This window comes from Alteromonas mediterranea DE, from assembly GCF_000020585.3.
GTDB classification, from domain to species: Bacteria; Pseudomonadota; Gammaproteobacteria; order Enterobacterales; family Alteromonadaceae; genus Alteromonas; species Alteromonas mediterranea.
The window spans coordinates 1,265,958-1,323,628 of record NC_011138.3; the positions used below are offsets into that span (position 1 = coordinate 1,265,958).

At 45.1% G+C, this 57,671-nt stretch carries 52 protein-coding genes, 1 tRNA gene, 2 pseudogenes and 1 riboswitch (2 of these 56 cut by a window edge); of the genes and pseudogenes, 39 read left to right on the top strand and 16 right to left on the bottom strand.

The window, feature by feature from the left end; all coding sequences use genetic code 11:
- Nucleotides 1–412: the 5' portion of a 2OG-Fe(II) oxygenase gene (locus MADE_RS05795; protein ID WP_015066517.1), read on the bottom strand. It extends 143 nt beyond the left edge of the window; the window shows 412 of its 555 coding nt (coding positions 1–412); the start codon lies at nt 410–412; the stop codon falls past the left edge of the window.
- A 550-nt stretch (nt 413–962) separates the two neighbouring features.
- Between MADE_RS05795 and MADE_RS05800 the strand changes: the two are divergent.
- The 7 genes and pseudogenes from MADE_RS05800 (at nt 963) to MADE_RS05830 (ending at nt 6,451) form a co-directional block, all read left to right on the top strand.
- A pseudogene (locus MADE_RS05800) lies at nt 963–1,723 on the top strand (DUF3450 domain-containing protein).
- A gap of 6 nt (nt 1,724–1,729) precedes the next feature.
- Entirely contained in the window at nt 1,730–3,088 is a 1,359-nt protein-coding gene (locus MADE_RS05805) for a MotA/TolQ/ExbB proton channel family protein (protein WP_020743101.1), read from the top strand.
- A gap of 1 nt (nt 3,089) precedes the next feature.
- A complete protein-coding gene (locus tag MADE_RS05810; RefSeq protein WP_012517736.1) occupies nt 3,090–3,614 on the top strand; it encodes a MotA/TolQ/ExbB proton channel family protein in 525 nt (174 codons plus the stop codon).
- An 11-nt stretch (nt 3,615–3,625) separates the two neighbouring features.
- Entirely contained in the window at nt 3,626–4,024 is a 399-nt protein-coding gene (locus MADE_RS05815) for an ExbD/TolR family protein (RefSeq protein ID WP_012517737.1), read from the top strand.
- Between the two features lies 1 nt (nt 4,025).
- Nucleotides 4,026–4,637, top strand: a complete 612-nt coding sequence (locus tag MADE_RS05820) for an energy transducer TonB (protein ID WP_012517738.1) — start codon at nt 4,026–4,028, stop codon at nt 4,635–4,637.
- A gap of 2 nt (nt 4,638–4,639) precedes the next feature.
- Nucleotides 4,640–5,905, top strand: coding sequence for a tetratricopeptide repeat protein (locus MADE_RS05825; protein WP_012517739.1), 1,266 nt, complete (start codon nt 4,640–4,642; stop codon nt 5,903–5,905).
- A 339-nt stretch (nt 5,906–6,244) separates the two neighbouring features.
- Entirely contained in the window at nt 6,245–6,451 is a 207-nt protein-coding gene (locus tag MADE_RS05830) for a hypothetical protein (RefSeq protein ID WP_012517740.1), read from the top strand.
- Nucleotides 6,452–6,951: 500 nt separating this feature from the next.
- On the opposite strand, the gene MADE_RS05835 is transcribed toward MADE_RS05830, so the two are convergent.
- The gene (locus tag MADE_RS05835) at nt 6,952–9,231 is read right to left on the bottom strand and encodes a GNAT family N-acetyltransferase (RefSeq protein ID WP_023559557.1); all 2,280 of its coding nucleotides are present in this window, start codon (nt 9,229–9,231) and stop codon (nt 6,952–6,954) included.
- Between the two features lie 59 nt (nt 9,232–9,290).
- Between MADE_RS05835 and MADE_RS05840 the strand changes: the two genes are divergently transcribed.
- From MADE_RS05840 to MADE_RS05885, 10 genes are all read left to right on the top strand, one after another.
- Nucleotides 9,291–9,716, top strand: coding sequence for an acyl-CoA thioesterase (locus tag MADE_RS05840; RefSeq protein WP_012517742.1), 426 nt, complete (start codon nt 9,291–9,293; stop codon nt 9,714–9,716).
- Between the two features lie 129 nt (nt 9,717–9,845).
- A riboswitch (TPP riboswitch) is annotated at nt 9,846–9,949 on the top strand.
- Nucleotides 9,950–10,004: 55 nt separating this feature from the next.
- Nucleotides 10,005–12,095 carry a TonB-dependent receptor gene (locus MADE_RS05845; RefSeq protein ID WP_012517743.1) on the top strand — a complete coding sequence of 697 codons (2,091 nt, stop codon included), beginning with the start codon at nt 10,005–10,007 and terminating at the stop codon, nt 12,093–12,095.
- Between the two features lie 17 nt (nt 12,096–12,112).
- Nucleotides 12,113–12,376 (top strand): hypothetical protein, encoded by a 264-nt coding sequence (locus tag MADE_RS05850; protein ID WP_012517744.1) that lies wholly within the window; start codon nt 12,113–12,115, stop codon nt 12,374–12,376.
- The gene (gene pnuC, locus MADE_RS05855; RefSeq protein ID WP_012517745.1) at nt 12,376–13,020 is read left to right on the top strand and encodes a nicotinamide riboside transporter PnuC; all 645 of its coding nucleotides are present in this window, start codon (nt 12,376–12,378) and stop codon (nt 13,018–13,020) included. Before MADE_RS05850 ends, pnuC begins: the two co-directional genes overlap by 1 nt.
- On the top strand, nt 12,977–13,900 hold the full coding sequence (locus MADE_RS05860; RefSeq protein ID WP_232363023.1) for a phosphotransferase: 924 nt from the start codon (nt 12,977–12,979) through the stop codon (nt 13,898–13,900). The genes pnuC and MADE_RS05860 overlap by 44 nt, the downstream gene beginning before the upstream one ends.
- Before the next feature lie 112 nt (nt 13,901–14,012).
- Nucleotides 14,013–14,089: transfer RNA gene (locus MADE_RS05865), tRNA-Trp, on the top strand.
- A gap of 312 nt (nt 14,090–14,401) precedes the next feature.
- Entirely contained in the window at nt 14,402–15,022 is a 621-nt protein-coding gene (locus MADE_RS05870; RefSeq protein WP_015066525.1) for a hypothetical protein, read from the top strand.
- Nucleotides 15,022–15,510: a ribosomal protein S18-alanine N-acetyltransferase gene (gene rimI / locus MADE_RS05875; protein ID WP_012517748.1), complete on the top strand. Its 489-nt coding sequence runs from the start codon at nt 15,022–15,024 to the stop codon at nt 15,508–15,510. The genes MADE_RS05870 and rimI overlap by 1 nt, the downstream gene beginning before the upstream one ends.
- Nucleotides 15,511–15,772: 262 nt before the next feature.
- Nucleotides 15,773–16,069, top strand: coding sequence for a hypothetical protein (locus MADE_RS05880; protein ID WP_012517749.1), 297 nt, complete (start codon nt 15,773–15,775; stop codon nt 16,067–16,069).
- Between the two features lie 342 nt (nt 16,070–16,411).
- Nucleotides 16,412–17,341 carry a DMT family transporter gene (locus MADE_RS05885; RefSeq protein WP_012517750.1) on the top strand — a complete coding sequence of 310 codons (930 nt, stop codon included), beginning with the start codon at nt 16,412–16,414 and terminating at the stop codon, nt 17,339–17,341.
- 7 nt (nt 17,342–17,348) lie between these two features.
- Here the strand turns inward: MADE_RS05885 and MADE_RS05890 are convergent, their stop codons facing one another.
- The gene (locus tag MADE_RS05890) at nt 17,349–18,245 is read right to left on the bottom strand and encodes a LysR substrate-binding domain-containing protein (protein ID WP_023559558.1); all 897 of its coding nucleotides are present in this window, start codon (nt 18,243–18,245) and stop codon (nt 17,349–17,351) included.
- A gap of 194 nt (nt 18,246–18,439) precedes the next feature.
- On the opposite strand from MADE_RS05890, the pseudogene MADE_RS05895 reads away from it, so the two are divergent.
- The 4 genes and pseudogenes from MADE_RS05895 to MADE_RS05910 all read left to right on the top strand — a co-directional run bounded on the left by MADE_RS05895 (nt 18,440) and on the right by MADE_RS05910 (nt 22,381).
- A pseudogene (locus tag MADE_RS05895) lies at nt 18,440–19,638 on the top strand (MFS transporter).
- 10 nt (nt 19,639–19,648) lie between these two features.
- Nucleotides 19,649–20,557: a TIGR03571 family LLM class oxidoreductase gene (locus tag MADE_RS05900; RefSeq protein WP_012517754.1), complete on the top strand. Its 909-nt coding sequence runs from the start codon at nt 19,649–19,651 to the stop codon at nt 20,555–20,557.
- A 21-nt stretch (nt 20,558–20,578) separates the two neighbouring features.
- A complete protein-coding gene (gene dkgB / locus MADE_RS05905; RefSeq protein WP_012517755.1) occupies nt 20,579–21,415 on the top strand; it encodes a 2,5-didehydrogluconate reductase DkgB in 837 nt (278 codons plus the stop codon).
- A 30-nt stretch (nt 21,416–21,445) separates the two neighbouring features.
- Nucleotides 21,446–22,381: an alcohol dehydrogenase catalytic domain-containing protein gene (locus tag MADE_RS05910; RefSeq protein WP_012517756.1), complete on the top strand. Its 936-nt coding sequence runs from the start codon at nt 21,446–21,448 to the stop codon at nt 22,379–22,381.
- A 128-nt stretch (nt 22,382–22,509) separates the two neighbouring features.
- Here MADE_RS05910 and MADE_RS05915 read toward each other — a convergent pair whose 3' ends face one another.
- Genes MADE_RS05915 through MADE_RS05925 form a run of 3 tightly spaced genes read right to left on the bottom strand, consistent with a single transcriptional unit; the run spans nt 22,510 to nt 25,075 of the window.
- Complete coding sequence (locus MADE_RS05915; protein WP_012517757.1) at nt 22,510–23,541, bottom strand: DUF2955 domain-containing protein; 1,032 nt, start codon at nt 23,539–23,541, stop codon at nt 22,510–22,512.
- Between the two features lie 8 nt (nt 23,542–23,549).
- The gene (locus MADE_RS05920; protein WP_020744891.1) at nt 23,550–24,623 is read right to left on the bottom strand and encodes an HlyD family secretion protein; all 1,074 of its coding nucleotides are present in this window, start codon (nt 24,621–24,623) and stop codon (nt 23,550–23,552) included.
- Nucleotides 24,620–25,075 (bottom strand): MarR family winged helix-turn-helix transcriptional regulator, encoded by a 456-nt coding sequence (locus MADE_RS05925; RefSeq protein WP_023559559.1) that lies wholly within the window; start codon nt 25,073–25,075, stop codon nt 24,620–24,622. Before MADE_RS05925 ends, MADE_RS05920 begins: the two co-directional genes overlap by 4 nt.
- 379 nt (nt 25,076–25,454) lie before the next feature.
- Between MADE_RS05925 and prfC the strand changes: the two genes are divergently transcribed.
- The 5 genes from prfC (at nt 25,455) to MADE_RS05950 (ending at nt 32,051) form a co-directional block, all read left to right on the top strand.
- Nucleotides 25,455–27,044 carry a peptide chain release factor 3 gene (gene prfC, locus MADE_RS05930; RefSeq protein ID WP_012517760.1) on the top strand — a complete coding sequence of 530 codons (1,590 nt, stop codon included), beginning with the start codon at nt 25,455–25,457 and terminating at the stop codon, nt 27,042–27,044.
- Between the two features lie 13 nt (nt 27,045–27,057).
- The gene (argS, locus tag MADE_RS05935; protein ID WP_012517761.1) at nt 27,058–28,788 is read left to right on the top strand and encodes an arginine--tRNA ligase; all 1,731 of its coding nucleotides are present in this window, start codon (nt 27,058–27,060) and stop codon (nt 28,786–28,788) included.
- An 802-nt stretch (nt 28,789–29,590) separates the two neighbouring features.
- A complete protein-coding gene (gene ltrA / locus MADE_RS05940) occupies nt 29,591–30,862 on the top strand; it encodes a group II intron reverse transcriptase/maturase (RefSeq protein ID WP_012517763.1) in 1,272 nt (423 codons plus the stop codon).
- 206 nt (nt 30,863–31,068) lie between these two features.
- Complete coding sequence (locus MADE_RS05945; RefSeq protein ID WP_012517764.1) at nt 31,069–31,635, top strand: NADPH-dependent FMN reductase; 567 nt, start codon at nt 31,069–31,071, stop codon at nt 31,633–31,635.
- 212 nt (nt 31,636–31,847) lie between these two features.
- On the top strand, nt 31,848–32,051 hold the full coding sequence (locus MADE_RS05950; protein WP_012517765.1) for a hypothetical protein: 204 nt from the start codon (nt 31,848–31,850) through the stop codon (nt 32,049–32,051).
- Between the two features lie 107 nt (nt 32,052–32,158).
- On the opposite strand, the gene MADE_RS05955 is transcribed toward MADE_RS05950, so the two are convergent.
- Nucleotides 32,159–33,319 carry a DUF2891 domain-containing protein gene (locus MADE_RS05955; RefSeq protein ID WP_012517766.1) on the bottom strand — a complete coding sequence of 387 codons (1,161 nt, stop codon included), beginning with the start codon at nt 33,317–33,319 and terminating at the stop codon, nt 32,159–32,161.
- 142 nt (nt 33,320–33,461) lie between these two features.
- Nucleotides 33,462–34,505 carry a PLP-dependent cysteine synthase family protein gene (locus MADE_RS05960; protein WP_012517767.1) on the bottom strand — a complete coding sequence of 348 codons (1,044 nt, stop codon included), beginning with the start codon at nt 34,503–34,505 and terminating at the stop codon, nt 33,462–33,464.
- A gap of 409 nt (nt 34,506–34,914) precedes the next feature.
- Between MADE_RS05960 and MADE_RS05965 the strand changes: the two genes are divergently transcribed.
- Together MADE_RS05965 and MADE_RS05970 are read left to right on the top strand one after the other, a co-directional pair.
- Complete coding sequence (locus MADE_RS05965; RefSeq protein WP_012517768.1) at nt 34,915–36,129, top strand: endonuclease/exonuclease/phosphatase family protein; 1,215 nt, start codon at nt 34,915–34,917, stop codon at nt 36,127–36,129.
- 102 nt (nt 36,130–36,231) lie between these two features.
- A complete protein-coding gene (locus MADE_RS05970) occupies nt 36,232–39,090 on the top strand; it encodes a ligand-binding sensor domain-containing diguanylate cyclase (protein ID WP_023559560.1) in 2,859 nt (952 codons plus the stop codon).
- 61 nt (nt 39,091–39,151) lie between these two features.
- On the opposite strand, the gene MADE_RS05975 is transcribed toward MADE_RS05970, so the two are convergent.
- Nucleotides 39,152–40,030 carry a DUF417 family protein gene (locus MADE_RS05975; protein ID WP_012517770.1) on the bottom strand — a complete coding sequence of 293 codons (879 nt, stop codon included), beginning with the start codon at nt 40,028–40,030 and terminating at the stop codon, nt 39,152–39,154.
- Nucleotides 40,031–40,293: 263 nt separating this feature from the next.
- Here MADE_RS05975 and MADE_RS05980 point away from each other — a divergent pair, with 263 nt between their 5' ends.
- Both MADE_RS05980 and MADE_RS05985 read left to right on the top strand, forming a co-directional pair.
- The gene (locus MADE_RS05980) at nt 40,294–40,752 is read left to right on the top strand and encodes a hypothetical protein (RefSeq protein ID WP_012517771.1); all 459 of its coding nucleotides are present in this window, start codon (nt 40,294–40,296) and stop codon (nt 40,750–40,752) included.
- 114 nt (nt 40,753–40,866) lie between these two features.
- On the top strand, nt 40,867–41,304 hold the full coding sequence (locus MADE_RS05985; protein ID WP_012517773.1) for a DUF2177 family protein: 438 nt from the start codon (nt 40,867–40,869) through the stop codon (nt 41,302–41,304).
- Here the strand turns inward: MADE_RS05985 and MADE_RS05990 are convergent.
- The 3 genes from MADE_RS05990 to MADE_RS06000 form a co-directional block, all read right to left on the bottom strand.
- On the bottom strand, nt 41,282–42,379 hold the full coding sequence (locus MADE_RS05990; protein WP_051343485.1) for a fatty acid desaturase family protein: 1,098 nt from the start codon (nt 42,377–42,379) through the stop codon (nt 41,282–41,284). The two genes, MADE_RS05985 and MADE_RS05990, sit on opposite strands and share 23 nt — an antisense overlap.
- Before the next feature lie 62 nt (nt 42,380–42,441).
- Nucleotides 42,442–43,500 carry a flavin reductase family protein gene (locus tag MADE_RS05995; protein ID WP_232363101.1) on the bottom strand — a complete coding sequence of 353 codons (1,059 nt, stop codon included), beginning with the start codon at nt 43,498–43,500 and terminating at the stop codon, nt 42,442–42,444.
- Nucleotides 43,501–43,819: 319 nt separating this feature from the next.
- A complete protein-coding gene (locus MADE_RS06000) occupies nt 43,820–44,038 on the bottom strand; it encodes a hypothetical protein (protein ID WP_012517776.1) in 219 nt (72 codons plus the stop codon).
- Nucleotides 44,039–44,373: 335 nt separating this feature from the next.
- Between MADE_RS06000 and prfB the strand changes: the two genes are divergently transcribed.
- A protein-coding gene (gene prfB / locus MADE_RS06005) for a peptide chain release factor 2 (protein WP_141153572.1) occupies nt 44,374–45,472 on the top strand; the annotation gives its coding sequence in 2 pieces (ribosomal slippage) (nt 44,374–44,448 and nt 44,450–45,472; 1,098 coding nt in all).
- 23 nt (nt 45,473–45,495) lie between these two features.
- Nucleotides 45,496–47,064 (top strand): lysine--tRNA ligase, encoded by a 1,569-nt coding sequence (gene lysS, locus MADE_RS06010; RefSeq protein ID WP_012517778.1) that lies wholly within the window; start codon nt 45,496–45,498, stop codon nt 47,062–47,064.
- A 100-nt stretch (nt 47,065–47,164) separates the two neighbouring features.
- Here the strand turns inward: lysS and MADE_RS06015 are convergent, their stop codons facing one another.
- The 3 genes from MADE_RS06015 to MADE_RS06025 are packed head-to-tail and all read right to left on the bottom strand — an operon-like array spanning nt 47,165 to nt 49,508.
- Nucleotides 47,165–48,106: a ketopantoate reductase family protein gene (locus MADE_RS06015; protein WP_012517779.1), complete on the bottom strand. Its 942-nt coding sequence runs from the start codon at nt 48,104–48,106 to the stop codon at nt 47,165–47,167.
- A gap of 2 nt (nt 48,107–48,108) precedes the next feature.
- Complete coding sequence (locus MADE_RS06020; protein WP_012517780.1) at nt 48,109–48,948, bottom strand: pseudouridine synthase; 840 nt, start codon at nt 48,946–48,948, stop codon at nt 48,109–48,111.
- Nucleotides 48,948–49,508 carry an Hpt domain-containing protein gene (locus tag MADE_RS06025; protein ID WP_012517781.1) on the bottom strand — a complete coding sequence of 187 codons (561 nt, stop codon included), beginning with the start codon at nt 49,506–49,508 and terminating at the stop codon, nt 48,948–48,950. Before MADE_RS06025 ends, MADE_RS06020 begins: the two co-directional genes overlap by 1 nt.
- Nucleotides 49,509–49,810: 302 nt before the next feature.
- Here MADE_RS06025 and MADE_RS06030 point away from each other — a divergent pair, with 302 nt between their 5' ends.
- From MADE_RS06030 to MADE_RS21080, 6 genes are all read left to right on the top strand, one after another.
- Nucleotides 49,811–52,681 (top strand): M16 family metallopeptidase, encoded by a 2,871-nt coding sequence (locus MADE_RS06030; RefSeq protein WP_012517782.1) that lies wholly within the window; start codon nt 49,811–49,813, stop codon nt 52,679–52,681.
- A gap of 73 nt (nt 52,682–52,754) precedes the next feature.
- The gene (gene gshA / locus MADE_RS06035) at nt 52,755–54,353 is read left to right on the top strand and encodes a glutamate--cysteine ligase (RefSeq protein WP_012517783.1); all 1,599 of its coding nucleotides are present in this window, start codon (nt 52,755–52,757) and stop codon (nt 54,351–54,353) included.
- Nucleotides 54,354–54,420: 67 nt separating this feature from the next.
- Nucleotides 54,421–55,059: a transglycosylase SLT domain-containing protein gene (locus MADE_RS06040; RefSeq protein ID WP_012517784.1), complete on the top strand. Its 639-nt coding sequence runs from the start codon at nt 54,421–54,423 to the stop codon at nt 55,057–55,059.
- A gap of 402 nt (nt 55,060–55,461) precedes the next feature.
- On the top strand, nt 55,462–55,920 hold the full coding sequence (locus MADE_RS06045) for a hypothetical protein (RefSeq protein ID WP_015066616.1): 459 nt from the start codon (nt 55,462–55,464) through the stop codon (nt 55,918–55,920).
- Nucleotides 55,921–56,015: 95 nt separating this feature from the next.
- Entirely contained in the window at nt 56,016–56,435 is a 420-nt protein-coding gene (locus tag MADE_RS06050; RefSeq protein ID WP_012517786.1) for a hypothetical protein, read from the top strand.
- Between the two features lie 182 nt (nt 56,436–56,617).
- A complete protein-coding gene (locus MADE_RS21080) occupies nt 56,618–56,743 on the top strand; it encodes a hypothetical protein (protein WP_012517787.1) in 126 nt (41 codons plus the stop codon).
- Nucleotides 56,744–56,773: 30 nt separating this feature from the next.
- On the opposite strand, the gene smrB is transcribed toward MADE_RS21080, so the two are convergent.
- Entirely contained in the window at nt 56,774–57,424 is a 651-nt protein-coding gene (smrB, locus tag MADE_RS06055; RefSeq protein WP_012517788.1) for an endonuclease SmrB, read from the bottom strand.
- Between the two features lie 152 nt (nt 57,425–57,576).
- Here smrB and prmB point away from each other — a divergent pair, with 152 nt between their 5' ends.
- Nucleotides 57,577–57,671, top strand: partial view of a 50S ribosomal protein L3 N(5)-glutamine methyltransferase gene (prmB, locus tag MADE_RS06060; RefSeq protein ID WP_041703094.1) — the 5' end (the start) only. The gene runs 841 nt beyond the window's last position; only the first 95 of its 936 coding nucleotides appear in the window; its start codon is at nt 57,577–57,579; the stop codon falls past the right edge of the window.

Below are 57,671 nucleotides of genomic sequence, written 5' to 3' on the forward strand. Positions count from 1 at the left end.
TATCATTATAAAATAACGTTTCTCCGCCCCATTCAATATCCCATTCGGGACACAGATAAACTAACACCGTTAGTTCGTCAGCTTCTGGAAGGCAATCGGTGTGAGTAAACAACATATCGCCATAGGAAGCATAATTTACGTAACCACGATAGGCGCGATAGTGCTTTCCTGTGGTATCAAATATGGTTTTTATGGCATGTTGATATACTGCTAGCCCACGCACTTGAGTATCGCTTAACGCGACCGCCCAATGCTTATACTTTGCTGTATCGGGTCGCGCAATTTCAGTGTGTTTAAACGCGCTAAGTTCTAGCCCTTTAAATATCCCAGTCGCTTCTTCGACTGAGCATAAATCATCGAAAACCCAAATCGGTTTGTTATTCACTGTGCAACTGTAGGTAGGTGAGTTCATGTTTTATTAGTTTTGCTTGTACATAGATGGCGGTATAAATAACAAATTGTAAGTAACAATCCAATGTAAATTTGTGCTGGTTTTTTTATTCTGTGGGATTAATAAGCGCCTTTATACGGCAATGAGCAGCATGCAAAGGAGAAGCAACGCACCACAAGTAAGTGACGATAATAATGTTGCCCTAAAACAGTGCAGCTTAGAAAGTATCTTTTTGCTCCAATACGCAATTTATCCTATCAAAAAGCAAATTTTCTGGATGAATATTAAACGATTAAGAAATGGCCGGAAATATGCTGGAAAAAATACAACACATATTACATCTAACTGAACGTTAAACGAGCAGTTAATTGAAAATCTGTTAGGTGTAAACAGTGTGTTACTTGACTAAACGTAACATTCCATGTGAGTATACTACGTTCGTAGTACTGGCTATTGAAGTCAGCGCTACATTCCTGAAACAAAATTGTGAAAGTTTTATACGCCCCTTGCCCGAATATTTTCCTATCGGCGAGGATTCAAATAAGAAATTTGGTTGGGAACTATGTCCAAAATGAGCAAGAGAACTCTTATTGCTTCTACTGTTATGGGTGCATTCGCACTAACAGGTAGTGCAGTCTCTGCAGATACGCTTGAAGATCTTCATAAAGAAGAAGCGAAAATCCACGCGGCTGCAGCGAAATCTCAAGAAAAAATCAACACGCTGTTTGAACAGTCTCAAGAACTACTTGTTGAGTATCGTCAAACAGTAGATGAGACAGAAAACCTTAAAATCTACAACGACTACATCGCTAGCCTAGTTGCAGACCAGCAACGTGGTATCGACTCTCTACAGCGTCAAATCGACAGCATCGAGCAAACTAAGCAGGGCATCGTTCCTCTTATGTTCCGCATGATTGACAGCCTAGAGCAGTTCATCAAGCTAGATCGTCCAATCACCTAGAAGAGCGTCTACAGCGCGTTGAGCGTCTTCGCGATCTAATGGCTAACTCTAACGTTACTGTTTCTGAGCAGTTCCGTCAGGTGCTAGAAGCCTACCTAGTAGAAGTTGAATACGGTACGAAAATCAACTCTTACCAAGGTACGATTGACGACGCAGGTACAGAAGTTACTGTTGACTTCTTTAACCTAGGTCGCGCAGCGCTAGTTGCACTTTCTCTGGACCAAACTCACGCATGGGTATGGAACAACGAAAGCCGCGCATGGGAAAAACTGGGTGACGAATATCTGTCTTCAGTTGTTGACGCAGTTAAAATGGCTAACAACGTCATTCCTGCGGATCTGATTAAACTACCAATTAGCGCAGCGGAGTAATTGTTAATGAAACCAGTATTCAAATCTCTTTTAGCCGCTGCGACAGTTGCAGTTGCGGCAACCGGAGCGCAGGCTCAGGAAGCAAAGAGCCTTAAAGACCTTCTAGATCAGGTTCAACAGAACCGCGTTTCTGAAGCTCGTCTAGATAAAAAACGTGAAGCTGAGTTCCAGTCTGCACGTGCTGATAAGCAAGCGCTTCTTCGCAAAGCTCAATCAGACCTAAAAGCTGAACAGGCTCGTGGTGACCGTCTACAGAAGCAATTCTCAGACAACGAAGTTACTCTTAACGAAAAAGCTGCTGAGCTAGACCAAGCGACTGGTACGCTTGGTGAAATGTTCGGTGTGGTACGTCAAGCGTCTTCTGAAGCTTACGGTCGTATCTCTACTTCAATCGTTAGTGCACAATTTCCAGGTCGTGGTCAGTTCCTAGCTGAAATGTCAGAAGACTCTAAAGGTCTTCCTAACATTCAAGAACTTGAAGACCTTTGGTTCGCGCTTCAAAAAGAAATGACTGAAGGTGGTGAAGTTGTTAAGTTCACTACAGAAGTTGTTAACCTAGACGGCGGTTCTTCACAGCAAGAAGTTGTTCGTGTTGGTACATTTAACCTTGTTGGTGAAGCTGGTTATCTAGCTTACGATTCAGAAGCTGAAGTAGTTCAGCCTCTAGGTCGTCAACCAGACGGTCACTTCGTAGCGTCAGCTGACGAACTAATCGACGCGACTTCTGGCATCGTTCCTTTCTATGCTGACCCTTCTCAAGGTGCAATCCTTGGTCTACTGAAGCAGAAAGCGACTATGTCTGAGCGTTACCACGCTGGTGGTCCAGTAGGTTATACAATCACGCTAATGCTTGCTATTGGCCTATTGATTGGTATCTACAAAATGATCACGCTAACTATCGTTGGCGGCAAAATGCGTTCACAGCTTAAGAACGTAAGCAATCCTTCTGAAGGTAACCCTCTAGGTCGTATCCTAAAGGTTTATCAAGAGAACAAGACTGCTGACGCAGAGAACCTTGAGCTTAAACTTGATGAAGCAATCCTACGTGAACTTCCACGTATCGAAAGCGGTATCAACGTAATCAAGATTTTCGCAGCGATTGCTCCTCTACTAGGTCTACTAGGTACAGTACTTGGTATGATCGAGACGTTCCAAACCATCACACTATTCGGTACTGGTGACCCACGTATGATGGCAGGAAGTATCTCAATGGCTCTTGTAACTACGGCTCAAGGTATTATCGCGGCTCTGCCTCTAATCCTTACTCACAGCATCGTAGCTTCTCGTAGCAAATCAATCATCCACATTCTTGATGAGCAAACTGCGGGTATCGTAGCTGCTCACACAGAGTCGGAGAAAGCGTAATATGAATTACCTGATTGGATTATTCGAATCGGTCAGGGACTTTATCGCTACCGGCGGTGACGTACTTTACTTCGTTGCTGCCGCGCTCTTTCTCATGTGGGTTTTAATGATTGAGCGTTACTGGTATTTAACCTCGGTCTTCCCAAAGGTGAAGAAAAACATCATCGCGAATTGGGATGCCCGAGCAGATACCACATCATGGTATGCGCATAGAATCCGTGACGCGTGGATTTCTCAAGCGTCAGACGATCTAAACGCTAGAATGCTGATTATCAGAACCATTATTGCAATGTGTCCGCTAATCGGTCTACTTGGAACAGTAACCGGTATGATCAGTGTTTTCGAGACAATGGCAACACAGGGCACCAGCAACGCTCGTCTTATGGCCGCTGGTATCTCTATGGCAACTATCCCGACAATGGCGGGAATGGTAGCCGCGCTATCTGGGCTGTTCATCAGTTCACGTCTTGAAGCGAAGGTGAAGCTGGCAAGAGAAGGGCTAGTTGATAGCCTGCCACATCATTAGAGAGAGAGATTATGGCTCGAAAAGTCAGAACCGAGGAAGAAGATGCACAGATCGACATGACGCCCATGTTGGATATCGTGTTTATTATGCTGATCTTCTTTATCGTTACCACTGTTTTCGTTAAAGAAGCAGGGATCGAAGTCAACAAGCCAGATGCGAGCCAGGCGATTCTTCACAAAAATGCAAACATTTTCATCGCCGTAACGGAAGACGGAAATGTTTGGCTAGACAAGCGTGAAGTTGCGCCGGACAGCGTAAGAGCGAATATAGAAAGACTGCTTACCGAGCAGCCTACTGACTACGTAATCATTCAAGCTGATGTTAAAGCGAAGCATGGTTTAGTAGTTGAAATTATGGATCAGGTTAAAGCCGCTGGCGTTAACCGAGTCTCGGTAGCGGCAAGGGGATAAGATGTTACGTATACTTGTATCTATTGTATTAGGTGCTGCGGTCGCATTTGCCCTGTTCGTTCTAATGGCCAAGTTGATTGAAAATTCATCTAGACCAGCAGACGAAGTACCGCCTGCACCGGTGATCGATATTGTAATGCAGGAACCAGACGACCAAACGCAAACGCGTACTCGTGTTCCACCACCGCCTCCGCCTCCGCCTCCACAGCCTCCGAAAATGGAGCAAGTTGAGCCGGAAACAGCGGAACCTGATGCAGATGGCTTTAGCTTAGCTATTCCAGCTATCGACACAGGTGGTGTTGGTGTAAACATTGGTGGTGTTGGTGCTATGCAACGTGACGGTGAAGCAACACCTATCGTTCGTATCGACCCGAAATATCCACCTGATGCAGCCCGTGATGGCCGTGAAGGTTGGGTAAGACTATCTTTTACTATCAACGAAGTTGGTGGTGTTGAAGATATCGAAGTTATTGAAGCTGAACCTAAGCGCGTATTCGACCGTGAAGCACGTCGTGCTCTACGTAAGTGGAAATACAAGCCTAAGATCGTTGATGGCAAGCCGGTTAAACAACCTGGCATGTTCGTACAGCTAGACTTTAAACTGGAGCAATGATCATGATGAAACGTACATTCAAAATGTCAGCCGTTGCTTTAGTGTTAGGCGCAGGTGCGGTGCTTTCAGCACCCGCTGCCCTAGCGCAGTCTGCACCTGTTGTTTGTCCTGGTTATGAAAAGGGTAAAACAACGCTAGTAGGTGAGCGTACCGGTAAGAAAGTTCAAAAAGCTTTTGAATTCTACAATGAAGACCAAGTCAACGAAGCGTTAAACGTGCTTTATGAAATCGACCCTTCGGACGATTTTGATAGAGCCTACGTTAAGCGTTTTATTGGTAACTTGCTTGCTGCGCAAGAAGGTCAAGGTGGAAAAGCGTTAAACTATTTGGTTGAATCTGTTGAACCAAAAGTGCTTAACGACCTTGAACACTCTCAAACACTTAAGCTATTAGGTGATTTGAGCATGCAGGAAGAGAAGTACACCAATGCCATTAAATGGTATAACGAGTGGATGGACTTCACGTGTAAAGAAGACGCAGACGTGTATACGCGTTTGGCACAGGCTTATTTCGAATCTAAGCAGTTAGCGAAGATGGTAGAGCCGGCAGACAAGGCAATTGCTTTGTATGAAGAGCCAAACAAGAACCCGTATGTGTTGAAGCTGACTTCTTACTACGAGCGTAAGATGTACCCAGAAACGGTTGCTGTTGCGGAAGATCTTGTTAGAACTTTCCCGCAAGAGAAAACGTGGTGGTCGCGTTTAGGATTTTTCTACATCTTAGTTGAAGACTATAAAAAAGGTCTTTCAACGCTAGAACTTGCTTATATGCAAGGTTATCTAGAAAAAGAGTCGGAAATTAAAACGCTTGCGCAGCTTTATCAAAGCAATGGTATGCCTTACAAGGCGGCCAAATTGCTTGAAAAGCACATGAAAGAAGGCTTGTTGAAAAATGATGCTGATATGATTGCTAATGTTGCTAATGCATATCACCAAGCTAAGAACTTTAAAACGGCTGCTAACTTGTATGCACAAGCGGCGGCTAAGAGTTCAGACCCTGAGCATTATCGTAAGCAAGGTACGCTTCTACTTGTAGCTGAAGACTATAAAGGCGCCATCAAAGCACTACAAAATGCCTTGGATCGCGGTGCTGAAAACCCAGAGAAAATTCACTTCACACTTATGGAAGCGAACTTCTATGCGGGTAACTTCAAGTCTGCTTACAAGCACGTGCAAGAAGCTAAGAAAGATCGCTCACTACGCCGCAACGCAGCAGCGTGGGAACCTTATATTAAGGAAAAAGCGAAGAACCGTGGTATTAACATCTAATATTCGGTTTTAGCCAAAAAAGCCTCCTTCGGGAGGCTTTTTTGTTTGCCCAGCGAAGCTGGCAAACCCGTCAGGTTGAAAGAAACCTGAATCACCCTGACTGAGGGGAAGATAATCCGAATGGCAAGGGCGTTGTTGGCCAACGACAGGGTCCGAAGGAAGCCATAGGAAGTTAGAGGTACACAATGAAAGTGAACCTGATTCGGCAAGGCAGGTGGGTAAGCGTGCAAAATAGCGCGAAGCCCGATACTCAGTCAGACCTGTTTTGTGTTTGAGGGTGGAATTTCTAACAGGGAGCCAGTGCAGTAACTGGGGAAGCCTGGCATTGGATCCAATCAAATGGTTGGACGTATCGTTCAAGGAGTGATCCAAGAATGTTGCGAGTGTGAGGTGGCAGATGAACCCGTAGTAGTGAGTAAGGCTAGGCCGATGAAAGCCAGTAATGGTGTGGAGGGTAAAACCAAGCCGACTATCAGCATTGTGTTTGATAGGATCCATTTTAGCCAAAAGCTTAAATGGATTGCGAAGGGGGGAAGCAGACTTTAAGACTCTGATGAGTTGTGAGTTTTTTTATCATTGATACACAAGCCGCCTGATCAGCGGGACAAGTCGAATCGGTGCGCTAGGAATAGTGATGTCTGGTGAGACAGGCCGTATATGGGAAGTAATTGTAGTCAAATTTGGTAGATTGCCTCAGTGCTAGAACGCCAAACCCTGCAATGAAAGTTACCACAATGTTAGAAAATGAACGATGTCCATAGGGCGCACGATACTAGATTGCAAATTAGCATTGTGTCACTTAGCAAGTGATATGAAGTATGCAGGAGCCGTATACGAGGCCCGTAGCATAGTGTTCTGAGGGAGGGATGAGGCGCAAGCCTCACCCTACTCGATATGCTTTATTGTTTTTGGGGAATTGTTGAAGAGATAGAAAGTTATCTACAGGCTAGGTTCTTGTATTAAATAGCTTCTTGTTTTCGGTAGGTACACAACGCTCGTTTACTAAATTCTCTCTGAACGTATGTAGCGTCGGCACACTCGTTTCTCTAAAATAATGCTGGCTTTAGTTTTTCTCTTAATTTTTTGGTTGCTTCTTTCAAGCCTTTTGCATCAAGCGCACTACAAAGCTGTTTGAGTTCGATATTTGACGTAATAAATACATCTATCAACCGCGAATTTTCGTTAATTATTTTAGCGATATTTTGTATTGGCTTATAGTCGCTATACTTTGCACTATCCGCACTATCCGCACTATCCGCACTATCCGCACTATCCGCACTATCCGCACTATCCGCACTATTGGCATTATCCAAACCACTCGCATCACCAGGCTTGTCGTTGAAAGTGCCGCCATCAAACTTCGCAATTTTACATAGTATGGGCCATACATCATCTAGCGCCCGTGAGCCGTCGATAAAGTGGTGTAGTTTTTGTTGATAGGTATTAATAACGCTAGTCGGTAATGAAAAAAGCCCAAGCGTAGACTGATAGCTTTTTTGTAGCGTTATAAGCTCACTGACGAGCATTTTTACCTTGTTTGTATGGGCGAGCACGGCCAGAGCACTGGTTTCTCCACTTGCTTTATTGGGCTTTCGGCCGTAATCAACAACCTCAAAGCCGTTTCTACACCAAAAAGCATCAAGTTTAGCCGTAGTGCCATAGGATGTGCATATCGCATCAATGCCATGCCTATAACTCTCGTTAGTAATTTTTCTAAGAAGCTCGCTACCAATTCCTTTACCTTGCAGCCTAGTGTGCACCGCTATGCGGTTGATTCGCCAGTACGTAAAGGTAGCAGCATTACCGTTTGCTGATAATAAACAAAGTCGCTGTGCGCCTAAGTGACCTTTCGGCCTGCGCTTTCCCGAAGCTATAGCCTCTGCGGTTTCTTCAAGACGGCTACCTCCTTCGATATTGATAATAGAGGCAGCTATTATTATGTTATCTAGCGAAAGCGAAGCTATTAGAACATCTGGGCTATCCATTAAACGCATGAAATCATCAGGTGTTGTTTGATAATGGGCTAGCGCGAGTAAAGACATAATTTGTTGTAGCGTCTGTTCGCTAACATTTTCAAAGGTAGATAAATTAAATGCGCTATGCTCGATGATGTCAGCTGCACTTTTTTCGATGTGCTTGTCGTCTATCAGCGCTGAGCTATCGCTTTCGAACAAACATGTTTCGTTAAGAAAGGTTTCAAGTGGGTCGTGCTGATACCATCTTAAAGGGGCTGTCAAAGTAAGGTGTATAGCCGAAGGTGGCAAGTTAGGTAGAAGCTTGTGTATAAAGCCGCTGCCCGAACCTTCATAACCTAAAAGGGTAGTGCTTAATATCCACTGCTTATTATGTTTGATGATCTTATGCACTAGTGGCAGTGGCAATGATGCAGCTTCATCTACAATTACTACATCGTAATCTTGCTTATCAGTATTACACAGCAGGTCGCTATCTGGTGGTACCCACTTTACAGTACCATTGGTTATTATTTCTTTTCCTTTAAATGGTAATGTAGCGGGTTGTATCTGCTCTATGCCCTTAGTGTGGTTATCTTTAGTATCTTCGCTTGGATTTTGAATATCAAAAACATTTTTGACGTTTTCCTGACGTTCACTGGTTAACAGTACGCGATGGCCTTCTCTTATCAGCTTTTGTATAAATAACCCCAAAAGAGACGACTTTCCCCTACCTCTTGGCGCGGTGATAAGCGCATTAAGTTGGTTATGGTAGAACCCTTGGCTTAGCTTGTTAAATGCGTGCTCTTGCTCATAAGACTTAAACAAAGCGCCACGATAAACATTTGCAGCATCAAGTTTATTTACTTCATAGCGGGCTATGTCTGGCAAGGAAGTCGCGCTTTCACGGTAAAAAGCAATGGATGGATTGCCTTGAAGGCGGTCTATAAAGCGCGCAAGATAAAGGCTGCGTTTCAGGCTATAGCCTTCAGAAATAAACGAAACGGCAGCGTTTTCAGGCCACTTTGTAAACGGGGGGCAGATAAGAATTAAACACCCATGCTGTTTTACCGTGCCTGCTACAGCCATGACATCGCCAGGTCTGAAAAAGTCTCTACAGTCTAAAAATGCGATATCCCACTCACTACCTAATACTTGCTTGCGTTTCTTTCCCTTTAGCATTTCGCCGGTAAAGAGGTTGTATTTAACGGTATTAGATTTATCGATAGCATTAGTCACTGTGGTTAGTGCGTTGTGACAAAATTCGTCGTGGCTAGAAATCACCAATAACCTGCGATGCAACCGCAACGTTGAGTTTTGATGTTCGGTAAAGAAGGGGGCTAAAACCCACTCACATAATTGAGATAGCGCCATGAAACTGTTTTTTCGGTATAATCTAGCGCTATAGTAGCGATTTATTATGAGGAATTCGAATGCGCTTTCTTTCTCGGCGTTTAGTGATGCCAAATGACCTTAATTATGCCAATTCTCTGTTCGGTGGCCGCGCGTTAGAATGGATTGACGAAGAAGCCGCAATTTGGGCAATTTGTCAGTTGGAAACTAATTGCTTGGTTACCAAGCATATCGGCGAAATTAGCTTTGAGTCACCAGCCATGCAAGGTGATATCGTAGAGTTTGGCTTAGAAACCAAAGCGGTGGGCCGCACGTCTATTACTGTTAGCTGTTTAGTACGCAATAAAGCTACAAAGAAAACCATCTGTTTTGCAGACGATATTGTTTTCGTAAAAGTTGACCCAGACACACGTCAGCCAACAGCACACGGTAAAACGCTGGAAGGTTTAAAAGCGCAAACTGATGACGAAGTTCGTCGTTTAAATATGAACATAGACGCTGAATAAAACGCAGCGTCCTTCGCTATATATCATATAAAAAATATGAAGTTAGCTTAACGTGTTATCTGCTTGACGATGTCTATCGAACTGGTAGACTCCGTCGCAGAAGTTGAGGCTTTATTAATGAGGGCTCAACGCTATACCAAGGGGTGTCCGTTTTCGGTCTGAGATCCACTTTAGTGGGAACCCTTAAACCTGATCCGGATAATACCGGCGTAGGAATGGTTCACAACATAGCCTAATAACCTGCCGTTAGACCCGGATCTTTTTTCTTAAGTAAGAATAAGAGATCCCATGTATAAAACACTTTTCACACTTACACTCATTGCTACTTCTGTTGCCGCGTATGGCCAGCAGCAAAGCGCTAATGCCGATACAACTATCTCTAATACTGATATCGAGCGCATTGTGGTAACCGGGGACTTTCGTCAAACTACACTAGACCAGCTAAGTGCGAGTGCCACTATTTTAAATCAGGAGCGACTTAGTAGCAGACAGCCTACTCATATTGATAGCGTGCTAAACAGCATTCCTAACGTGAACTTTGCCGCAGGTGCCTCTCGTGGGCGATTCGTTCAAATTCGAGGTATTGGCGAGCGTAGTCAGTTTGCCGAGCCTATTAACCCATCGGTTAGCTTTATCGTTGATGAGTTCGATTTTTCTGGTCTAGCTGCTGCAGGCTTAATTTTTGATACTAAGCAACTTGAAGTGTATCGCGGCCCGCAAGCTACCCTTTACGGTACAGGCGCATTAGCCGGTGCGGTGAAGCTCTCAAGCAATGACGTTGGTAGCGACGCCCCTGATTATGTCGAGGCGCGAGTGGGCAATAAAGATACCTACCGAATTGAAGGCGCTACAGGGAACGACATAGGTGGTGACTGGGGTTATCGCGTGGCGCTGGTTCACAATAGCAGTGATGGTTTTGTTGAAAACACATTTCTCGGTCGAAGTGACACCAACAATATTGATGAAACCGCATTGCGTTTTGCTGTAGAAGGGCATGTTGATGAGCGTACAACGCTTGCGCTTACTTATCGATGGTATGATATCGACAATGGGTATGATGCTTTTTCACTAGATAATGATAATAGAACCTTATCTGACGAGCCTGGCTTTGATGAGCATCAAACCCATGCGGTAAGCGCGCGTTCGACAACAGAAACGGCGGCAGGCGATCTAATTCTCATTGCTACTCACGCCTCGCATAATATCGCTTATGGCTACGACGAAGACTGGACATTCACTGGCTTTCACCCTTGGGGTTATACCTCATTCGATGCGTATTATCGCGATGTAGATACACAAACAGGAGAAATTCGTTTTGTGTCTAACGAGAGCGCCGCATTGTTCGATGGCATAACCGACTGGACTATAGGTGTTTTTTACAAAAACACCGAAGAGCAACTGCTTCGACAATACACCTACCTCGATAACGACTTCGCCAGTGAATACACGCCAACAACGACGGCAATTTACGCTAATACTGAAAGCCGTATCAACAATAATTTAGTGTTAGTTGCGGGACTAAGGCTAGAAAACTACGATTTTGACTACGCTGACAATAACCTGCTTACACGCGCTTTCGATACTACCATGGTCGGTGGGAAAGTGGCGCTTCAGTATACACAGGGCGAGCACTTCTATTACGGCAGTATTTCTCGCGGTTATAAAGGCGCTGGCTTTAACCCCGACAGCCGTGTGAATGACGAACAGCGCTTTTTCGATGAGGAATATAACTGGAACTATGAAATAGGGTTTAAAGGCCCTTTGATGACGCCAGAACTTATCGCAAGAGCAGCGCTTTTCTACATGGATAGGAAAGACACACAGGTAAGTGATTTTGACGTTATTACTCGCGATGACGGTACGGCAGGGTTCGTTGATATTATCGATAATGCAGATTTGGGAACAAATAAAGGTGCTGAGATAGAGCTTAGCTGGTTTGCTACCGACGCATGGCAGGTCGATGCAAGCGTGGGGTATTTGAGCGCGACATTTGAAGGTTATACTCTTGCCGACGGCACGCAAGTAACAGAGCAAAGGCAAGCGCAGTCTCCTAAATGGACTGCAAACCTTTATAGTGAGTACGTACTTACTGAAACGGTGCTTTGGCGTGTAGACATAGACTACAAAAGTGAATACCGCTTCTCAGACGGACATGATGTAACTGCGCCAAGCACCACATTAGTGAATTCTGAAATTGTTGTATTACACGAAAATTGGCAGACGACGTTGTGGGTTCAAAATGCCTTTGATAGAGAGTATTACACCCGAGGATTCGGTGGCTTCAGTAACGACCCTCGCGATGAGTATGCGTTTGACGAGCCGTACTATCAGCTAGGTAACGGTCGTCAATTTGGTGTTACCGTAAAGTACACGTTTTAAAATAAAAGGAAGCAGTTATGCAAGTTATGGTTGAACTCTCGTTGTACCCTCTGGTAAACGAATACATTCCGCCCATCCAAGATTTTATCGATAGGCTAAATAACTACCGCGATATTTCGGTGTCGACAAGTTCAACCAGCACTCAGGTAACAGGTGACTACGGGGTCGTTATGAAGATATTAGGCGAGGAAATGCAAAGAACCCATGAAGAAGTAGGGCAAGCTATTTTTGTGGCTAAGTTTCTCAACTTTGATGCTATGCAAGCCAGAAAGTCGTCTTGATGACTCATTTTCTTTCTGAATTTACCTCACAAATTGCCGCTACCTCTTTATTGGAATGGGTAGCGGTAGTGCTCGCCATAGCCTATGTGCTATTGGCTGCTAAACAGAATAGCTGGTGCTGGCTGTGTGCTTTTGTCAGCACCGCTATTTATACCTGGTTATTTTGGCAAGTTACCTTACCTTTTCAGTCAGCGCTTAATTTCTTTTATATGATCATGGCAGGTTATGGCTACTATCAGTGGTCTAAAGGCACTGAAGAGGGGAGGGTTAAGCCCGTTCGTCATTGGCCTTTATGGATACATTTACTAATAGTACCTAGTATGCTTTTAATGGCGTGGGGCTTATCTTTGGTGGCAGGTTCGCAATTCAATAGTGAGTACCTACTATTAGATGCGAGTATTAATTTACTGAGTGTCGTCACCACATTTATGGTGGCCCATAAAATCCTGCAAAACTGGGTTTACTGGTTTTTCATTAATCTGGCTTCTGCCTATTTATATCTGCAAGTGGGCTATGCATTATCTGCTTGTCTGTTTCTAGGCTATGTGGGGTTTGCCGTATTTGGTTATTATCAGTGGTTAGTGCAATATAAAAAACAAGGTGAGCACGTTGGATATCATCGCCACGCTGCGAAAGGCGCTTAAACTTAGTGACAGTGCCCAGCTTTCGGTGCATCCATCTGGGGCTGTAAACCATGTTTATCGACTCCAAAATGTTGCTTTACACTATGAAGGCACTGAAAGAAAACTGCAGTTTCACAGTGTTTCTGAGAAAGCATTCAGGCACCGCCAAACAGGCCAAGTGGTTGAAGGAGAGCAAAACCAAGGCCGAGACCCAAAACAATCGTGCTGTGTAGGTGATTTTGCTGTTAAGTGGTTAGGTGACGATCGCTTTAGCGGTATTGACCGCACTTATCAGTTCGCTTTGCAGAAAAAACTATGTCGCTTAGGTTTAGCACCACAACCTATCTGGTTAAGCGATGATGAAACAATTTGGGTAGAGCAATGGCAAAGCGACACAACTAACCCTAGTCTAACCCCTCAGTGTTTAGCTCAAACCCTTGCCAGCGTTCATCAGCTGTCGATAAAGGCCCACCCGCTAAAACTTGCCGCAAGATGGCAGCACTATATTGATATCGCTAAGCTAAACACGGATAGCACTTTGTACCAAAAAGCTAGGCGATTGCGGCCTAAGGTTTTGCAAAGCGAGCAGGCCGAAAACGATAGTGTGTTATGTCATAACGACTTGGCAGTAAATCACATATTGATTAGGCGAGATAACACGCTCACTGTTATTGATTGGGAGTATGCTGCGATGGGAAACCGTTATTTTGACTTAGCTAGCTGTGCACTTATCAATAAGCTAGATAGCATGACAAGTACCGAACTCGTAAAGCGCTACGCAGATATAATGAGAATTAATCAACAGATTGCACTCGCGGAGTTCAACCTTCATAAAGAGATAGTTTCGGTAACGAATGACCTCTGGTTTGCGGCGCTAAAAGCCAACGACGCATTGATTTAACCCGCATTCGATTGAAAAAACAGCGCATTGGGTGTTAATTGAGCATGCGAACTTTAGTTGTGATAAAAAGGCTTTACCTTTTTAATGTCATCCGTATAATGCACAGCGCGCTAGGGGTGTAGTTCGAATTGGTAGAACAGCGGTCTCCAAAACCGATGGTTGGGGGTTCGAGTCCCTCCACCCCTGCCACTTTCTCTTCTTGAGTACTTTTCTTTTTCCTTGTCTTTATTTTCAGTTTTGTTTCTCCTTTATTAAAAGCTTTTTCATTTATTAGCTGGCTATTTGCGCTTTTGTTTTAACAGGGCGGGATTTAAACATAGTTAATAGCGCATTTCATAGCGGCTTGTAAGAGCACCTAATAAAACGCCCGCTTTATGCCTATAGCGAAGGATATTGTCCAACGTTATAAATAATGGCTATTCAATAGAACAAGCACTTTTAGTAAACTGTGATGGAATGCTAGTGAATTTACGCTGCGTCTTAATTTAAATGGATGGTGAAGTGTCTTTAACCTCTTATCAACAAGCAGTACTCCAGGAAATTGGGATCCCAACGTGGATCACAAAAGAAGCCTATAATGAGAAGGTCAAAGAAGGCACAGCACGCACCAATCACCAATTGAATAGTTCACCATCTTCACAGGTTGTGGGTGCAAACGAGGTTCCTGTAACTTCAACACCGATTTCAAAGGAAGAAAAGCAATCTCGTTTGGCTCAGCTTCGCGCTAGTGTGAGCGGTTCTGTGGGTGATAATAATAACGAGAAAGGGAAAACAGAAAAAAGCACGGCGTCTTTGCCTGAAACCAAAGCCCCGAATAAAAGGGAAAGTGCGTCAATGTCTTCACCGTTGCCTGTTTCTCCTGATGGTATTCCGTTAAGCGCAGAGCAAAAAGCTAAGTCACAACAGTGGTTAAAAGACTTGCAACTCGCCTGTATACAGCTAGGGGTACCCTCGAACTGGGCAAGCACAATCATGATTGGTCGCACATTATCGATAAGCGATACTGCCATTATATTACCTGCGACTCCTCTTAAGCTTACCGTTCAACAAAAGCGAGAGCTTTGGTCGCAGTTAGTGTCTGTTGGCGCTGCCTTAAATAATTCAAATAGCGAACAGCAGTAGTGGCGGTCAAACTAAAGCTAACACCCGAAAAAGGTACAGAAGCCGAAATTGCGCATGCCCATACAATCCATCAGCAGGCGCAAGTTGTACCGTGGAAACTCAGCACCTTCGAAGATTGCTTTACCAAACCTTATTATGGCGTATTTGCTTATGAAAACGAGCAGGTCATTGGGTATGCCATTGTTTTAGAAGTAGCAGATGAAGCAACATTAATGGATATTGCGGTGGATGATGCCTTCCGAGGGCAGGGCGTAGGACGTGCCCTAGTAGATTATGTGCTAACAGCCTCAGAGCAAAACGGCATGATAGAAATGTGGCTAGAAGTGAGAGAAAGTAACCTCGCTGCCATTAAGCTTTATGAAAGTTCGGGGTTTGAACACATAGAAACCCGCAAAAATTACTACACCACGAAAAGTTACGAGGCCAACTCATCAAGGACGGGGAAGGAAAACGCCAAAATAATGAAATGGTCAAAAGCCGTTTATTAAGCTCATTATCAGCAGCGATACGTTCTGCTTTTACATATAGCGCTAGTGAATAACAAAGTACAAACCCGCCTCATCAAGTATTCTAGAACGGTAGCGTGCCCAACCTTATATTGAGACAATATTCCTGCACGGCAAACATAACTAGCTCGACCCAATAACGCGACATGTTGCATCTATAAGTGCCTTATTTAGGCGCTTACGAAGCGCGTGTTTGAAGCAAGAGTGTTGCAGACTTTATTGAAACTCTACAAGGAAACCCCTCATGGCTAAAGTCCTTAACCATCCTATTTTTTCATCAAGGCGTTTTGCCATTAACGTGGTTACTTATCAAGAAGGGCATCGCGTGCTAGAGCATAATGACCCAATGGGGGCCGGGCGTTATTTTAAATTTAACGTTGTACTGAAAAAGCCCGAACAAGGCGGCGTATTCTGGGCTGAGAAAGTCATTGTTAATCTTTTTAATCGTGTTTACTTTTTCCGCCCTGATAAATATATGCACAGTGTAAGCAAAATAGGAAAAGGCCAAAGAAAGCTACTTTCTATTGCTGTGTATATTTAGGGAATATGTATGTAACTCGTCTTTGAACTCTCCTCATTTCAGCTTTTTATCAGCGAATATCGACATGAATTATCAAATGACTTTCTTAACAAAAAGAGAGCTTCAAACTTTATTCGAAGTCGCAAACTCAAATGGACAACCCGCCGTATAACAAAGTTTCCACAGTAAACTAAAAACTTGACCATTTGGTCGATAAATTGGCGTGTAAACAGGATGGGGAGGTTTTATTCCCTCGCGAATTGGCTTATATTTGCGCCCATATTATATCCCGCTCAAATTTAACCCCTGTGGCGGTGATGGCTTCTCTCAAATCAGTTCGTGTAATTGGATTTTTTAAAACGCATGTCTTCATTATCGGTGACGGAAAAAGCGCAATCTAAAGGTATAAAAATGCTTTTAGTTGCAGTGTTGTGTTTAGGGCTTAATTGGCCGGGCATGAAATTGGGCCTAGAGATTGTTGGCCCGGTGTGGATGGTTTGCCTACGTTTTCTACTCAGTCTTCCAGTACTCGCGCTTTTTGTGCTTATCACTAAGAAACGTTTGCCGGTATTGAATCGTAAAGACCGGTCAGTGGTTTTTGTGGTCGCGTTTTTCCAGTTTATCTTGTCGATGGGCCTTATTACGGTGTCGCTGCAATATATCCCAGCTGGAACCGCTAGTATTCTCATTTATACAACGCCGCTTTGGATGCTACTAATTGATACGTTATGGTATCGACAACGCCCGCCCTCAAAGCGATTAATTCTTACCGGAATTTCTACTATTGGCTGTGCGATGATTTTATTTGCCTCGGGGCAACCGGGCGCATGGCTGCCGCTCTTTGGTATGTTGCTGGCTTCTGCATTGTGGGCAGTCGCTATTCGAAGGGTGTCTTTCCACAAGTGGAAAGGAAGCGTCATTGAAGCGGTGTTCTGGCAGTTTACTATTGCAGGTTTCGCCATGCTTGCTATTGCTCTTATGGTAGAGCCAACGCCGAATTTTGGCGCTTACGATATAAGCGACTGGTTGTTGCTAGCGTACATAGGGCCGGTGGCAACAGGGCTTGGTTTCGGCCTTATGGTAGCGGCGGGGCCAAAATTGCCGCCAGATAAAATCGTTTTAATCAGTACGCTTACGCCAATCGTTGGGTATGTAAGCTCAGTGCTACTGCTTAAAGAAACCCTGCTGCCTATGGTGGTGGCCGGCGCTATATTGATGATTGCAGCGCTTATTGTGAATGGCCTTCCTCAAAGTACGCTTAAAAAAATGCTAGGCAAGGGGCAGGCTAAATAGCCGTTCTTTAAAGCGTGAGTCGCGGCTGGATAAAGTCTAAAAACGCAGAAATACGAGAAGATACCGCGCTATTTTTGTAGTACACCGCTTGAACCGATTCGCGTCGGTTCGGGCTGACGATGTCGTCGCTAAACACATCGACAAGCGCGCCCGCGCTAAGATCTCTGTGCACCATAAAGTGAGACAGTAACGCAATACCTTGCCCTGCTAAGCATAGCTGGCGAATAGTTTCCCCGCTTGAGGCGCGAAGACTGTACTGCAAATTGACATCTTGTTTAAGTGGCCATTTATTCAAACTCGGCGAGTCGCTAAAGCCAATCAGTTTGTGTTTGTTTAGCGTGCTAATGCCACCTTCGTTTTCAGATAGGGGATATTTTTCAAGGTACTGTGGGCTTGCCACAATATGCAGCTTACTTTTCCCTAAGCGTCTCGCGTGCAAATTCGAGTCGCTCAAATCGCCAATGCGTATTGCGATATCCGTCTTGTGTTCTAATAGGTCGATAATGCTATCGTGACTAGTGATATCCAGAGTGATATCAGGAAAGGCTTCTCGAAAGTCACCTACTAAAGGGGCAAGTTGGTGTAAAACGAAAGGGCTTGCCGCATCTACCCGAAGTTTTCCAGAAGGTGTGCGCTTTAAAAGCCGCAGCGCTTCTTCGCCTTTCTCCAACACGTTTAAGCCATCTCTGGCATATTGCAGAAAAAGCTCGCCTTCTTCGGTTAACTCTAACCGTCTGGTAGTACGATTCAATAGGGTTACATCTAAGGTATCTTCAAGCCGCGTTACTGCTCGACTCACTTTCGCTACTTGCTGATTAAGCAAGTTAGCAGCACTTGAAAAACTACCCGTATCAACAACGGTTAGAAACGCTTCTAAATCTTCAGTCTTTGATGAAACTGGCATCACACACCTTACCTTTTCAAATTTCGCAAAAGTATTTTGTCATTAGTGCTGTTTTTTGCAAATAAATTCATCGTCAAACTGTACGCACTTTAAAAATGACTCCCCAAAAGACGGTTTAGTTGTCCGCTTGAAAGGAGTAGGTGGCGTCGGCAACGACACCCCATCACGTTAATTACTTTTTGAGGATAATTGAAATGCCTATTGCATTATTTGCGTTAACGTTAAGTGCGTTTGCTATTGGCACAACAGAGTTCGTGATAGTGGGGCTTGTCCCCACCATTGCTACTGATCTTGGCGTTACGTTACCAAGTGCTGGCTTACTGGTAAGCTTGTACGCCGTTGGTGTTGCCGTTGGCGCACCGGTTCTTACCGCCCTTACGGGAAAGTGGAATAGAAAGCATGTTCTGCTTAGCTTAATGGCGCTATTTGTGGCTGGTAATATTCTTGCTTGGCAAGCGCCTAGCTACGAGAGCTTAATTTTAGCTCGCATTTTGACAGGCTTAGCGCACGGTGTGTTCTTTTCCATAGGGTCAACTATTGCTACAGGGCTAGTGGCGAAAGAAAAAGAAGCCAGTGCTATTGCCATTATGTTTACGGGCTTAACTGTAGCCTTGGTTACTGGCGTACCTTTGGGTACCTGGATTGGTCAAAACTTCGGTTGGAGAGCAACCTTCCTTGTGGTTTCCGCGCTTGGCACACTTGCGCTAATAGGCAGTGCGTTGCTGGTACCGAACAATCTTAAACAAAGTAAACCGGCCACCTTGAGTGAACAAATGAAGGTGTTGGTTCAGCCTCGTCTGGTATTAGTGTATCTAATGACGATATTGGGCTATGGCGGCACATTTACGGCATTCACCTATCTCGCTCCTATATTGCAGGAAGAGGCGGGGTTTGCGCCCTCAGCCATCAGCTTAATTATGCTGGTTTACGGTGTATCTGTCGCGGTAGGCAATATTTATGGCGGCAAGCTTGCTGACAAAAAAGGCCCAATCTGCGCGTTAACTATCATCTTTTCAGCCCTTGCCATCATCTTATTTGCGCTGACGTTTACCATGGGCAGTAAAGTTGCCGCAGTGATCACCGTTTTAGGTGGGGCGCCTTTGCCTTTGGCAATGTTCCAGGACTTCAGGTGTACGTTGTTCAACTAGCAGAGAAGTTTACCCCTAATGCTGTTGATGTGGCGTCAGGTTTAAATATCGCGGCATTTAACATTGGCATAGCAGTGGGTTCAATACTGGGCGGTGCAATTGTAGGCGGCATGCAGTTATCTGATACCGCATGGATTGGCGCAATTATTTCTGTTGCAGCGTTACTTGTTACACGTTACAGCGGCTACTTAGACAAGCGCGCACTCAGTACTGCGAATACGGCGAATAACACAACGAGCGCGTAGGGAGGTCACAATGACGACAAATACCTTTGATAAGCTTGCACAACACACGTTCTCAGTAGGTGTAGAGCTTCCGCTAGATAACGACTGGCCGCATTTCGACGCCACAAAAGGTACGCCGTTTGGCGTACCTGATATGACACAGCATCACAGCCGTATACAGTTAGCCGATAAACTAGGGTTTAAAGCAGCGTGGGTACGAGATGTACCAGTTTACGACCCTAGCTTTGGTGACGCAGCTCAGGTTTTCGAAACCTTCACTTACTTGGGCTATTTAGCAGGTATCACAGACAATATTCTATTAGGCACAGCCGCCGTTGTTTTACCTCTTAGGCAGCCATGGCTTGTCAAAAAGGCGGCAGCAACGGTGCAGCAGCTAAGTAACGACCGCCTTATACTCGGTGTAGCCAGTGGGGATAGACCGGTTGAGTATCCGTTGTTCGATGTCGATTTTGACAGTCGCGGCGAGCACTTCAAGCAGTCACTGGAAATTGTAAAGCACGGTGAGAATTCCCTTAAGCCTGGCATGTCGCTGTTACCGCGTTCAACAACGCCGCCATTGTACGTTGCAGGGCTCGCTCAGCAAAGCCCTCAGTGGGTTGGAAAAAATATGGACGGTTGGCTGGCGTATCCAGGTACACCGAACGATCATAAAAAGCGCGTGAAGCTATGGCGAAATGTAGCGGGTAAGAAGCCTTACGTTAGCTTTATTCATCTTAATTTGGTTGAAGGCGATGAAGCGCCCATAAAACGCCACCGATTCGGGGTTGAAACTGGTGTAAATGGGCTTATCAAAGAACTCAATGCAATGAAAGAAGCGGGGGTTGATCATATTGGCCTGCACTTCAGACGTAATACGCAACCAGTAGAAGACGCGATGCAGCGCATTGCTGACAACGTATTACCTCACTTTCATAAATAACGGAACCAACAAGGAGGCATCATGCCGAATGTAAATCAGTCACAAACTAAAATTCCTTCGCTAGGTGTAGGCACGTTTCGCTTAAAAGACGATGAAGCCTATAACAGCGTGACAATAGCACTTGAAGTGGGTTTCCGTCATATTGATACGGCGCAAATATACGGCAATGAAGAAGCGGTAGGTCGCGCTATTAACGACGCTATTGCAAACAACCTTGTTGCACGTGAAGACCTTTACGTCACCACCAAGGTGTGGAATGACAAACTGAATAAAGCAAGCTTTGTGGATAGCGTAAAAGAGAGTTTGGAAAAGCTTCAACTGTCGTACGTTGACCTGCTACTTATTCATTGGCCGTCACCGGAAAATGGCGAAAGCATGGAAGAGTACCTAGGTGAATTGGTGCGCGTTAAGGAAATGGGCCTAACAAAAGAAATTGGTATTTCTAACTTTACCGTAGCGCAAGTTGAAGAAGCGGTGAGTATCTTAGGTGAGGGCGTTATCGCCACGAATCAGGTAGAGGTTCACCCTTATCTGACCAATGAAAAAGTACGTGCCGCATGCGAAAAACATGGCATCACAGTTACAGGGTATATGCCGTTTGCTGTTGGTAAAGTGCTAAAAGACGAGACTATCACTGCAATTGCAGATAAGCATGGTGTAAGCACAGCTGAGGTAGTCGTAGCCTGGGAGCTGGCTCATGGTTTAGTGACCATTCCATCGTCGACTAAGCGCAAAAACCTGGAAACCAATTTCAAAGCGCTTGAACTTACCTTAGACGCAGACGATATCGCAAAAATTGACGCGCTAGATTGTGGCGACCGTCAAGCTAACCCAGATTTTTCACCTGCGTGGGACTAATCGGAAAAATCACTGTGTTAAGGAGCTTTTATGCAAGCTAACGTTTGGCAATTTGAACAGGCTAGCGCAGCACTCATACGAAACGAACGCGAATTTTCTAAGCCGGAAGCAGGGCGTATTGTCGTGCGCAACTACGCCATAGGCATCAACCCAGTAGACTGGAAGTTTATCGATGATAACCCGCGCGACTGGGAAAAAGGGCATATTCCCGGTGTGGACGGTGCGGGTGTTGTTGTCGCTGTAGGTGAGGGCGTTGATAACAGTCTATTGGGTAAGCGTGTGGCTTTCCATCATAGCCTAGGTGAAAACGGAAGTTTTGCCGACCATAGTGAAGTGTACGCAAGTCGCGTAATGCTAGTGCCAGAAAGCGTAGATTTTGCATTGGCTGCTGCCTTGCCATGCCCGATGCTTACTGCTTGGCAAGCGTTCAGTAAAGTGCCGGTAAGAGAGGGGGCAGACGTGTTAGTCAGCGGTATGGGCGCCGTTAACAAATTGCTGGCGCAAATACTTTCTCAGGCTGGTTTTAATGTACATGTTATCTCAGGAAGCTTTTCGCAAGAGCAAGCCGATGAGATGGGAGTAAAAGCCATCCATCGCGGTAAACCTGAAGGGCAAACCTTTTACGCGCTTTTCGACGCGAATGGTCCAGACTATGCGGCGTCACTTGTACTGCTTCTTGAAGCTAATGGTCACGTAGTGAGTATTCTAGGACGTATTGAAGTGCCTGTAGATGCGCCTTTCACGCGTACTATTTCTTATCATGAGATAGCCCTAGGCGCGCTGCATGATTATGGCGATTTACCGCAATGGCAGCGCTTGGTGAAAGACGGTGAGGCTCTGCTTGAGCAAGTTGCAGAGCACTCTTTGGTTGTTGAAATTCCAACGCTTTTCGAATTTGATAATCTGAACAAGGCGTTGACATTTTCAAAAGAAGAGAAGCGAAAGGCGGTGGTTACGGTGTCATAAAGCTGGAACGATTAAGTTTCTTCCTTTATCTTTGGTAACGTAAAGGGCTTTATCAGCTCGCGGAAGAAATAGCAAATCAACTATTAGTCCACGAATTGTAACCAGTAAGCGTTATAACGACAGGATTACTAAGTAAACGTGTGGTGTCGTGTAGGCTGGAATTTGTTAAGTAGACTGTGTACTACATAAATAACACACAGGCTAAGCGCAATGGCTACCACTACCGATGAAAAGCGATACAGCGCACTATAAATAATATCCTGTTGCGGAGAGAGTGACTGGCCGTACAAAATGCCAAATGTGGTAAGTACGCCAAAGCCCGTGCCGGCAACACCACCGCCTAGCACATGTTGGCGGCTGATGAAAAATACCAATATCCATAAGCTGAAACTTGCGAAGAACAACGTGTCACTGTAATTCAGCAAAACCAGCTGAGCGAGCAGGGCAAGGTTACACCCTATTAGTGTGCCGAGTGCTCGCTGCCAGCCACTCATGGTGGCGCCTTTCCAGCAAAGAGGGAAAAGAATGAGTATGCTCGCCGCTTGCGCCGAAATGGAATCAACTAAATCGAAGGTTTGAAATACAGCAAAAGATAACGTAGCCACTGTAGTGCATAAGATGACTTCGTGTCGGATGCTCGCTTGATCTTTAGAGACCTTAGGCGGTGGTGTTCGCGGTGCTCTATCTGGGAATATTAGGTGCAACGCAAAAGCGATGCCTAAAGCAAGTAAAATTGCGCCAATATTTGAAATCACCAACGGGTAAATGTCTATTCCATCGTTACTGTAACTTGCGAAGTGCAGCTGTAACGACAGCCCAACCAGAGAAAATGCGCCAAACAAAAATAATGTGCCCTTACTCATTTGCCAAAATAAAAAAGCAAAGGTTGCTGCGATTAATGGTGTAATAAGCAGCGGGTGGGTGCCAAACAAACCATACACTACTAGCACAACCATTGCTGGGAATACGGTCGCTGCAAGAAACTGTCTTATTATGTGCCCATTTAAATCGGCTACCAGCCCTAACAATAAGATGGGATAAAGGGTAAAAAATATCGGGTTCGGCCAGTCCATTGCTTTAGATATCGTAAACCCGAGAGTCGCGCCGCTGGCAATTCTGAGCATCTGTTGAACATCATTATCGCTAAGTTGTGTTTTCATAACCTGTTCTAGTAGACGTAGTGCAATAAACTGATAAAGCGAATTTGAACATTCGCGACAAAACTTTCAATGGGGTTATTAGGAACAATTTGAACCGTCGCCCGGGCACCACTGGTCAGGCGATTTAATGGCGCTTCACTTTCATCTAAGCTGATATGAACGCGCTGGCGTTGCGCGTCACGCACCCATCGGTTCGATTTTTCAACAGCGGCCAGCTTGCCATTTGCTGACAGTTGGCCATCACTAACGCCAGCCTCGAAATCTTCCACCTGCGCCGCAAACACCTTCCCAGGTATCGCATCAAAAACAACTTTGGCACGCACGCCTTTTTCTACACTGGTTAGCGACTTTTCTCTAAAATCAGCAACCAAGTCAAGCTTGTTATCTACAACAGATGCAAGGGGAACGCTTTGTTTGGCATAGGTTCCTTTTGTCACCTGCATGTTTGCCATAATGCCTTCGTGCGGAGCCTTTATTCTGGTGTATGCCAGATTTAATTCTGCACGATTTAGCGCGTTGCGAGCTTCCCGATATTTGAGGTTACGTTCTCCTCTTTCTCCCCTAGCTACAATCTGGAGGTTTAACTCAGCTTTAAGTGCGCTCAAATCTGCCTCTGCGCTTTGAAGTTGGGCGTTAGCTTTATCCACGTCTTGTTGAGAAACTACGTTGCTTTCTATTAAGGTGTTTAATCGTTGATATTCACTTTTGCGTTCTACGAGTATGGCAGTCGCGGCTGCTATTCTTGCCTTCATTGCGTCCACCTGGGCGTCAATTTGGGCATTTTCTTGTGCCACATTCGCCAATTTAATCTGCGCTTTTTCAAGTGCAATATTGTAGGGAGTATCGTCAATTTCGAACAATACTTGCCCTTTTTCAACGTGTTGATTGTTGCTAACTAAGACCTTAATGATTGGGCCATTAAGCTGAGGTGATATTTGTGTAACCTGATGGTACACCCTTGCCTGAGGTGTCATTGGCATGCGGATATCAGCAACTACAAAATATATAAAACAGACAGCAAAGGCTACTAAAGCCAGTTTCACGTACCTTGCAAAAGCTTGGTCGGGTGTTCTTTCACTCACTTAGATGCCTCCAGAAGCCTAACGGCATTTTGCTCAATTTTTTTAAGACATAGGGCCACCGTATTCAGCTCCTCGTCGGGTATACCTGCATACACCTCATCCCGCAGCGCCGCCAACGTGCTTTCAATATCGTTCATACGGCCTTTGCCCATTGGTGTGAAGTAAAGCAAACGGCTTCGTTTATCCTTGTCATCAACAATACGCTTGATCAAGCCCGCGGTTTCTAATTGCTTGATCGTTCTAGTAAGACTTGGCATCTCTATTTCAAGACTTTCCGCTAATGTTTGTTGGGTACATCCTTCGCCAAGCAAAGCCATATGAATCATCACACGCCACCTCGATTCAGTGAGGTCAAGGTGGGCTACAAATTTGGTGACCGTTTTTCTGCATCTTCTTGAAGTACGTGCAAACAGTGCGATTAAGTGAAGCGGCATAGGTTCTGAAAACATCATCGTAATACTTGTAAATTTATTTAGCATGCTAAGTATTTTATTTGGTTAGCATGCTAAGTAAATGGTTATGGGGCGAATAGGTGAATAAGTTCGTTGAGCGTCTACGTGAAGGTTTTCGTTGAATTGAATGTTAAAAACTTGAAGACATCTTTGAAATTAAACCGTCGATTCATTTAACCCGTCATGAGACAGGTGCTACGTAATTTCGCTCTACTGTTACGCCCAGTAAAATGCTAAAATCCGCGCAATTAATTACCAAGCCGTATCAAGCGTTTCACCGCAATATACAATTTGCGCGGACAAGCATTGCTTATCCGATATAAAACGCGCCTGTAAGTTATTGTTTTGCAGGGATAACAGATAACGAAGATAAGTATTGATGTCAGATAAGAAACTTCTAGAAGAGATTAAAAAGCGACGTACGTTCGCAATCATATCGCACCCGGATGCGGGTAAAACCACCATTACTGAAAAAGTATTGTTGTTTGGACGCGCGCTGCAGACCGCCGGTACCGTGAAAGGTAAAAAGTCAGGCCAGCATGCAAAGTCAGACTGGATGGAAATGGAAAAAGAGCGTGGTATCTCGGTAACCACCTCGGTTATGCAGTTTCCCTACAGCGACCATTTGGTGAACCTGCTAGATACCCCGGGGCACGAAGACTTTTCAGAAGACACTTATCGTACGCTAACGGCCGTTGACTCGTGTCTAATGGTTATCGATGCCGCGAAAGGGGTAGAAGACAGAACCCGTAAGCTTATGGAAGTTACCCGTTTGCGCGATACGCCAATTGTGACTTTCATGAACAAGCTTGACCGCGATATTCGCGACCCAATGGAGCTGCTTGATGAAGTAGAAACCGAGCTTGATATCTTGTGTGCGCCAATCACTTGGCCTATTGGCTGTGGTAAAAGCTTTAAAGGGGTTTATCACCTTCATAGGGACGAAACTATTCTGTATCAAAGCGGCCATGGTCACACCATTCAAGATGTGCGCATTATTAAAGGGCTAGACAACCCAGAGCTTGATACTGCAGTGGGTAGCGACCTTGCCGAAACCCTGCGCGACGAGCTTGAGTTGGTGCGCGGTGCGTCTAACGAGTTTGATCAAGAGCTATTCCGTGAAGGTCAGCTAACGCCGGTATTTTTCGGTACAGCATTGGGCAACTTTGGTGTTGACCATATGCTTGACGGGTTAGTTGAGTGGGCGCCAGCACCACTTGGCCGCGAAACTGAAGAAGGCACAATTGAAAGCACCGACGGTAAGTTTAGCGGCTTCGTGTTTAAGATTCAGGCTAACATGGACCCGAAACACCGTGACCGCATCGCGTTTTGTCGTATCGTGTCAGGCAAATACGAAAAGGGCATGAAAATGCGCAACAGCCGCTTAGGCAAAGACGTGCGTATTTCTGATGCATTAACCTTTTTAGCAGGTGACCGTTCTTTGCTCGAAGAAGCCTATGCCGGTGACATTATTGGTTTACATAACCACGGTACTATCCGTATTGGCGATACTTTTACATCAGGCGATAACTACCGCTTTACCGGTATTCCAAACTTTGCGCCCGAGCTATTTAAGCGAATTCGCTTAAAAGATCCGCTTAAGCAAAAACAGTTGCTTAAGGGACTTATTCAGCTATCCGAAGAAGGCGCGGTTCAAGTGTTCCGCCCCCTTGCGAATAACGATTTGATTGTGGGTGCCGTAGGTGTCCTTCAGTTTGATGTGGTTGTGGCGCGTTTAAAAGCAGAGTACAACGTAGATGCACTTTACGAGCATGTTAACGTTGCTACTGCCCGCTGGGTTTACTCTAGTGATGAGAAAAAACTTGATGAGTTCCGCCGTAAAGGGGAGCAGAACCTAGCTCTAGATGGTGGCGACAACCTAACGTATATCGCACCTACCATGGTGAATTTACAGCTAGCGCAAGAGCGCTACCCAGATATTCAATTTACGAACACGCGCGAAAATTAAGAAAAGATACATTATGAATATACATGCACTATTAGTTAACCGTTTCACTGAAGCTCTACAAGAGATGGGCGTAGAAAATGCGCCAGTACCCGTTTCGCGCAGTGCTCGACCAGAGTTTGGTGAATATCAGTTTAATGGCGCCATGGCGCTGGCTAAGCAGCTTAAGCAAAAGCCTCGTGATATCGCAGAAAAAATCGTTGAGACAGTAAAGCTCGACGATATTGCCAGCAAGCTAGAAGTGGCGGGCCCTGGCTTTATCAACGTTCATTTAAACGACGCATGGTTGGCTAACCAGTGCGAATTATCGTTAACCGACCCTCGATTAGGCATCGCAAAGTCGCCTGAGCAAAACATTGTAGTAGATTACTCATCGCCTAACTTAGCGAAAGAAATGCACGTAGGTCACTTGCGTACCACCATTATTGGCGACGCAGTAGTTAAGGTACTCGAGTTCTTGGGTCACAATGTGATTCGTCAAAACCACATGGGGGACTGGGGTACACAGTTCGGCATGTTGCTTGCGCACCTTTCTGATAAGTTGCAAGAAGAAGTGGCTGAAACAGCGCTCTCTGATCTTGAAGACTTTTACCGCGAAGCCAAAGTACGCTTTGACGAAGAAGAAGGTTTTGCCGACCGCGCCCGTGAATACGTAGTTAAGCTACAAGGTGGCGATGCTCAATGTCTGGCGCTGTGGGAAAAGTTCATTGACGTGTCTATTACTCACTCTGAAGAAGTGTACGACAAGCTAAACGTAAGCCTTACCCGTAAAGATATTATGGGTGAGTCGGCTTACAATGACGACTTGGCCAACGTAATCAGCGACCTTAAAACGAAAGGCCTTGCAGTAGAAGACCAAGGTGCGCAGGTGGTGTTTATACCTGAGCTTGCTGATAAAGAAGGTAATCCTGCGGTTTACATCGTTCAAAAGTCTGGCGGCGGCTATTTATACGCAACGACGGACCTTGCGGCAATGCGCTATCGCAGCGGCAAGTTAAACGCTGACCGTACGCTTATTCTCACTGACGCGCGTCAAGCGCTGCACTTTAAGCAAACGGAAATTGTAGGCCGTAAAGCAGGCTTCATGAAAGAAGAGCAAACCTACGAGCACTGCCCATTTGGCATGATGCTAGGCAGTGACGGTAAGCCATTTAAAACGCGTACTGGCGGCACGGTTAAACTGGTTGAATTGCTTGATGAAGCCGTTGAGCGTGCAGGTAAATTAATTGCTGAGCGCGACAACGATTTAAGCGAAGAAGAGCTTAAAGAAGTCGCTCGCAAGGTAGGTATTGGCGCGGTGAAATACGCCGACCTTTCTAAAAACCGCACGACTGATTACATGTTTAACTGGGACTCCATGCTAAGCTTTGAAGGTAACACCGCGCCTTACCTTCAATACGCCTACACCCGTGTGAAGAGTTTGTTTAGAAAAGCGGGTGTTGATATGGCTACTATGCCGGTAGATATCAAGCTTGTTGAGAAACAAGAGCACGCACTAGCCGTATTGCTTATGCAGTTTGAAGAAGTGATTGGTATGGTATCGCGCGAAGCGACGCCTCACGTGTTGTGTACGTACCTTTACGATGTAGCGTCAGCATTCATGACATTCTATGAAGCGTGCCCAATGCTGAAAGAGGGTATAGAGCCACAAGTACGCGATAGCCGTCTAGCGCTGTCAGCTTTGGTTGCCAAAACGCTAGAGAAAGGATTAACCTTACTCGGTATTGAAACACTAGAAAAAATGTAGTGCTCACGGTACAACGTACTTATTGATATTGAAAAAGGCTGACATTGATGAAGTGTCAGCCTTTTTTGTTTGCCCAGCGAAGCTGGCAAACCCGTCAGGTTGAAAGAAACCTGAATCACCCTGACTGAGGGGAAGATAATCCGAATGGCAAGGGCGTTGTTGGCCAACGGCAGGGTCTGAAGGAAGCCATAGGAAGTTAGAGGTACACAACGCAAGTGAACCTGATTCGGCAAGACAGGAGGGTAAGCGTGCAAAATAGCGTGAAGCCCGATACTCAGTCAGTCCTGTTTTGTGTTTGAGGGTGGGATTTCTAACAGGGAGCCAGCACAGTAACTGGGGAAGCCTGGCACCGTCTCTGGTTATGAGCCAGAAGCATCTATGCGAGAGGCGACTCAAGGTAGGTGTTGGTGTGAGGTGGCAGATGACGCCGTAGTAGTGAATAAAGTTCGGCCTGTGAAAGCCAGTAATGGTGTGGAGGATAAAACCGAGCTGACCATCAGCAGTGTTTGATGGCGTTCTTATCAGCCAAAAGCTGATTAGGATGGCGAAGGGCGGAAGTACATAGTAAGTCTGTGATGAGCAGATGTTTTTTTTTAGTGGTACACGAATCGACTAGCTATCGACGTCTTCGTACTTGGTTTGTCGCGGAAGCGACGGACTGGCTACGAAACGGTACATAGGAGTAATGTGGGAACGTTGAGTAGATTGCCATTGGGCTAGCACGCTCTACCACCATGTGAAATAGACCAACACGAAAAGAAGTCATCGGCCCCCACACAGCACACCATCTTCGAGGAGAAGCGTGCGGGTTTATTATAGTTTGTACGGTCACTTGCTTAATAAAGCCAGACTGTTCAAGGGATTTAAAAAGGTACTCAAAGCGAAAGGCGCGGCCGGAATAGATGGGCAGAGCCTGAGCGCGTTTGCCTCAAATCTGGATAATGAACTTACGCAGCTTCTTCTCGAACTCAAAACCAAACGCTATCAAGCGCAACCGGTAAGACGGGTGGTTATCCCGAAAGACGGTGGCGGCGAGCGTCTGTTGGGTATCCCAACGGTAAGGGATAGGGTCGTTCAACAGTGCTTAAATGACCTCCTAACCCCCATCTTCGAAGAACAGTTCCACCCATCAAGCTTTGGTTATAGGCCGAAGCGGAGCTGTCACGATGCTATCAATAAAGCCACGATGTTTATCCGTCGATATAGGCGTCAACACGTGGTGGATATGGACCTGTCGAAGTGCTTTGATAAGCTGGACCATACGCTTATCATTAAGAGCATCAAAAGACGGGTCCGTGATGGCAGCGTGCTGAGCCTTATTACTCAGTTCTTACAAAGTGGGGTGATGGTCGATGGACATTGGCAGCAAACAGAAACAGGCAGTCCGCAGGGTGGGGTAATAAGCCCACTGATAGCGAACATCTATCTGGATGCGTTCGATGAGGAAATGAAACAGCGGGGGCACAGAATAGTGCGCTATGCTGATGATATCCTTATCTTGTGTTGCAGTCGTACAGCGGCAGAGAATGCCAAAGCACAAGCCACACATATCTTAGAAGGAAAGCTAAAGCTCAGCGTAAACACGGAGAAAACACATATCACACACAGTGACGATGGTGTGAAGTTCCTTGGCGTTGAAATCGGGACGAAACATACCCGCATCCAGCCCAAGAAACTCACCGCGTTTAAGGCGAAGCTCAAGCAGATGACGAAACGCAATGGCGGAATGCCGCTGCAATCAGTCATCAATGCACTAAACCCACTGCTAAGAGGGTTCAGTTATTACTTCAAGATAGCCAATGCGAGCAGGGCATTTAAGCAAATAGCAAGCTGGCTAAGACGCCGCTTGCGCAGTATTCAACTCAAGTTATGGAAGAAGGCGAGCCGCCTCCATCGCTGGCTAAGACAGCATGGTTATAAAGGTCGGTTTGCCCACATCAACATGACGAGTTGGTGCAGTGCACGCAGCCCCTTAGCAAGCTATGCGATGCCAAACAGTTGGTTCGATGAGCTCGGGCTAATGAACTTGGAGAATGTTGCAACGGGATATGTGTTTAGCCATTACGCTAAATAACTATGTACATGAGCCGTATACGAGGCCCGTATGTACGGTTCTGTGAGAGGGATGAGGCGGTGACGCCTCACCCTACTCGATATGCTTAACACGAACGTATAAACACACAGCTTGCCGGTGAAAACTTTAATGCTTACATTTTTATTAAAACCGATAAGACGATAGATTCTTATAAGTTAGACAAATAAAAACGACAGGAAACCCGTATGACTAAGATCCTTGCCTTTGCAGGCAGTACCCGTAAAGGTTCATTCAACCACGCTATAGTAAACGTAGCCGCTGAAGGCGCACGTGACGCTGGCGCAGAAGTAACCGTGATTGATTTGGCTGATTATCAGATGCCAATTTTTAATGAGGACGACGAAGCAGAGTTTGGCATGCCTGAAAAGGCCCAAGCATTTAAAGAACTACTTATGAGTCATGATGGTTTTCTTATTGCTTCTCCAGAATACAACTCTAGCTACCCGGCACTGCTTAAAAATGCGATTGATTGGGCGTCACGCATGGGCGAAGGCGAAAAGCCCCTGCAAGCCTATCGCGGTAAAGTGGCGGGCATCATGGCCGCGTCGGCCGGTGGATTAGGCGGAATGCGCGTGCTGGTGGTACTTAGAATGTTGCTTGAAAACCTAGGTACTATGGTGCTGCCAAATCAAAAAGCTATCGCAAAGGTAAATACGCTCGTGGAAGACGGCGTAATTACCGATGAAAAAACGATAAAGCAACTTAAGAATTTGGGTAAAGAGACCGCTGAGTTGGCAGGTAAACTGGCCTAATGGCAGATGAGTATAATGGCTAGAGCGACCCGTCGAAGCTTTAGTTCGAAAAAACTACGCAAAACACGTCCCATGGTCAGTGGTTAAATTTGGTTTGATGTCATAGTCTAGCTCAGTGCACGTGCACAAAACCTCAAGTTCCTTAGTGTAATTAAAGCAGGCTTAGGCCTGCTTCTTTAGTTTTATTTAAGCATGGACAAAGGCAAATAATCATGGATAAGAAAAATTACAGCCACGTAGCATTTTGGTTTCTTGCGGCAATAAATATTATTTCTCTCTTTGAGAGTATCATTTCAAAAGAAGGGTTCTCGCTCTTAACAGAACCTGAGTTTCAGAACCTACTTTTACTCGCAATTCTTCAAAAGCTTGTGAAGCTCTCAAGTGTAAGAGTACCCGATGCAGGCGACATCAATTAACGTGTTATATTCCGAACTCTCTGTATTAATGTAGTGTTCGGTGCCGACAGCAAGCCGCTTAATTGAGTGCGGCTTGCTTGGTTTGATTTCTCACTTTTACGTCTGAATTATTTTATACCACGTTGAGTTTCTAGGTAGCTGGCAAAGCTGCCAAGCCAGTGGCTGCCCATGTAGTGCATATCGCCAAACACAGCGTTTAATCCTGCTTCACGGTGTGCTTTTAGCGTTTTCTTCAGTACCGTTAAGCGTGCGTCATTGTCTGGTAAAGCGCTTATAATGCCTTCAATCATCCACGCACGGCTGATATTCAGCCCGTCTAGGTGAGCGAGCTTACCATCCGTTTTGTCCGTCACAGTCGCAGGCGCTAGCCAATTTGATGTGCTAGCTGTGAGGCTAGGAAAGAATGCTGAAAGCCATTGGCTGTATTCATGTTTAGCCATTACTCGGCGCATTAGGTCGGCTTCGGCCAAACACGGTGATAGAAAATCCTGTCCTGAAGGCTCGTAGGCTAGGGGGCATTGCTTATCAGCTTGGTAATATTCTTTTACTCTAGATGTAAGCAGTGCTTCAAACTCTTTATTACCTGATATTTTCGCCCAGTCTAACATTAGGCCAAAAGCAAAGGCGGTTTGACTGTGTTCACCGGTTCGGATTGGATAAGCCAGTTTGGGTAGCCAGGCACTTACTCTCGCCACAATTTCTTCTTCAAGCGGTAGTAGCGTGTCCAACCAGATCTTTGCTTCTGGAGTTGATGATTGACGTAGTTCCGCGGTTAATTGTAGAAACCAAGCAAGACCATAGGGGCGCTCAAACGACGCATTATTCTCACGGTTAAGACTTGCCAATTCACCTTGAATGTTCTCTGTCGTAAAGCTGATATTAAGTTTTTCAATAATCTCTCCTTTATTCACCGCGTCTTGCGCAGTGTTTAGCATTCTTACTAAAAGCCAATGGCCATGAACTGATGAATGCCAGTCTAAACAACCATAAAATGCTGGGTAGAGTTGACTTGGTGCTTTAACGTCGTCGGCGTTATTCATCATGTGTTTCACTACATTTGGAAACTCTTGATGAATACAATGAAGCGCGAGGTTAGCAAAAACGCTTTCGTAGTTGTTGTTAGAAGTACCTGTGGAGTCACTTGTAACTGTATTGGTACTGCTGGGGTCAACGGCTTCCGCAGTTGGCGTACTAGCAGCGAAGGCGTTGTGGGTAGCGATTATTGCAGTTAACGCCACACTGCGGCGAATAAAGTTCTTTATTTTCATCATGGCTTCGTAAGCTTTTTTATTACAAATCTAACGCCAATGTATAGTGATAGGTGATTTGAATAAAGAGCTGCGCGACATATAGCGTGCCAGCACTTTAAGTAGCAGCTTATAGTGTAAACCCAGCTGAGTTAGTTTTAATTCAGCTTTCGATACTTTCTAGTTTGTCAGTAAATACACTTGTACAACCAATATTGTTTAGTACCCACTGTGCATTGTAATAAGTGTCGCCATACCTTTCCCCGCTGTCACACATAAGCGTAACTATTGACCCCGTTTCACCCTGTTGCTTCATTCGTTCGGCAATACTTAGCGCGCCCCATAAGTTGGTACCGGTAGAGGGGCCGGCTTTTATTCCCATGGTACTGTTTAACCAATGCATAGTAGCAATACTGGCCGCATCGGGAACCGCAATCATGTCGTCTATAACGTCGTGCTGAAAAGAAGCTTCCACTTTAGGGCGTCCAATCCCCTCTATGCGGCTTCCGCGGGTAGCGGTAAGTGTATGATCCCTATTTTTGAAGCTATCAAAAAACACACTGAATTCTGGGTCTACTACAACGAGTTTGGAAGAGAGGCCTTTGTAACGTATGTAGCGGCCTATAGTAGCTGATGTTCCGCCTGTTCCTGCACTCATAACCACGGTGTGTGGTACCGGGTGGGGCTCGGCTTTCATCTGCTCAAAAATACTTTCAGCAATATTATTATTGCCGCGCCAGTCTGTTGCGCGTTCTGCGTAAAGGAACTGATCCATAAAATAGCCGTTAAGTTCTTTCGCTACCTTAGTGGCTTCGCAGTGCATTTGTGTAGGGCAGTCGACGAAATGACACTGACCACCGTAGCGTTCAATAAGCGCTATTTTACTCTGGGCGGTAGACTTAGGCATAACCGCAACAAACGGCACGCCAATCATTTTAGCAAAGTAAGCTTCAGACACGGCCGTGCTGCCTGAAGATGCCTCTACCACAGTCGTTCCCTCTACAATTTTTCCATTACACAGGGCGTACAGAAAAAGGGAGCGGGCCAAGCGGTGTTTTAAGCTGCCCGTAGGGTGGGTGCTTTCATCTTTAAGATAGATGTCGATGCCTTGAAATGCTATTTGCTCAAGTTTTATCAAATGGGTGTCTGCAGAGCGCTGATAATCTGCATTGATGGTATTAATCGCTTTTGAAACCCAGCTTTTCATAACACATCTCTCTTTCTATTAAATTCTTGCTCACCCCTTAAAAATACGCGCTGCAGTTAAAGTTCAGGGGAGCTGTACTCTCTAAACGTTAGAAAAAGAATATCAGTACAATACGAGCAATTGATTCTATTAATCCACTGTATGGTTGTTTTTGTGCAATTTCATTGCATTAATAGTTTTAATGGTAAAATAATTTTTTAAAATGATGCTAGCGCGAGAGTTTAAGAGATTAAAGCTAACTCAAGGTTGTGAAGACAAGGGCAAAAAATAGCCGAAAGGAAGGTAACTTTAGGTAAGGTTTATTGCACCTAACGCTAAACAGACCCTAGCTATTCTTCAGTACAAAAAAGTTCAGAATCCTCATCTATATTGGTATCGTTAGCAAACGACTTTATTAAAAGGTAACAACATGAAAATTAGGGCGCTTTTCTTTGCCACACCTCTTATACCCGCGTTATGGGTATCTACGTTGGCTTATTCGAAAGAAGAGCAAATGCTAAAAGTTGCTACATTTAATGTAAGCATGGAGGCGACTAACTACAAAGCCTTAGGCATGAAGCCGAGCGACAAAGTACTTCAGCATGTTCTGTCTACAGGTGAGTACCCTCAAGTTAAAAATATTGCTGAAATTATTCAGCGTGTTAACCCTGATATTTTATTGCTGAATGAGTTTGATTACATTGCAGATAAACGTATAGGCATAGAGGCTTTTATGGAAAACTACCTGAACGTTTCTCAGCAAGGGCTTGAACCGGTTGACTACCCTTACACGTACGTAGCGCCAGTAAACACGGGCGAGCCCACCACCTTCGACTTAGACAATAATGGCAAAGCAGAAGGTTTTGGTGGCGATGCATACGGCTTTGGGCTTTATCCCGGGCAATATGGCATGGCGCTTTTGTCAAAATACCCTATTGATGTTGATGGTATTCGCACCTTTCAGACGTTTAAATGGCATCACATGCCTCATCCACAGGTTCCAATTATTCCCGACGAGAGCGGAAGTACTGATAAGGGCAAGCCATGGTACGACGTAGAAGAGTGGGCCGCGCTAAGGTTGAGTTCTAAGTCTCACTGGGATGTGCCGGTGAAAGTAGCGGGTAAAACCGTACACATACTTGCTATGCATCCAACACCACCTAATTTTGATGGAAACGAAGACAGAAACGGAAAGCGCAATTTCGATGAAATAAGGCTGATGGCGGATTACCTTTCTCCTGACAAAGGCGCCTATATCTACGATGACAGGGGTGAGAAAGTCAGTTTAGAAACCAATACGCGCTTTGTACTTTTAGGCGATTTTAATGCTGCCGATATCGGTAACAAACACCGCGAGGGCGTAATAGAACAATTGACCGAACACCCGTTAGTTAATAATGACATCATTCCTACAAGTGCCGGTGGTGCGGGCGCATCTGGCGCTAAATTCAGTAATCGCTTTACTGCTTACTGGGGAGCAAGAGCTGACTATGTTTTGCCATCTCGATTTGGCTTCGATGTGAACGATGCTGGCGTTTTCTGGCCTGCAAAAACCAGTGACCTATATCGATTAGTTAGAGACCGTGCTGCCAGCTCAGATCACAGGTTAGTCTGGATTAGCTTGTCGTTGACCGAAGATAACTAAAAACCACAATTTTTGTGTTAGTTAATAGATAGAGGTATTATTACACCGTCTATCTAATAACGTACCGAGAAGCCATTGAAGTTTGTGTCTCTCACTTTTGTGATGTGTTTGCTGTGGGTGATACCCATAGATGGCTTTTCGGTAGAGTCTTCTCAGCTCATGCCGCTCAACCGGTATTTCCCTCAATCGTGGGGAACGAAAGACGGGCTTCCTCACAATAGTATTCACGCATTAGCACAAACGTCCAATGGGTATCTATGGGCGGGTACTTGGGAAGGTGTAGCTCGGTTTAATGGTCAGCAGTTCACTGTATTTACCCGCGGCGCGCAAACAGGATTACCAGACTCCGGCATTCGAAGCTTGTATTACAACAAGCCCCGCGACGAGCTACTGGTGGCAGGAAACCGAGGCGGTGTAACGTCGCTTATTGCAGAGCAGTGGCATGCTCAAGCGCCCCTGCCTGCAATGGTTAATCATGCGTTCAGAGACAGTAATAACGTGTTGTGGTTTGCGCTGGAAGACACGGGGATTGCAATGAGAACGCCTGATGGCACGCAAAAAGAATACATTGTAAATTCGAGTGCTTACCGCATAATCGAAGACGGATTTGGAGTAATCTGGTTTGCAACAAATCAAGGCTTATTCAAATACATAAACGATAAATTTCAGCTAGCTGTACCCGACCACAACATACTGTCTGGTCCATCATTTACTCTCGCTCTTGATAGCAAAAAACGTGTTTTAGTTGGCACGGAACACGGTGTTTGGCAGCAAAGAAACGGAACCTTCGCGCTACTTCACAGCTCACTTGCCGACAAATCAGTTAGTAGTATTTTGCTTGATCATCAAAATAGCATTTGGGTAGGCACCATTAATCATGGCCTCTACCGTCTAAGTGGCTTAGGCCTAGAGAAACTGGATGCGACAACAGGTCTTCCCAACAACCGCGTTTTTTCACTGCTTGAAGATTTGGAAAAAAATATCTGGATTGGCACTAATGGTGGTTTGTTTAGGCTGCGTCGTGCGCTATTTACCACATTCTCGCAAAGCCAAGGAATGAGTGGAGACTTTTTGCGAACTGTTTTGCAAACGTCTGATGGCCAACTTTTAGCAGGTGGAAGTGCTGGATTAGATATATTTTCCAATGATGCGTTTTCCAGCGCATCGCTCACTACGGGTGAAGCCTTTTCTGTACTCAGTTTGGCAGCGGTAACTGAAGAAGTAACGTTAGTTGGCACCTATACAAAAGGTGTGCTGCGATATGAAAACGACCAACTTACTCCTTACCTCAATAGACATTTAGGGTTACCGAGTAATGAAGTAAGGGCCATTCTTTTAGCGAGTGATAACAGTGTTTGGTATGCCACTGCGCAAGGTGTAGTTCAACAAACGCCAGATGGAAAGCTAATCCATTTTAATGAACAAAATGGGCTACCTGCTCATTTTTCAATGGGCTTGGCAGAAGATCGTGAAGGACGAATCTGGATTGCTACAGGGACAGGGCTCGCCTATATCCAACAGGGTATTGTGCACACAGTGTCGTTTCCTGAACATTCAGATGCGCAGCACGCGTTCAGTTTTAGCGTTGTTGAAAAGGGAACTTGGATTACAACCGATCGAGGCCTTGCGTATTTTGACAATGCTACTCAGGCACTTAGTGTAATCGAAAAGTCGCAGGGGCTTCCCGTAGATAAACTGTTTTCAATCGGTATAGATCACAACAGCGGTGTATGGCTAAGTTCAAATCAAGGGGTCATTCTCACTTCACTATCAAGTCTTAAGGAGTGTCTGACACATCCAAGTGCTTTATTGGAATTTGAGCATTTTAAAGAAGAAAATGGCCTGGCGAGTATTCAAATCAATGGTGGGTCACAGCCATCTCAGTTTGTCGATGTAGACGGAAATGTTTGGCTTCCTACTGCGAAAGGGCTCGCCACAGTAACGCCTGCAAACCTTGCCATGTTGAGTGAATTCCCTATTCCGGTAAGTATAGAGGCGGTACTACTGGACGGTGCTGACCAGCAATTTGATACGGATAAAAGGGAAGTAGACGTAACGCCGTTAACCACACGAGTTGCGTTTCAGTATGCAGGGTTGGGATTCGCTATGCCTTCGCGTATAGAGTATCAGGCTATGTTAGTAGGATATGACCAAGATTGGGTTAACCGTCATCAATTTAGAATGACTGAATACACTAATTTAGCACCTGGTCGTTATCAGTTTAAAGTACGTGCTCGTTATATTGGTGGTCCCTGGCAAGAGATTACGTCACCATTTTCTATTCGCGTGCTCCCCAGCATTTATCAGACATTTGCTTTTAAATTCTCGGTTTTTCTTTTCTTCTGTTTTGTTATCTATGCACTTTATAAAGTACGTTTTCATCACTTGAAAAAATCAGAAATGATTTTAAAACAAAGGGTCGATGAACAAACCAGATCACTAGAATTACAAACCAAGCGGTTCGAGTTCCAAGCAACTCATGATGATCTAACGGGTATTGCAAATAGACGAGCATTCGACCGCTGGCTTGTACAATATTTTGAAGAGGCTAAAGCGAAACAAACTCCTCTATGTCTTGCCGTTATCGATATCGACCATTTTAAACAGGTAAATGATCAGTACTCTCACTTAGTAGGAGATAAAGTCATAACTGAGGTGGCCCGTATATTAAATCGCGAAGTTCCGCATTATGCTAAATGTGCAAGGTGGGGCGGCGAAGAGTTTACTGTGTTGTTACCCGAATATGACTTGATAAATGCAAGGGTAGCTATGGATCATGTTCGAAAAATCGTGGCAGCACATGATTTCAGTTTTATAGCGCAAACGCTGAAAGTCACAATCAGTATTGGTGTAGCAAGTGCAGATGGCGCGAGAGATCACGACAGAATGTTAACCCATGCCGACCAAGCACTTTATACTGCAAAAGAAAATGGCCGCAACCAAGTGACCATTTTCGAATAAACGATAAGTGAGGTAGTGGTTAATTACTACAACATCTTTAACCTGACTTTGCCGTAAAGCTTTACTGTGGCGATTGACCCAACTGCGCTTCTTCGCGTTCTCGTGAAACTGCCTCGAACAGCGTAAAGTAAGCCACCACAGCAAGATTAGCGACAAACCAAAGGTCTTTAATAACGAACTGTCCTAGGCGATTGATGATAGTCGTGCTGTTAAAGGTATCCGGTACAGTAAACAAAAACGTTTGTGTCATTATAAAAGCCGATAAACAAGCCAGTCCGCTCGCAATGATCATCGGCTTGTTCTTAGTAAAGATGCCCGCACCCAATAGCAGTGCAAAGAGGACATCAAACCCACCAATTACATTCGATGCACCCTGTACGCTAAACACAGCATATAGCCACGACATAAACGGTGATGTTTCAACTAGCCCCACAATCGCATTAGCTTCAAACTCGAAAAACTTCATGCCTCCTATCCATAATAAGACCATGGTTACAGGAGCAAAGTTAAGGTATGTCAGTTGCTTGTGTGAAAATTTTTCGCGATAAAACAAGAATAGGAAAAGCGGTAATACTGCGAAGTACTTAATGATGCCTTGACCGCTGCCAATAATCGGGAAGCCCCCTAAATCGGCCATCCATCTCGTTGGTGATAATAACGTCAGCAATGGAATGGCCGTTACAAAAGTGGCATATAGTGTTACTGCTTTTGCTGAAACAAGGTTAAAACGTGCTGCAATGGTCATTAACGGTAGCAACAGCAACGCGATACCAGAAAAAGCACCAAGGGCACTCTCGCTCAACACAGAGTCTAACGAGTAGAAATTAAATGTAGCGATAAGTGCATTGGGGTTTGCACCCAATAAAAATGTTAGGCCAAGAACTGCGAAGCTAAAAGTGAGCAATGCGGTGACCATGTTTTCGGTTTGGTTTAGTGTCATAAAGCGTCCGTAAATACTGCTAGTTTTGCGAAGTGTATGTAGAGACCCGTCGAGGTAGCACTAAAATTTCATAGGTTTGATAATTTATTAGGCATAGCGCAACAAGCAAATAAGGATTTATCGACAAAATAAGAACTTATCTAATAGCGGTTGTCATAAGTAGCAGCGGTCTTAAATAAATTAGGTCTTAAGTAATGTGGGGCTTAAATAGTTTGGCTTTTAAATAGTAGTGGTTTAAAAAGTAAAATAAATTGAGAGAAAAAATGAAACAAGCAAGCAGTAGAGCACAGAAGCGTTTTAGGATCTGGTTAATAGCAGGCGTGTGTGCAGCCTTGTCTGCTTGTGGCGCTCAGCCCCCAGAACCTATTGATGAGCCAATCGCGAGTGTTGAAGACGTCGAAAGATTAGAGCAAGTTGTTGATACCTCATTGCCTTTGGTGCAGCAGGCCTATTCCATTGAGTCTGAAAAAGTGTGCGATAAACACGGTGGTAACTGGAAGAAAGTAGGCCGACAGCAGGCGCATGCTTGTGTGCTTCCCGCGAACGATGCTGGCAATGCGTGTAATGACAGCAGCGAGTGCGAAGTGGCTTGTGTCACGGAAAACAATAAGATGGAAGCTGGGCAAAAAGCCAGTGGGGTGTGTTTAGAAACTACCGACCTATTTGGCTGCAGAGCTTATGTGTCTAATGGTGTGGTGGAGCATACCCTGTGTGTTGATTAAGCGAGCGTTAAATGAAGCGCGCGCCATCGGCAATGCGCTAATTGTGCAACACTCGCGTATCCATATTTTAAATAACTTACATTGGCAATTTGCTCATTTACAGGGATAGGTTTCATGCTTTCCAACATCATTCGTTTTGCGAAAAACATCGTCGCGTCGTTACTGGCAATCTTTGTGTGCTTTGGCGTGCTCGACTTCATGTGGCTTGGCGTTATTGCGGATGGCTGGTATCAAAGTGAAATGGAACCGCTGCTTAGAAGCCAGTTCATCACGTGGCCTTGGGTAGTGTTTTACTTAATGTATGGATGCGTGGTGTTTGTACTTGCTGTGGTAGCTAACAGAGACAAATCGCTGCTTTACGCGGGTATTGATGGCGCGCTGTTAGGGTTGGCCAGTTATGGCGCCTACAATTTAACGGCGTACAGCATAATTGAAGGTTTTACTTTGTTTATCATGTTTATTGATTGGGCGTGGGGCACGTGCCTAACCAGCGCAAGCGCCATGGCCGGCTGGTTAGGGTTTCAACTGGTTAAGGGAAAGAGTAGCGAATAATGCGTTTTAACACGCTGGCGTATTGTTTTAAAAAGCCGCCAGTGTTGTAGTGCATGCCGTGCTGTTTGAATACGGCTTGTACCTTGGGGGCCATTTCTCTGTAGCGTCTTGCTGGGATATCTGGAAACAGGTGGTGCTCAATTTGAAAGCTTAAATGCCCAGTCAGTACGTGAAACAGGTTACCGCCCTTGATGTTCGATGATCCCAGGGCCTGACGATAGTACCACTGACCGCGACTCTCATTTTTGCAATCCTCTTCTTTGAAGGTTTCTACATCGCCAGTGAAATGACCACAGAAGATGATGGTCGACGTCCACAAATTGCGCAGTAAGTTAGCAATAAGGTTGCCTGCAAATACCCATAAAAATAGGGGGCCAGCTATCAGAGGAAATAGCACATAGTCTTTTACTAATTGACGCGCCCCTTTGCTGAAAAAGCGTTTCTTAAGTTCATTATGGGTAACTTGGTTCTTACGGTTGTCCTTCTTTTTTCCAAAAAAGACCCGCTCAGCGGCCATTTCGTGGTACGACACACCCCACTGAAACAAAACGCTAAGTACGATATAAGTTGCGAACTGCCATAAGTTTTTTACACGCCATCTAAAATCATTAGACAAGCGAAGCAAACCGTAGCCAAAGTCTCTGTCTTTACCAATAATGTTGGTATAGGTGTGATGCTCGTAATTATGAACGCGATTCCAACTTGCGCCATCGCAGGCAATATCCCACTCATAGCCTTTTGAATTGATATGTTTATCGTTCATCCAATCGTACTGACCGTGCATCACGTTATGGCCAATTTCCATATTGTCGAGTATTTTAGCCGTCGCTAGGCTTAATACGCCGGCAACCCAAAGCAGAGGCTGTAAGAAACCCAGCATTAATAATATACGGCCACTCCATTCACAAATACGCTGAATAAAAATGATACGTCGAATGTAGGCAGCATCTTCAGCGCCCACTTTCTGTTTAATATCGGCTTTGATTTCATCAAGCTGTGCGGCAAGTATCTCGTAGTTCGGTTTCTTTCTAGCGCTCGTAGGCTGAGTTGCTAGAGTTTCCTGAGTTTCGTGCATCGGCAAGTTCGCATGCTTGATGGCTTCTTCACGGTGCTGATTGTCTATTGCAACGTTAGTGTTCATAGTTGAATCTCCACATCGGTAACGGCTTGTGATACACACAACTGAATAAGTTGCTCTGCGCTATCTGAAAGTTCGCCAGTACGGGTATCTCTTACCACGCCCCTTTTCTTAACACATTGGCACTGATGACAAATTCCCATTCCACAGCCATAGGTCACAGGTTGTTCTGCTTGTTGAAGCTGCAAAAGTAGGGTTTGCTGATTGTCGATAGTTAAAGACTGGCCATTGTGAACCAACGAGAAAGTTTCGCTTTCGGTAAGGCTTGTGTGGCTCACCACAGGCAGCGCAGCGAAATGCTCGCTTGAAACAGGCGCGCTAATCGTCTTTGCATAAGTTTCTACTTGCTCGAACATGGCATGTGGGCCACACACTAACCAGTGTGCATCGGCAAAGTAAGATAAATGGGCTTCTACATCGCCATCTCTTTGCTTAGTTAAAGTGTCATAGGTGAAGCTTTCACAGCGCTTGCTGAAAGTTGAAAGCTCCTCAAGCAATACGTGTTCATTGGGCTTTGCAAAATAAAGCAAATGCACCGCTTTTTGATTTACCTGTGCATTGTTAATGGCATCGTCAAGCATGGCAATGAAAGGGGTAATGCCCGAACCGCCCGCAATCATAAGTAGAGGTTTTTCCGTCTGCGGCCATACAAACTCTCCCATGGGGGCCGAGATATTAACCCATTGATTAGGCACACAGGTATGAAGGTAAGGTGTTAGCGCGCCTTGGGCTTTTACCTTAGTCACCAAGCGAATCTGCTTGTCTCTTTGGTGGGTATTAGCACCACTTGCTATAGTAAATACGCGGGTGGTGAGCCTGCCATTAAGCTCTATGGTCAACGCGATATGTTGCCCCGCGGCATGCGTGGGCCACGAACTATCTGGCTCGAGTACCACCTCGAGTATATGCGTGTTTAAGTTTTTTACTGTCACAACTCTGGCTCTGAAATATCCATCGCGCCATGCGGGTTTAATTTGCTGCATCAGTACTTCCCAATAGCCCTTCCAAGAGCCGTGGTGGAATATACGATCAGTAAATTTATCTAGTAATAGTCTCAATGTAGAAATCACACCTATTTATGGTCGGAATATCTTTAATACAAAAAATGATCAAAATATTTAAGCGTACAGTTGTACGCTGATTCAGCGCACAAGTGTAAGCTTAAAATTTTCTGCGTCAAGAGGAGAGGAAGAAAATTTAGGGTAACGTCGTCGAAATGGGCTAATACTTTTGCGAAAAATGCAAAAGTGATTTGTGGGCGGTGAGAAAGGCTATACGAATTATACGTTTGCTAAATAGCCGTAAACGTAACAAGGTGAACACTGCTGCGCATAAAGGGGCTCGCCTCCTTTATGCGCTTGAAATATCACAACGCGCTTAGAAGTTGCGGTTTCGAAATAGCCAAGCGGCGATACCACTTCCCGCTATTAGCATTGAAGTGACCAGCCATAGTTTTGAAATAGGTGCGCCGTTGGGGCATTGTAACGACATGGTTGCGCCGGCTAAATTTTGACAGTCAACAAGTTGGCCTAATGCCAATACTAAGAGGCCAAGCAGTACTCCGATAACAGCATAAGACAAATTATTTAACGACATACTTTTCCTATTATTTTTCCACTTGTCGTTCATAACGACGGTAAAGTTTGCACTGCACCCTTGAGGAAAGCGAGAATGTGCTAAACCAGTGCACTACGTTAAGATGCAACGAAGCGTTAAATGCTTTATAAGTTTATTCTTATGGGCTCTGACCGTTTAACCAATGCGTGTTGTGCGCCACTGAACGGTAAAATTGTTCACCTCATCGGAAGTGGTCGAAAAATGCACATAGGCTCACGTAAAACAGTGTCGCAATATTTGCGCCAACCCCTATCAAAATTCCTTCAAATTCGGTACTATCCGCGGTCTTAAATTTTTAACGAAATAAGCGGACTATGTTTGAAATAAACCCCGTTACGAATGCGATAAAAGATATCCGCGAGCGCACCGACGCGCTTAGGGGGTATCTTTGACTTTGATGCAAAGTCAGAGCGTTTAGAAGAAGTTAGCCGAGAATTAGAAAGCCCTGATGTTTGGAACGAGCCAGACAGAGCGCAGGCACTTGGCAAAGAGAAAGTAGCCCTAGAGCAAATCGTTGAAACGATCCATAAACTCGACCAAGGCACAGAAGACGTTGAAGGTCTTGTGGAGTTGGCGGTAGAGGCTGAAGACGAAGACACCTTCGTTGAGGCCCAAAGTGAACTTGAAGGCTTAATTGAGCAACTAGAAGTGCTTGAGTTTCGCCGTATGTTTTCTGGCCCGAATGATGAAAACGACTGCTATATTGATATTCAGTCGGGCTCTGGCGGTACAGAGGCGCAAGATTGGGCCAATATGCTGCTACGTATGTATTTGCGTTGGGGCGAAGCCCATGGCTTTAAAACTGAGCTGATTGAAGTATCAGACGGTGATGTGGCCGGTATAAAAAGTGCGACCCTACGTATTCAGGGGGAGTACGCGTTTGGTTGGCTACGCACAGAAACGGGTGTGCACCGTTTGGTTCGTAAGTCACCGTTTGATTCGGGTAACCGCCGTCATACGTCGTTCTCATCGGCGTTTGTATATCCAGAAATCGACGATGATATTGATATTGATATTAACCCGTCTGATTTGCGTATAGATACTTACCGTGCATCTGGCGCGGGTGGTCAGCACGTAAACAGAACGGACTCTGCGGTACGTATTACCCACGAGCCAACGGGCATTGTGGTGCAGTGTCAGAACGATCGCTCGCAGCACAAAAATAAAGATCAGGCGATGAAGCAGTTGAAAGCCAAACTTTATGAGTTTGAACTGCAAAAACAAAACGCCGAAAAACAAGCGATGGAAGACAGCAAGTCAGATATCGGCTGGGGAAGTCAGATACGTTCGTATGTATTGGATGACTCTCGCATTAAAGATTTGCGCACCGGCGTGGAAACGCGTAACACTCAAGCCGTGCTAGATGGCGACTTGGACAAATTTATTGAAGCTAGCCTAAAATCTGGGCTGTAAACCGAACAACGAAGTGAAAGGTTATGACTGACCAACAAACAGACGATAACAAATTGATTGCAGAGCGCCGTGCCAAATTGAGCGCTATTCGCGAGCAGTGCCGTGCCAACGGTTTCCCAAACAGCTTCCGTCGTGAAAACTATGCGGATGAGCTGCAAGCTAAGTTCGGTGAATTCGACAAAGAAACCTTGCAAGAGCAGGGCAACAAGGTAAGCATTGCTGGCCGTATTATGGCAAAGCGTGGTCCTTTCATGTTGCTTCAAGACATGACAGGCCGTATTCAAGCTTACGCAGACAAAGACACGCAAAAAGCACTTAAAGCAAAATACGGTGCGCTAGATATTGGTGACATCATTGGCGTAGCGGGCGACCTGCACAAGTCAGGTAAAGGCGACCTTTACGTAAACATGGAGCAATACGAGCTGCTAACAAAAGCACTTCGTCCGTTGCCAGAAAAATTCCACGGTTTGAGCGACCAGGAAACCAAGTATCGCCAGCGCTATGTTGACTTGATCACAAGCGAACAAACCCGCAAAACCTTTATGATCCGCAGTAAAATTGTGAATGGTATTCGCAATTACCTGACCGAGCGTGACTACCTAGAAGTAGAAACGCCAATGCTACAGGTTATTCCAGGTGGCGCGACGGCGAAGCCGTTTGTCACTCACCACAATGCGCTAGATATCGACATGTATCTGCGTATTGCGCCAGAGCTTTACCTTAAGCGTTTGGTTGTTGGTGGCTTTGAGCGTGTGTTCGAAATTAACCGAAACTTCCGTAACGAAGGCTTATCAACCCGTCATAACCCTGAGTTTACTATGCTTGAATTCTACCAAGCGTATGCAGACTACAACGACCTGATGAACCTTACCGAAGATATGCTGCGCACGTTAGCGGAAGACATTCTTGGTACCAGCATTATCAAGAACACAACGAAAGACGCTGAAGGTAACGTAACGTCTGAAGTAGAGTATGACTTTGGTAAGCCGTTCGACCGTTTGAGCATGGGCGAGGCGATTCTTAAATACTGGCCTGAAGCTGATGAAGCCGCTATTCGCGACCCAGAAGCGAACCTAGATTCGCTTAAAGCGATGGCAAAGCAGCTTCATATCAAAGAGCCTGAAGTTGACGGTATTTGGGGCGCGGGTAAATACCTGTGCGAAATCTTCGAAGCAACAGCTGAAGAGAAGCTTGAACAACCTACGTTTATCACTGAATACCCTTGGGAAGTATCGCCGCTAGCACGTCGTAATGACAACAACCCGTTCATTACCGACCGTTTCGAGTTCTTCGTAGGCGGACGTGAATTAGCCAACGGCTTTAGCGAGCTTAACGACCCAGAAGACCAAGCTGAACGTTTTGCAAAGCAAGTTGAAGAAAAAGACGCGGGCGATGATGAAGCCATGCACTTTGACGATGACTATATTCGTGCACTTGAGTACGGCTTACCGCCAACAGCGGGTGAGGGTATTGGTATCGACCGCCTAGCTATGCTATTTACCGATAGCTCAACTATCAAAGACGTTATCTTGTTCCCACATATGAAGCCTCAAGCGCCGAAAGACGCGCAAGAAGCCGGTGAGCAAGCGTAATAGAAAAAAGGAGCCGCGTGGCCAGTTTTTATATAAGTAGGCCAGCTCTTCGTTTAAAGACTAGTGTTCTAAGCTCAAATGCTTTTAAGCGCTAGCTCTTTTACAAGCGAAGCGCCTTAACACGCTCTACCAAAAGGGTGTTCTCGGGAACGGGGATACCCTTTTTCTTTGCCATTTCCACAATATACCCATTAATGGCGTCTATTTCTGTCGGCCTGCCGTAAAGCACGTCTTGATGCATACTTGAATAGTTTTCGCCGGTTGCTTTAGCAACGGCTAATACTTTCTCATGCACATCATCTTCGTTGAAATCATACCCATAGGCGTTCGCCACTGAAGTAAACTCATGGCAAATTGCGTGGCGAGTCTCGGCAAACGCCGCCTCGGCAATGCGTTTGTTTTGCATATTATTTAGCGCCGTTAGTGGGTTGATGACGGCGTTAATCGATAATTTTGTCCAAAGTGAGGTAAGGATATTTGCTTGATAATGCACAGGCGGCAGTGCACGTTCTAATAGGGCTATTGCGTTGGCCTGTAGTGGATAAGTCAGGGTCAACGCAGACAATGTGGCTGGTAATCTGCGTGTTGCTTTGGCTAGCCCAATTTGGGTAGCGCCAAGCCCCGTATGCCTGACCTGTATTTTTCCAGACGACGTCGTTTCTTTTAACGCACCGTGGCTGGTGGTGGCAAGTAGAATGGGGTAGTCATCAGGCAATAATGAGCGTGCAGTTTCAAGCCCGCCCATGCCATTGTGAAGCAATACAATAGTTGGAGTGTTTTCAAGATAGGGAAGCCACTGCGTAATGGCTTGTTGCAGTTGATATACCTTAAGAGGAAATACCAATACGTCGCTGCTATCTAGCACCGTTGGTGTGTTAAAAGGCGGCTGAAGCATAGTACTACCGCCATCTTGCCATAAAGCCTCAGTTGGCATCGCGACTATATTTCGCGGGTAGCAGGCATTACCAATACCGTTTTTCTGTGCCCCAGCGGCAACCAAGCTTCCAATAGCGCCACCGCCAACAATATGAAGCTTTTTCACGGTTAACCTAACACGTTTAATTTATCAATAGGGGGAGTTGAAAACCGGGCTGGCAGCGATGGCCAAGGGTAGCTATCTGGCTGTTGAAGAGCGCTATACCAAGCCTGTACTTCTGATTCATTGACCACGCGACCGGTATCGAAAGGCGCAGTGATGGTAAGCTCTCCGGCAGATAAAGGCAGGCGCAAGTGCCATGCGTGAAGGTAAAGTCTGTCGGAGGGCGCACCACCGTATAGACTGTCGCCTAAAATGGGGGCGCCAATACTTTTTAATGCCACGCGGATTTGGTGTGTTTTGCCTGAATGGGGTTTGACAATAAAGCCTCGTGTGCCCGGTTTAGCGGCATGGCTGAAGAACTGGGTAATAGCGGGGTTTTCCTGCGACTTTAACAAGATGCGCTGACCGCCACGACGGTTTTTCATATCGCCGATGATTGCACCTTGTTTCTTCTTAGGCTTGTGTTCACTTAAGGCCAAATAAAATTTACCGATGCGTCGTGAAGAAAACAGCTCGCCAATTTCAGCCGCTGTTTTTGCATTCTTCGCCAAACACAAGCAGCCCGATGTTCCCGTATCTAACCGGTGGCATAAATGCAGTTCGCTAAGGCTAAGCTGCTTTTTAAGCTGGGTGACAATACCATCAGTACGCAGCGTATCTTCGCCTTTGCAAGCTGAGCTTTCTTTTTGTGCAGCATTTTTGTCGGTGTCTTCATGCTCGATAGCTAGCGCGTTATCTTTCGGGTCACCTGACTTGCTGTCTAGGGCGTCGTGCATCGCAACGCCAACAGGCTTATTTACTACAAGTAAGTTTGCGTCTTCAAAAAGAATAGGTATGGGTTGCACTAGCTATTTTCTAACTCTGAAATGGCTTCTTCGTAGTCAAGTTCGTCAACGGCATCAACAATGGCAGTTCGCTTATCCTCAGGCAAAGCAAGGGCATCTAACCACTCATCTAGCTTTTCTTCGGCAATAAATTCGCTGGCCTTCAGTGCAGCCATTAATTGTTTACGTGCTTGCTCAGCCACTGCGCCGTTAGCCGGCGCTGCGACACTAGGCGCAGGTTCTTGTATAAGCGTATCTACTGCAGCAATCGTTTCATTAAGCACAGTAACAAAAGCGGGATATTCATCGGCAATTCGTTTATCGTTTCTAAAGGCACTCTCCACTGGCTTACTGGCATTGTGCAGAGCAAACATGCCCAAATTGCCCGTCACGCCCTTTAAGGTGTGAGTAAGTGAATAGGCTTCATCGAAGTCACCTTTTGCAACATGCGCTTGTATGTCAGCATCAAGAGAACGATATTCATCCGTAAACTTACCCAGTAGCGTGAACAATAGCTTTTTATTTCCACTGAGTTGTGACATTCCAAAATCAATATCAAGTACTGTTGTTGACTGATCCATGCAACTTTCCTTTTAACCGCTATTTTCTATTCCAAATGGAAACCATTTATTCGCTCATTCGTACCACTTACCAATATTAAGCGGTGAAAAAACGCATTTGCAAAGAGCTTTTGCGTACAAGTGTATTTCAGAAATACATAAATTAATACAATCATAGCAAAGTCCAGAGAAGTAAAGCGTTAAAAAGTCTGGTAATCTTTCAAAATTCGCTAGTTCATTAAGGTCGGTGACCCTAACATTGGGCTTGAGCAGTTTGTTACTTAGCGAAGGATGAAGGTGTCGTTATTTTAAAAGGAATCATCATGTCAGGAAAACTGGCTCTACGAACTCTGTGTATGGCCTTAGGGGTCATTGTTGTAACAGCGTGTCAACACGCACCGGTAGATCATGCTCAAAGCCAAGCTGAGGCTGCAACAAATTCATCTAATACCGTCTCTATTCCCTACGAGAAGTACACGTTAGAAAATGGTCTTACTGTAATACTGCACGAAGATCATTCAGACCCGCTTGTTCACGTTGACGTTACTTACCACGTAGGCTCGGCGAGAGAAGATGTAGGTAAATCCGGTTTTGCTCACTTCTTCGAGCACATGATGTTTCAGGGCTCAAAACACGTAGCAGACGAACAGCACTTCAAAGTGATTACCGAGTCAGGCGGTAACTTAAACGGTACAACCAATACCGACCGCACGAATTATTTTGAAACGGTTCCCGCCAACCAGCTAGAAAAAGTGCTGTGGTTAGAGTCAGATCGCATGGGCTATCTTTTAGAAGCAGTGGATCAAACCAAGTTTGAAAATCAAAGAGAGACGGTGAAAAACGAGCGTGCACAGCGCGTTGATAATCAACCATATGGCTTGCGTTATGAGCTTAACGGCGAAGCCTTATACCCAGAAGGTCACCCTTATTCGTGGATGACTATTGGCTATGTAGAAGACTTAGACCGGGTTAACGTTAACGACCTAAAAGCTTTTTTTAAACGTTGGTATGGCCCCAACAATGCCGTACTTACTATTGGTGGCGATATCGACGTAGCAAAAACCAAAGCGTGGATAAAAAAGTATTTTGGCGAGATACCGGCTGGGCCTGCTGTAGAAGAGCCTGAGCCGCAACCTGTCACGCTTACTGAAACACGCTATATGACATTGGAAGACAAAGTCCATTTGCCATTGCTGCAAATTACCTATCCCACCGTTTACGGTCGCCACGAAGATGAGGCCCCGCTTGACGTGCTGGCTGATATCTTAGGGGGAGGGAAAACCTCACTTTTCTACAAAAACTTGGTTAAAGAAGGGATGGCGGTTCAAGCAGTCGTTTCTCACCCTTGTCGTGAGCTTGCCTGTGAATTTCAGCTACTTGCCCTAGCGAACCCGGCAAAAATCACGTCGTTATCAACCTTGCAAGAGGTGCTAAACCAAACACTCAAAGAATTTGAAACGCGCGGCGTGACGGCAGACGATTTAGCACGCACAAAAGGTCAAATTGAAGCGCGTACCGTGTTTGGGCTTCAAAGTGTATCTGGCAAAGTATCAGCATTGGCCGCTAACGAAACGTTTTACCAAACCCCAGACTTGATAGCAGAAGACATTGAACGCTATAACGCAGTAACGGCAGACGACGTGATGCGGGTTTACAACAAGTACATCAAAGATGCCAATAGCGTTGTACTAAGTGTGGTACCAAAAGGGCAAGTACAGTTAGCTGCCGCCGAGCAAACCTTTGAACGCCCGGTAAGAAATATTCACGTTGAAACCGTTGACGTTGCCGGTGAGGAAGCGTTTACTAGCGCACCTTCAAGTTTCGATAGAAGCGTGATGCCTAAAGCCGGTGATGCACCTGTCGTGGAAGTGCCTGACTACTGGGAAGCTGAACTTGCCAACGGCATTAAAATACTGGGGGTAACCAGTACAGAAACGCCAACGGTTACCTTAACGTTAGGTATGGACGGCGGCATGTTGCTAGATTCAGAAGGCAAAGCTGGAACGGCCTACCTTACGGCACTATTGATGAACGAAACGACCAAGCATTACTCCAATGAAGCGTTGGCCAGTGAACTTGCCAAATTGGGAAGTTCTATTCGATTCAGTACCGCAGGCAGATATTCACAGGTTTATGTGTCTACGTTAACCAAGTTCCTAGATGAAACCTTAGCGCTTTTAAAAGAAAAGCTTTTTAACCCCGCTTTCACAGAAGAAGATTTCGAGCGCATGAAGGAGCGGGTGGTTCAAGGTCTGCAGCAGCAGGCGAAAACACCATCGAGCTTAGCACGACGGGCACGAGATCTTATTTTGTTTGGCGAAGACAATCGCGTGAGTTTGCCAGACGAAGGCACCCTTGAGACTGTGCAAAGTATCACGCTGGACGATGTGAAAACCTTCTATAAAAATTACTATTCGCCAGATAAAGCAAGCATTGTTGCTGTTGGAAACTTATCGAAGAAGAACATGGTTGAAACGCTTGATTTTATAGGCCAGTGGCAAGGTAACGCCTACGAATTTGCTGATTATAGTGACTTTCCTCAGTACAACCAAAATCAAATTTTCCTTATTGATAGCCCTGAAGCAGTTCAGTCGGTTGTCTATATTGTGGACAGAAGTTTACCTTTCGATGCGACGGGCGATCATTTCAAATCACGTTTAATGAACTTCCCGCTAGGCGGGGCATTTAACAGCCGTATCAACCTAAACTTACGCGAGGATAAAGGTTTTACTTACGGCGCAAATAGCGGCTTTGTAGGCGGCAAAACGCTGGGCTGGTTCGAAGTGAGTACCGACCTTACCGCCGCTAATACCGGCGAAGGGATAAAAGAAATTTTAGGTGAAATTGAGCGTTACAGGTCTGAGGGTGTGGAAAAAGCGGAAATTGATTTTATGCGCAATGCTTTTACGCTTAGCGATGCCCTTGAATTTGAGACGCCTACAAGCAAAGCGCGCTTCTTGCGTCAGTTACTGAGCTACGGTTTAGAAAAAGGTTATCGAGAAGCGCAGCTCGATATTATCAATAACATTGATAAAGAATCGATAGACGCGCTTGCAAAGCAATATTTGAATCTTGATAAGATGCAAATTATTGTAGTGGGCGATAAAGCGAAAATTTTGCCTCAGTTGAACGCGCTATCAATGCCAATTATCGAGTTATCAGTAGAGGGTAACAGGCGAGAAGCGTTAAACTGACAGATTAATTTTTGTTGAATTTACACTATTGCCCCCCATAACAGGGGCAATATTGACATAACGGACCACCATTTTGACTGTAGACTCATCCCGTTTTGAAGCGCGCATAGCCGCGCTTAAGTCACCCGAGTTCCTAGCTGCGCTAAAAGATATTAAGCGTGGAGTAGAGCGCGAAGCCCTTCGTATAAACCCAAATGGCACTTTGGCACAAACGCCACACCCCAAGCCGCTGGGATCAGCGCTGACTCACGACTCAATAACTACAGACTTTTCAGAGTCGCTGTTAGAGTTTATAACGCCACCAGAAAATAGCGCGGCAAAAACAATTTCTCAGTTAAAAGATATCCATAAGTTTGTCATTAATAACATTGGTGAAGAGCAAATTTGGCCGCTTAGTATGCCTTGCTTCATTGAAGATGAAGCCGACATTCCTATTGCCTATTTTGGTGAGTCGAACGTTGGGAAAATGAAACGGGTTTATCGTATTGGGCTTAAAAACCGTTACGGCAGCATGATGCAGGCCATTGCTGGTGTGCACTTTAATTTCTCACTACCTGAAAGCTTTTGGAAGCTGTGGGCAGAGCTGAACGGAAAAGAATATTCGCAAGAACAAGTTTCTGCAGACTATTTTGGATTAATTCGTAATTACCGTCGTCTTTGCTGGCTTATCCCTTATCTTTATGGCGCGTCTCCGGCACTGTGTGGCTCGTTCTTAAAAGGTAAAAAGCATGCACTGCCATTTAAGAAGGTAGGCAAAGGCACTGTATATATGCCTTATGCAACCTGTCTACGAATGAGTGATTTAGGCTATACCAGTGCAGAGCAATCTTCACTTAAAATTTGTTATAACCGGTTAGATAATTACGTTAAGCTGCTGCGCGACGCTATGACAACGCCTTCTTCACGCTTTAGTGAATTCACGGCAGGAGAAGAAGGAAATTATCAACAGTTAAGTCGCAATATCATTCAAATTGAAAATGAACTGTATTCACCTATACGCCCTAAGCAGCCTACCGAGTCAATGGAAAAACCAACAGACGCTTTGGTTCGTCGCGGTATCAGTTACATTGAAGTCCGCGCTCTAGACGTAAATCCGTTTACACCCATAGGTATCTCGCAAACGCAGTTTGACTTCTTAGATGTGTTCTTAGTGGCGTGTTTACTTATGCCAAGTGCAGAGCTAGATGAAGCTCAGCTTAAAGAAGCTAAAGAAAACATGAATAAAGTGGTACTAGAAGGGAGAAATCCTGACTTAGTGCTACAGAACAATGGTGTGGATACTACACTGCCACAATGGTGCGCATCGCTGTTTCACGTATTTGAGCAAGCTGCCGAGCTATTGGATTTGGCTAACGACACTACGGCTTATTCGCAGGCGGTGAAAGCTGAATTTGAAAAAGTGAAAAATCCAGACATAACGCCGTCAGGCAAACTGCTTGCTATGTTGCTGGAAGATGACAAAGATAACGGCATACTTGGTCTTGAACTGGCGCAGGCGTATCAGGCGGAAATGAAGTCTTTTGAGTATACCGATACCGATGCTGCGGGTTTTGCCGCACAAGCTGAAGTGTCATTCTCCGCGCAAAAAGAGATAGAAGCGTCTGACACTAAAGACTTTGATACATTCATTCGTGATTATTTCGCTGAAGCTCCTGCAAAAAAAAATGCCTGACATAAGTCAGGCATCGAAGGGTTCCAGGGAAACACACATTTTACTAGAACATTAATTAAGACAAGCTATGAACCAAAAGTTCAAAAAACTGGTTGTTTTTTTATCAACGCTCATCGTTCTTTTTCCACTGCTTATCGCTGGGTGTGCAACAACGCCTCCTAAAGACATCAGTAATTTGTGCGAAATTTTCTACGAAAAGGACGATTGGTATGATGCAGCGGCTGATGCCAGAGACAAATGGGGTGTGCCTATCCATGTTCCTATGGCCATGATGTATCAGGAAAGTTCGTTTCGACACGATGCGCTTCCCCCACGTGATTATGTTTTCTTTGGGTTAATTCCGTGGGGACGAGTCAGTTCAGCCTATGGGTATTCTCAAGCTAAAACGCCTACATGGGCAGACTATATGAGAGAAACGGATAACAGTGGCGCAGATAGAGATGACTTCGAAGACGCTATCGACTTCATGGGCTGGTTTATCTACAAGTCTCAAAAAGTGAACGGCATTTCAAAATGGGACGCGTATGCCCAATACTTGAATTATCACGAAGGGTGGGGCGGCTATAAGCGAAGAAGTTACGACAGAAAGCCTTGGCTCAAAAAAGTGGCGTCAAAAGTAAAAGCACGTTCATTGCGATACGCCACTCAGCTTAAGACCTGCGAAGAAGACCTCCAGAAAGGGTGGTTTATGAAGCTGTTTAGTTAACGCAGATCGGCTGCTGAAAAGATAAAGAGCACACAAAGCGCGACTTCGAAGTCGCGTTTTTTATGCCACTGATAAAAAGCATTAACATTAGAACAAGAAAAAGTAAGAGGTAATACGTTGATAGGAATAAGAAAAAATGGGGGATAGACGGGCGTCTATCCCCCAGCGACGCTAAGCCAAGACCGTTTTTTTAACTCACGTCGAACAGGCATTTACAAGATAGTGTAAATGAGAATGATTTGCAATAGCTTTTTGTTTTTATTTTCCTTCTTACTTTGCGCTTATTGTATTTAAGGTTTTCTACGACAACTAACAGGCGCAATCTCAATTCCTGCTTTATACTTTAAGCATTGCTGTTGATGATGTTTGATCAGATTTAGGAAGCGTAGCGATAGTGAACTTATGGTGAATAAAAAGTTTAGCGCGCATGGTGATGTCCATGCTCACTTTCTCCAAGAGAAGCGGATTCTTTCCATCAGCCTTAGCGGGCCTTTTAATTTAGAGTTTATTCTTAAATATCAACGCGTAGTGGGTGCTGAGAGAGAAAAGATCCAAGTGCCTTCTTGGGCCAGCTTAGTTAACGTTCACGGCTTAGCCTTAGCGCCTATGGAAGCTACAGCAGATGCACAATTGATTGTGGATGAAGCCGTTGATTCAGGACTTGTTGCCACTGCGGTAGTACTTCATGAGACAGAAGGGCTCGCGTTACAGCAGAAGTTTTGGTCTAAAATTTACGACGCATCTACGCTACCTTTTCAATTCTTTAGCGATAGTTCAGCGGCATCAGACTGGTTAGTTGAGAAAATTGCTAGTGGTATGCAAAGGCACAACGTCTATCAAAGCAGGAATATTACTAGGTAGTGGTTACCTTATGCCACTTCATTGCTTTCCTTTTAAATGATCTAAGTATAAGAACGCTTCTTATCAATTTTATAAAGGCATGACAGGAGGTAGCCATGGTAGGAAGTCAGCATCAGTACCGTTTTTTCAACGTCAATAATGTGCTATTTGATATACCCAGTAATGTATATGACGATAGAACAGTTGACGAATGGTTTGATGAGATTGTGAAAGAGGGAAGAAAGCGGGAGCGTTGGGTCATTTTCTCCATCCCCGACAAAAACCTTACAGTCACCCATACTGCTGCAAAGCAACTCTGCACTCGATTACCTTTTTTAAAATCTTATGGCTGCCTTGGCTTTTTGCTTCTAGCGACACACACCAACGCCAAAATTTTTCAACACAGTTTAAAAGCCACGCCTTCCAACTTTGATATGAAAGTTAGTGAATCGATGGAAACACTCTGTAGGTCTGCTGAGTTGATGTTAGGAAGCGAAAACGAACTGAATATTTTTAACCGATTCGGGACGCGATAACGTCAATAATTTCATATACCAGCACTCAGGTTGCCTTCATGAGAGCTTAAATGAAAACCTCAATTTGACCTAGATCAAGCATTCAAAACGTTGCCGATAAGCTAATTTTCACTATTGATCTAGATCACAACCTCTACACCAAGCCTCTTCTATTATTCACTTAGTTAAAGAGGAGACCAATTATGTTGTGGACTATGATGAAAGACCCAGTGGTATGGGGCTCACTGCTAGGAATAGGCATTATCGTCGCGATGATGATGTATTACACTTATCTTTTTATGCACAACAGTGCTGATGAAGACAAATAAATCGCCACTTTGTGGTTGGGCTAGCGCAAATTAACGTTTATTGTTTTGAAGCGGTATGTCGATAAGCACTAACAGTGCGGCTTTCCCGCCGTACTCCAGTGGGGCTTGATGAAACGCTCGTACGTGAGGGTGCTGGACTAAGTAATGGGGCAGGGCAGCTTTTAACACGCCCTGACCGAAGCCGTGCATGACGCAAACGCAGTCAATCAGTTCTTTTCTTGCCGTATGAATAAGCGCGGCAAGCTCTGCTTTTGCCATTTCGCGCGTAAGGCCGTGTAAATCTAAGGTCATCTCTGGCGAGTAGTCGCCGCGGCGCAGTTGCTTTAAGATGTGAGTCGATTCACCCTCTTGGCAAAAGCGCATAGGCCCTTCTTGAGGCAGTGCGGCTTGATACATATCGGAAAAGTCGAAGCTCGCCGCTAGTTGCTTGCTGTGTTTTAGGTGTTTACCTTTTACTTGCTGCGACTTCTTAAATAATTCAACTTGCTTATCAGGCTCAACTTTATCTTGCGATAAAGGCGTGACTCCCTGCATTGCATCGGCAAATGAGAAGGTCTCTTCCTCGGCACTTATAAAGTCGTTTCGATTACTCGCGTGCCCTTGCCTAGCTAGTCCAGTTTGGCGCTTAGGTTCAGAAAGCTGCTTTTTTAATGCTTTGAGTTCTTTTTTAAAGGTTTTCATCAACAATAGCTTGGGTAAATAAACTCGAGTTTAATAATTCAAAACGCTTAAATTATAACGAATAGAAAGATTCGCTACGTAGTTAATTATGTGAATCGGTATGAAGTTTGGGTATGATACCAGCTTTGAAATTTTTGATGTACCCAAACGCTATGACCGATAAGTTTTACCTTGAAGAAGCCATTGAAGATCTGCATACCCTGTTAGATATGACACGATGGGCAACCAGCCGTTTTAACGATGCCGC

Bases quoted from the DNA above. Each gene is read 5' to 3' on its own strand.
- MADE_RS05805 (WP_020743101.1), top strand. From the start codon at position 1,730: ATGAAACCAGTATTCAAATCTCTTTTAGCCGCTGCGACAGTTGCAGTT.
- MADE_RS05810 (WP_012517736.1), top strand. From the start codon at position 3,090: ATGAATTACCTGATTGGATTATTCGAATCGGTCAGGGACTTTATCGCT.
- MADE_RS05815 (WP_012517737.1), top strand. From the start codon at position 3,626: ATGGCTCGAAAAGTCAGAACCGAGGAAGAAGATGCACAGATCGACATG.
- MADE_RS05820 (WP_012517738.1), top strand. From the start codon at position 4,026: ATGTTACGTATACTTGTATCTATTGTATTAGGTGCTGCGGTCGCATTT.
- MADE_RS05825 (WP_012517739.1), top strand. From the start codon at position 4,640: ATGATGAAACGTACATTCAAAATGTCAGCCGTTGCTTTAGTGTTAGGC.
- MADE_RS05830 (WP_012517740.1), top strand. From the start codon at position 6,245: ATGGTTGGACGTATCGTTCAAGGAGTGATCCAAGAATGTTGCGAGTGT.
- MADE_RS05835 (WP_023559557.1), bottom strand. From the start codon at position 9,231: ATGGCGCTATCTCAATTATGTGAGTGGGTTTTAGCCCCCTTCTTTACC.
- MADE_RS05840 (WP_012517742.1), top strand. From the start codon at position 9,291: ATGCGCTTTCTTTCTCGGCGTTTAGTGATGCCAAATGACCTTAATTAT.
- MADE_RS05845 (WP_012517743.1), top strand. From the start codon at position 10,005: ATGTATAAAACACTTTTCACACTTACACTCATTGCTACTTCTGTTGCC.
- MADE_RS05850 (WP_012517744.1), top strand. From the start codon at position 12,113: ATGCAAGTTATGGTTGAACTCTCGTTGTACCCTCTGGTAAACGAATAC.
- pnuC (WP_012517745.1), top strand. From the start codon at position 12,376: ATGACTCATTTTCTTTCTGAATTTACCTCACAAATTGCCGCTACCTCT.
- MADE_RS05880 (WP_012517749.1), top strand. From the start codon at position 15,773: ATGGCTAAAGTCCTTAACCATCCTATTTTTTCATCAAGGCGTTTTGCC.
- MADE_RS05885 (WP_012517750.1), top strand. From the start codon at position 16,412: ATGTCTTCATTATCGGTGACGGAAAAAGCGCAATCTAAAGGTATAAAA.
- MADE_RS05890 (WP_023559558.1), bottom strand. From the start codon at position 18,245: ATGCCAGTTTCATCAAAGACTGAAGATTTAGAAGCGTTTCTAACCGTT.
- MADE_RS05900 (WP_012517754.1), top strand. From the start codon at position 19,649: ATGACGACAAATACCTTTGATAAGCTTGCACAACACACGTTCTCAGTA.
- dkgB (WP_012517755.1), top strand. From the start codon at position 20,579: ATGCCGAATGTAAATCAGTCACAAACTAAAATTCCTTCGCTAGGTGTA.
- MADE_RS05910 (WP_012517756.1), top strand. From the start codon at position 21,446: ATGCAAGCTAACGTTTGGCAATTTGAACAGGCTAGCGCAGCACTCATA.
- MADE_RS05915 (WP_012517757.1), bottom strand. From the start codon at position 23,541: ATGAAAACACAACTTAGCGATAATGATGTTCAACAGATGCTCAGAATT.
- MADE_RS05925 (WP_023559559.1), bottom strand. From the start codon at position 25,075: ATGATGTTTTCAGAACCTATGCCGCTTCACTTAATCGCACTGTTTGCA.
- prfC (WP_012517760.1), top strand. From the start codon at position 25,455: ATGTCAGATAAGAAACTTCTAGAAGAGATTAAAAAGCGACGTACGTTC.
- argS (WP_012517761.1), top strand. From the start codon at position 27,058: ATGAATATACATGCACTATTAGTTAACCGTTTCACTGAAGCTCTACAA.
- MADE_RS05945 (WP_012517764.1), top strand. From the start codon at position 31,069: ATGACTAAGATCCTTGCCTTTGCAGGCAGTACCCGTAAAGGTTCATTC.
- MADE_RS05950 (WP_012517765.1), top strand. From the start codon at position 31,848: ATGGATAAGAAAAATTACAGCCACGTAGCATTTTGGTTTCTTGCGGCA.
- MADE_RS05955 (WP_012517766.1), bottom strand. From the start codon at position 33,319: ATGAAAATAAAGAACTTTATTCGCCGCAGTGTGGCGTTAACTGCAATA.
- MADE_RS05960 (WP_012517767.1), bottom strand. From the start codon at position 34,505: ATGAAAAGCTGGGTTTCAAAAGCGATTAATACCATCAATGCAGATTAT.
- MADE_RS05965 (WP_012517768.1), top strand. From the start codon at position 34,915: ATGAAAATTAGGGCGCTTTTCTTTGCCACACCTCTTATACCCGCGTTA.
- MADE_RS05970 (WP_023559560.1), top strand. From the start codon at position 36,232: ATGTGTTTGCTGTGGGTGATACCCATAGATGGCTTTTCGGTAGAGTCT.
- MADE_RS05975 (WP_012517770.1), bottom strand. From the start codon at position 40,030: ATGACACTAAACCAAACCGAAAACATGGTCACCGCATTGCTCACTTTT.
- MADE_RS05980 (WP_012517771.1), top strand. From the start codon at position 40,294: ATGAAACAAGCAAGCAGTAGAGCACAGAAGCGTTTTAGGATCTGGTTA.
- MADE_RS05985 (WP_012517773.1), top strand. From the start codon at position 40,867: ATGCTTTCCAACATCATTCGTTTTGCGAAAAACATCGTCGCGTCGTTA.
- MADE_RS05990 (WP_051343485.1), bottom strand. From the start codon at position 42,379: ATGCACGAAACTCAGGAAACTCTAGCAACTCAGCCTACGAGCGCTAGA.
- MADE_RS06000 (WP_012517776.1), bottom strand. From the start codon at position 44,038: ATGTCGTTAAATAATTTGTCTTATGCTGTTATCGGAGTACTGCTTGGC.
- lysS (WP_012517778.1), top strand. From the start codon at position 45,496: ATGACTGACCAACAAACAGACGATAACAAATTGATTGCAGAGCGCCGT.
- MADE_RS06025 (WP_012517781.1), bottom strand. From the start codon at position 49,508: ATGGATCAGTCAACAACAGTACTTGATATTGATTTTGGAATGTCACAA.
- MADE_RS06030 (WP_012517782.1), top strand. From the start codon at position 49,811: ATGTCAGGAAAACTGGCTCTACGAACTCTGTGTATGGCCTTAGGGGTC.
- MADE_RS06040 (WP_012517784.1), top strand. From the start codon at position 54,421: ATGAACCAAAAGTTCAAAAAACTGGTTGTTTTTTTATCAACGCTCATC.
- MADE_RS06045 (WP_015066616.1), top strand. From the start codon at position 55,462: ATGGTGAATAAAAAGTTTAGCGCGCATGGTGATGTCCATGCTCACTTT.
- MADE_RS06050 (WP_012517786.1), top strand. From the start codon at position 56,016: ATGGTAGGAAGTCAGCATCAGTACCGTTTTTTCAACGTCAATAATGTG.
- MADE_RS21080 (WP_012517787.1), top strand. From the start codon at position 56,618: ATGTTGTGGACTATGATGAAAGACCCAGTGGTATGGGGCTCACTGCTA.
- smrB (WP_012517788.1), bottom strand. From the start codon at position 57,424: ATGAAAACCTTTAAAAAAGAACTCAAAGCATTAAAAAAGCAGCTTTCT.